The organism is Shewanella sp. Isolate13 (assembly GCF_022398325.1).
GTDB lineage: Bacteria > Pseudomonadota > Gammaproteobacteria > Enterobacterales > Shewanellaceae > Shewanella.
Map to the genome: position 1 here is coordinate 1 of NZ_JAKEVD010000024.1, position 57,671 is coordinate 57,671.

A 57,671-nucleotide genomic window follows, 5' to 3' on the forward strand; every position below is an offset into this window, starting at 1 on the left:
TTATTAATAAGTTATACTCAGAAAAATTATATTCATGATCCCAATTTATTAACTGACCTATTTTGAGAGTAAAAAGCGATGAATTTTCCCAAATAGAGCCAGCTTCCTCCGCAATTTCACGTTAGCAGATCCTATCGACTCAACAGGCTTTTCGATACTAGGTTTATTAGGTCTTCGAGTATGCAGTGTCCGGCTTTTTTGTGGACTCTTACGAGCCCAAAAGCGATTTAATCACAGCTATGTTACCGCTAGGCAAATATCCAGCCTTGTACTCAATGGTCTAATTACACAACAACGACTGACGGCCACCATGTTTCGCTACTGATATACCGCCATAAATAGGATAGGTTCAACTCTGTAGTTAACAGAGGAAGTAAGACTGAACAAGTCTGAAAGTTAGAATATTGATGCTAAAATTAGCAGATAAATTTGTAACTACTGTTTTGACCTTTTACTCTAAACCCGATGCGTATTAAGGTTAGCTTTTCGCTAATTAGCACTTTGGTTCCACGTGAAACCTTATCTAACCCAAGCGAAATACCTTCATTAAATCAAATGCATAGCCGACAACCATATGTAGGTTCAGATAAGTCAGAGCTAATTTATGCCTATTCGCTTCTAAAAAAGATAAGCGACTAATGGCATTTCAAGAGTGAATAGCACTAGCAACCGGAATCAACAATCTCAAATACTGGAGGTGTGGTAGGGCTAGTAGCCTGAGTGTATTTAAGGTAACAATTATCACCGCTATACTTTTTTGACTGCGTCATGAAGCGAATGAAATTATCACCGCCATCATTATGAAAATACCAATCACCCGGCTCGTCATCATTAAAAACCGAGTCTGTAAAAGTTGCCATTATCAGCATACTCCAGGCTTTCTTTGAGTCAGCGGCAGGGTAACCATAAGCCAAATGAATTTTTTGCCCATCAATAATAATGACATTTTCATCATCGGTTGCATCGTCTTTGTCCTGCGGTGGCTTATTCTGTAACCCTTGCAACACGGATTTAGGGTAAAGCACACTCATAGCACCATGCATCTCAGCCTGTAGGCCTTTCAAAGAAGAGATTCTGACATCAGACTGAAGTTCAATAAAACGAGGAGCAGCAATAACACTGAGTATCGCGAGAACAATAATGACCACAACTAATTCAATCAGTGTAAATCCATTTATTTTCATTAAATTCATCGTTTTATTGACCAATAAGAAACAGTATTATATTGAATTATCGAATAATTTAAAATGAATACAGTTCATATTTATCAGGTTAAATCCCCTCTAATGCTTAGCGAGATCCAGCCTTAGAAAGCGATGTAGCACAGAATAGATAGCTTGAAATGAGCGAGCAATATCAACCTCATCTAGACTCAGCAACTCAAGCGTAAACAAAGCCTGCCAACTCAGTGATGACTTTTACAAGCTGTATCACTTTCATTCCATTTCGATCACGGTAAAATCCGCGCCTTATTTGATTCCACACCTTTTAAATAGCTTATTTATGATGATCGATCTGGCCTTGTTACCACTTTATTTAACCACTGTCGTGGCCCTTCTACTGATCCCTGGACCAGACATGTTACTGATAGCCAGTTCAAGCTTAAGCTATGGCCGAAAAGTAGGTGTTTACGCCAGTTTTGGTAATGCGACGTCCGGACTTATCTTGACCCTGTTGGCAGCCATGGGCGTATCGGCAATTATCACCATGAACCCGATGGCATTAGAAGTATTACGCATTCTAGGCGGTGCCTACCTATTAAAGATGGGATGGGACTGTATTCGCAGCTCGGCAGCAGAAGCTCCTGAAATAGAACAGCAGAATAATCTAGCAAAGCTATTATATCGACGCGCGGTAGTCAGTAACTTACTAAACCCTAAAGCATTGATATTTTTCGTATTATTTTTACCCCAATTTGTATCGACTCAACTAACAGCCAGCTCTGGTGAGCAGATGTTAGCCCTCGGCTTATTACTTAACGTGATGGGATTAGCCTTTAACCTATTGTTAGTGGCTTTGGTCGGCACGGTAGGTAAGCCACTATTAAAAAATGAGAAATTCCGAACTTATCAAAATAAGTTTATGGGCGTAATCTTCTTTGTTTTAGCTATCTGGCTACTGGCTTCTCAGGTTCAAAATATCAGTTAAGGTCTTTTACAAAGGACAATAAAAAAGCGGGGATTATTCCCCGCTTTTTTTTAGCAAAATGGATTAACGATTACCATATTCAATAATCGTTTCACGATAGAGCTTTAACAGCGCTTCATCTCTCACCTTTACACCAACTCGCTGAGCAGTATTAGACGCCCAATCATCGTGCTGATGCCTACGACCGTCAAACTTTTGGATTGTCAGTCCTTCAGCAGGACCATCGGTAACGACACGAACAGGCCCTTCACGCAGGGTAAATAGAGTGGGATCAATAACGTAGGCTATCGCAGATGGATCATGGACATGACACCCCTCTAAGCCAACTTTTTCAGAGTAAAATTTAAGATAATAGCGACTAATATCCCAAATAAACTGCCCTACTTCACCGGCATCGTCTCTTAACTGATCGAGATAATCTTTACTGAAAAAACTCTCCTCAGTGACGTCTAGACCAATGATCACCACAGGCCAAGCTGCAGTGAATACTTTATCAGCAGCATGTGGATCGTCATGAATATTCGCCTCTGCATAAGGAGTAACATTACCACGGTGATTATTCTCACCGAAGGCCCCGCCCATGATCACGACCTCCTTAACTAAGCCTGCTATCTCAGGTGCAGCGTCTAACGCCAACGCTAAGTTAGTTAAAGGCCCGACGGCAACTAAGGTGATCTCACCTGGCTCGGCTTTAACCGAGTCGATAATATATTGATAAGCAGGACGAGGATCGGCTGTCACAGTTAGATCGGTAGGCGCATGAACATCACCAAATCCAGTTTCACCATGAACGACTACTGTAGGACCCACAGGATCACGCACAATAGGTCTGTCAGCGCCCTTAGCGATATCAGCACTAAATCCATACTTTTGTTTTAAAAACAGAGCATTATTAGTACCATTCTCGATAGTCGCATTACCATAAACTGTCGTAATACCTTTCAGTTCTATTGCTGGATGCCCTTCGGCAAACAGGATGGCCATAGCATCATCAATCCCCGGATCGGTATCGAGAATTATTTTATTTGTCATTTTATTCGGATCCTAATCATTACAATTTATCTAGTGTAGGTGGCCGTAAGATACCTTTATAAGCCATTGATTAACGTGATATAGATTTTAAGCTAAATAAACTATTTCAAACCTAATGCCTATTTCAGTGAAAAATTGGCCAATCTGTTGTTAATCTAGCTAGTAAGCTACATTAACAACAATCAAACTTCGCCCACTGCAGATCAACCTCACTGATAACACCATAGAAAATTAACGACAAAACAGACCGCGCTTAGAGATCATAATGACAATTTCACTTATGATGCATACAGGTTATTGGCTGTAATTAATACACGATATATAAGCTGTAGCAGTCACAGTCCCCCCCTCTGTTTGACACAAATTATTAGGATCGATCATGGCAAAAGTAGACATTTTAGTAGGTACCACACTAGGCAGTGCGGAGTATGTAGCGGATGAAATATCCGATCAGTTAGGTGATTTAGGTCATGAAACGATTGTGCATCTTGCTGCAAATTTAGACGAACTGAGTAAAGATTCTCTATGGTTAATTGTATCTTCGACCCATGGAGCTGGGGATCTTCCCGATAATATTGTGCCATTTTTCGATGAGATCCAAGCTAAAAAGCCCGATCTCAATGGCGTAAAATTCGCGTTGTGTGCCATTGGTGATTCAAGTTATGACACATTTTGTCAGGGCCCAGAAAAACTGGTTGATGAGCTTATTCAATGCGGTGCAAAAGTCTATGTGGATAAGATCCAGATCGATGTTCAATACGATCCAATTCCTGAAGAACCTGCATTAGCCTGGCTTTGCGGCTGGCAAGATCAACTTTAAGATCTAATCCCTCGCCTTTTTTACGATCATTCTTCCCAACAACTCACAGATTAGATCAAACTTATCCACATAATAGTTATTAATTTAATAAATATGTGGATAAGCTATTATTTTGATCTGATCAACACTTGCATTAATTCACATCGGATCTGCTCTATGATCCACCCTGTGGATAAGTAGCCGATCTATCCCCAAGCTTAATCCAGTTAGATCGCGATCAGATCACAAGATCGTTTTGCTGTTAACTATTGAATATAAAAGAGAATTAGAGTTATCCACCGAAAACAGCGATCTTAATAGTAAACATAATAAGAGATCTATATAAAGATCTTAAGATCTATTAAGGCGATCCCCTCTGATCAAAACAAGCTAAATAGATCGTTCACCTTAAGCAAAGCAAATGCTAAAATGCTCTGCTCAGAAACAATTTATCCTTTTACGAATCGAAGGCTGTCGAATGCAATTTCATGAACGGTTTGATGTAATCGTTGTTGGTGGTGGTCATGCAGGTACAGAAGCGGCGTTAGCTTCTGCCAGAATGGGCTCTAAAACACTTTTACTGACCCATAACATAGATACTTTAGGGCAAATGTCCTGTAATCCTGCTATCGGCGGCATAGGTAAAGGACACTTAGTCAAAGAAATTGATGCGCTAGGCGGAGCAATGGCTGTTGCTACCGACTTTGCCGGTATTCAATTTCGTACATTGAACTCAAGTAAAGGGCCTGCTGTTCGTGCAACTCGTGCACAAGCAGATAGAGCGCTTTATCGCCATAAGATCCAAGAGATCCTGCAACACCAAGTTAATTTACGTATTTTTCAACAAGCTGTTGATGATCTTGTCGTTGAAAACGACAGAGTTATCGGTGTTGTTACCCAGATGGGCTTAGCTTTTGAAGCACCAGCGGTTGTCTTAACCGCGGGTACATTCTTGGGTGGAAAAATCCATATTGGACTTGAAAACTATAGCGGTGGTCGAGCTGGTGATCCGCCTTCTATCGCTTTGGCCCATAGACTTAGAGAATTGCCTATTCGTGTTGGCCGCTTAAAAACTGGTACCCCACCACGAATCGATGCGAACACTATCGACTTTTCACAAATGACGGAGCAAAAAGGTGATGATCCATTGCCTGTTATGTCATTTATCGGTGATGTTAACGATCATCCTGAACAGATTTCTTGTCATATCACCCATACTAACGAGCGTACCCACGATATCATTCGTGGAGGATTGGACAGAAGTCCTATGTATTCAGGCATTATCGAGGGGATCGGCCCGCGTTACTGCCCTTCGATTGAAGACAAGATTAATCGCTTTGCCGATAAAACATCGCATCAGATCTTTATCGAGCCTGAAGGGTTAAATACCACTGAGATCTATCCAAATGGTATCTCAACGAGTTTACCGTTTGATGTGCAGTTGAACTTAGTCCGTTCGATCAAAGGCATGGAAAATGCTGAGATCATGCGTCCAGGTTACGCCATCGAATATGATTATTTCGATCCGCGCGATCTTAAAAACTCGCTCGAAACTAAGACGATTGGTGGTTTGTTCTTTGCTGGACAGATTAACGGTACAACAGGTTACGAAGAAGCTGGGGCACAAGGTCTGCTAGCGGGGATGAACGCGTCACTGCAAGTGCAGGGCAAAGAAGCTTGGTGTCCACGCCGAGATCAAGCCTATCTAGGTGTATTGGTTGACGATCTTTCTACCTTAGGCACCAAAGAACCATACCGTATGTTCACTAGCCGCGCTGAATACCGTTTGTTGCTACGTGAAGATAACGCCGATCTACGTTTAACCGAGAAAGGCCGTGAACTAGGCTTGGTTGATGATCATCGTTGGGCGCTGTTTAGCGAGAAGATGGAGTCGATCGAAACTGAACTACAGCGATTACGTGGTCAATGGATCCATCCAAATTCACCTCTGGTTGATGTGCTGAACCCACACTTGAACACACCGATCACTCGTGAAGCGACATTTGAAGATCTGCTACGTCGTCCTGAGATGGATTATCCAAAGTTGATGTCTATTGACGGTTTTGGACCAGGACTTGAAGATCAACGTGCAGCTGAGCAGGTTCAGATCCAAGTTAAGTATTCTGGTTATATTCAGCGTCAGCAGGGGGAAATCGATAAGGCCATTCGCCATGAAACAACCCTGTTACCACTTGAGCTTGATTATCAAGAAGTTCCAGGTTTATCTAACGAGGTTATTGCTAAGTTAAATGAGCATAAGCCAGAAACCATTGGCCAGGCTTCACGAATTTCAGGAATGACACCAGCGGCAATCTCTATTTTGTTGGTTCACCTTAAAAAACGTGGTTTATTGAGAAAGAGCGCTTAGTTCGCTCTAAACTCGGTAGTTTTACATGATAAAGGGAAGCTTTGAGGCTTCCTTTCATCTTTTCAGCGATTCATAATACTGATTGATATTTAATTCGCTCTATTTGAGGACACAAACTGTGTTATCTGCCCAATTAAATGATTATTTGGCCGAAGTTGGCCTGACTGCTACCGAGCAGCAAAAACAGCAGCTTGTAGACTTTGTTGGCATGCTCAATAAGTGGAACAAGGCATTTAACCTGACTTCTGTTCGCGATCCTGAGCAGATGTTGATTCGTCACATCATGGACAGCTTAGTGGTGTCGCCTCACCTAAAAGGCGATCGTTTTATTGATGTCGGCACTGGTCCTGGGTTACCAGGGATCCCACTAGCGATCTTAAATCCAGATAAAGAGTTCGTACTGCTCGATAGTTTAGGTAAGCGTATTCGTTTCCAAAAGCAGGTTCAGTTTGAATTAGGTATCAATAACATATCGTCAATTGAAAGCCGCGTTGAAGCATATCAGCCAGAAGAGCTATTCGATGGCGTGTTGAGTCGCGCATTTGCGTCGATTCAAGATATGCTGCATTGGTGCCAGCACTTACCTAAGCAAGATGGTTGTTTCTACGCGCTTAAGGGACAATTAAGCGAAGAAGAGATGTCACAGATGCCAGCTGGTTTTGTGGTGACCGATACTATCGAACTTAACGTGCCTAAACTCGACGAGCAGCGTCATCTGCTTAGAGTGATCAAGCAAGATTAATTATTTGGGCGCGTACCATTTTAGTGTGCTCGCCAGCTAATTTTATTTCGGCCGTGATAGATAAAGGCCTAATGAAGTGAGCTACAGCTTATAAAGCGTACTGAAAAGTTGCAATCTTTCAGCGCTTCAAGCAATTTGTTACTAATAACCATTAGATTTGCGCGCTAATTTCTTAAGCAAACGTCGCTTAGGGATATAATAAAAGTGACTTACAGGGTGATATTGTGGGTAAAGTGATTGCCGTGGCCAACCAGAAAGGTGGTGTCGGAAAAACAACAACTTGTGTGAATTTAGCAGCCTCTTTAGCGGCTACTAAACGTCGTGTTTTGTTGATCGATCTCGATCCACAGGGGAATGCGACCATGGGTAGCGGTATCGATAAGTATGAAGTCGAGAATACTGCCTATGAATTACTGGTTGAAGAGAAACCATTTGAAGAAGTTGTTTGCCGAGATACGAACGGTAAGTATGATCTCATTGCCGGCAATGGTGATGTGACTGCTGCCGAGATTAAACTCATGGAGTTTTTTGCTCGCGAAATCCGTTTGCGCAACGCCCTCGCCCCAATCAAAGATGATTACGACTTTATTTTCATCGACTGCCCACCTTCACTGAATATGCTAACGGTTAACGCTATGTCTGCTGCGGACTCTGTGCTGGTTCCTATGCAGTGTGAGTACTATGCATTGGAAGGGTTAACGGCATTGATGGATACCATTAGTAAGTTAGCGGCTATGGTTAACCCTGGTCTACATATCGAAGGGATCTTACGCACCATGTACGATCCACGTAATCGACTCTCAAATGATGTATCTGATCAGCTAAAACAGCACTTTGGTGATAAGGTTTACCGCACTGTGATCCCACGGAATGTTCGCTTAGCTGAAGCGCCAAGTTTTGGTGCACCCGCAATGTATTACGATAAATCAAGCGCAGGGGCTAAAGCCTATCTCGCATTGGCTGGTGAAATTATTCGCCGTGCAGAGCAACTAAGCCAGGCCGAGTTAGTTTAAGGATAAAAGATGACACTGAAAAAAAGAGGCTTAGGTAAGGGCCTAGATGCACTATTGAGTACCAGCCAAGCGGCTAGTCAGCGTATTGCACCTGCTGCAGAAGTTGAGCTAGAGATTAAAAACGATGATTTAGTCACGTTAGATATCGATAGGTTGCAACCTGGTAAGTATCAACCGCGTAAAGATATGGCGCCTGAAGCACTTGAGGAGCTTGCTGAGTCTATTCGTGCTCAAGGTATTATCCAGCCTATTGTTGTACGTAAAGTCTCTCCTGAAAATTACGAGATTATTGCGGGTGAACGTCGTTGGCGTGCATCGCAGTTAGCTGGTCTAGCTGCAATACCTTGTATCGTTAAGCAGGTTCCCGATGAAGCTGCAGTTGCTATCGCGTTAATCGAAAACATCCAACGCGAAGACCTTAATGCAATGGAAGAAGCGATTGCATTAAACCGTTTAATCGAAGAATTTGAGTTAACTCACCAGCAGATTGCCGACGCAGTAGGTAAATCCCGTGCAACGGTCTCAAATTTGCTACGCCTTAATGGATTAAATGAGCCGGTTAAGCGTATGCTTGAATATGGCGATATCGACATGGGCCATGGACGCGCATTGTTGGCGGTTAATGGTGATGAGCAAACTAATCTCGCTCGATTAGTTGTTGCTAAAGAATTAACAGTTCGTGAAACTGAACGATTGGTCAATAAAACCTTAAATCAAACTGAAATCGTCGAAAAGCCTGCTAAAGATCATGATGTAGTGCGTCTAGAGAGTGAATTAATTGAAAGGCTCGGTGCCAAGGTTACGTTAACCCATAACAAGAAGGGGAAAGGTAAATTGGTAATAAACTATCAAAATTTGGCTGAATTAGAGGGGATTATCAGCAAAATTCACTAAATTCTTAAAGTTAACACTATATTATGTAACTTTGTGACATTCGTTAATCTTACACTTTTAGACTTTTGGCGTAGATCACACTAAAAGTCCCCTTTTTATAGCTGTTAAACTTGCTTTGAAAGCCTGAAACGGTATACTTTCGCAAGCTTTTTGTACCTCGGGTTTATACGGATATTTGTAATCCTGTCATCGAAACAAGAAGTTATAATGCGGAGAAGGTAAATTGAGCAAGGTTTTAGCACGTCGTGGCCGGCGGTCAGCCTATAGATTAGTTTTACTGCAGGCGGCGGTTGCTGGATGTGTTTCCCTTTTCTTTTTCGCTATGTGGGGAGTTCAGCATGGTATATCTGCTTTGGCAGGTGGTGCTATCGCTGTATTCCCTAATTTTGTGTTCGCAACCCTAGCTTTCTCCCATTCGGGGGCGCAAGCATCAGGAAAGGTCGTAAGATCATTTTTCCTGGGGGAAGCGGTAAAGTTGCTGTTAACCATTGTACTATTTTCACTTGCATTTGGTTTGATGAAAGCGTCATTCATGCCGTTATTCATCTGTTACTTACTTGTGCTAGTTGTACCTTGGACAGTCCCTTTATACTTCAAACAAAATTAAGTGAGATTAATCATGGCGACAACTGGGGATGATACGTTAACTATAACGGCTTCCGACTATATCCAGCATCACCTGACTAATGCGAAAATGTGTTCCACGGATAGTGGGATTGCTTTTAACTATGCATGTCAAGATGCTGGATTTTGGACTTGGCACATTGACTCACTTTTGTTTTCAGTTGGTCTAGGGGTTCTATTTTTGTGGTTATTCTACAAAGTAGGACAAAAGGCAACAATTGGTGTTCCAGGCAAGCTTCAATGTTTCGTTGAAATGTGCGTGGAAGGTGTAGATAAAATCGTTAAAGACTCATTTCATGGGAAAAACGCGCTTATCGCACCATTAGGTCTAACTATTTTCGTCTGGGTTTTCCTGATGAACTTGATGGACTTGATCCCTGTTGACTTTGTACCTGAGGCCGCAAACAGATTATTAGGCGTACCTTACCTAAAGATTGTACCAACAACTGACTTGAACGTAACTTTAGGCTTAGCTTTAAGTGTGTTCGCGTTAATTGTTTTCTACAGTATCAAGGTTAAGGGTGTTGGTGGGTTCACTAAAGAACTGACTATGCAGCCTTTCAATCATTGGGCGCTGATTCCAATTAACTTTATTTTGGAAACAGTTACCTTGGTTGCGAAGCCGATTTCATTATCGCTTCGTCTGTTTGGTAACCTGTATGCAGGTGAGTTGATCTTTATTCTGATAGCACTGATGCCTTGGTGGGCTCAGTTTGCATTATCAGTGCCTTGGGCCATTTTCCATATTTTGGTTATTGTGCTGCAGGCGTTTATCTTCATGATGCTTACGATTGTATATCTAAGCATGGCTCATGAAGACCATTAATTTATTAAAAATTAGATACTTATCGGAGATAAAATGGAAACTGTAATTAGCTTTACAGCAATAGCTGTTGCAATTATGATCGGCTTAGCAGCGCTAGGTACTGGTATTGGCTTTGCTATTCTAGGTGGTAAATTCCTAGAAGCTTCTGCTCGTCAACCAGAACTTGCTCCTGCACTTCAAACTAAAATGTTCATCGTAGCTGGTCTACTTGATGCGATCTCAATGATTGCAGTTGGTGTTGCATTATTCTTCGTATTCGCTAACCCGTTCTTAGGTCAATTAGCAGGCTAATCGTCCCCCTTAGAAGGAGTTGTCGTTATGAGTATTAACGCTACCCTGCTAGGCCAAGCGATTTCTTTTCTTCTCTTTGTGTGGTTTTGCATGAAGTTTGTATGGCCGCCATTGATGAACGCTATCGAAGAACGCCAGAAGAAAATTGCTGATGGGCTAGCTGATGCAGGACGTGCTGCAAAAGATTTAGAGCTAGCTCAGGTGAAAGCCACAGAGCAGCTAAAAGACGCTAAAGCAACAGCAAACGAAATCATTGAGCAAGCTAATAAACGCAAAGCTCAAATCGTTGATGAAGCAAAAGTTGAAGCTGACACCGAGCGTGCGAAAATTATCGCTCAGGGACACGCTGAAATTGAAAACGAACGTAATCGCGTGAAAGAAGATCTACGTAAGCAAGTAGCTGCACTAGCTATTGCTGGCGCAGAGAAGATTCTTGAACGTTCGATTGATGAAGCCGCACACAGTGACATAGTTAATAAACTTGTTGCTGAACTTTAAATAAGGAGCTTGAGTTATGGCTGAAATAACCACCATCGCTCGTCCTTACGCAAAGGCAGCTTTTGACTTCGCTCTTGAACAGAAAGCAGTTGAGAGTTGGGCAGAAATGCTTAACTTTGCCGCATTAGTTAGTGAAAACGAAGCTATGCAGCCTCTACTGTCTGGCGCTATGGCCAGCAATAAGCTTGCTGAACTCTTTATTGGAGTTTGTGGTGAGCAAATCAACGAGCAAGCTCAGAACCTGTTAAAGGTAATGGCTGAAAACGGTCGTTTAGTTGCGCTACCTGCTGTTGCTCAACAATTTGTTGAGATGCAACGTGAGTACGCGAAAGAAGTTGAAGCGCAAATCGTTTCAGCTACTGAGCTAACCTCAGAGCAACTACAAGAGCTGAGCGCTTCTTTAGAGAAACGTCTAGCACGCAAAGTTAAGCTGAATTGCAGCATAGATACCAGCCTTATTGCTGGTGTAATTATCACGGCAGGAGACTTAGTCATTGATGGCTCGGTCCGCGGAAAAATTTCGCGTCTGTCTGATACGCTGCAGTCGTAATTGGGAGTTTGAGCATGCAACTGAATTCCACTGAAATCAGCGATCTGATTAAACAGCGGATCGAGCAGTTCGAAGTCGTTAGTGAAGCTCGCAACGAAGGTACTATCGTTGCAGTAAGTGACGGCATCATCCGCATCCACGGCCTAGCCGACGTGATGCAGGGTGAAATGATCGAGCTGCCTGGCAACCGTTTTGCAATCGCGTTGAACTTAGAACGTGATTCTGTCGGTGCCGTAGTAATGGGCCCTTATGCCAACTTGGCTGAAGGCGACAAAGTTAAAACAACAGGCCGTATTTTGGAAGTACCTGTTGGCCGCGGTCTACTAGGCCGTGTAGTCAACACGCTAGGTGAGCCAATTGACGGTAAAGGACCTATCGAAAGCGATGGTTTCTCTCCTGTTGAAGTAATTGCACCAGGTGTAATTGAGCGTAAGTCAGTTGATCAGCCAGTGCAAACTGGTTATAAAGCCGTTGACTCTATGATCCCAATCGGTCGTGGACAGCGTGAATTGATCATTGGTGACCGTCAGATCGGTAAAACCGCTCTAGCGATCGACGCGATTATCAACCAAAAAGATTCTGGCATTAAGTGTGTATACGTAGCTGTAGGCCAAAAGGCTTCTACAATCGCTAACGTGGTACGCAAGCTAGAAGAGCACGGCGCTTTGGCGAACACCATTGTTGTTGTTGCTACAGCTTCTGAAGCTGCTGCACTACAATACTTGGCTCCATACTCTGGTTGTACAATGGGTGAATACTTCCGTGACCGCGGTGAAGACTCACTAATCGTATATGATGATTTGTCTAAGCAAGCTGTTGCTTACCGTCAAATCTCATTGCTTCTTAAGCGTCCTCCAGGACGTGAAGCATACCCAGGTGATGTATTCTATCTTCACTCTCGTCTGTTGGAACGTGCTTCACGTGTTAACGCCGAGTATGTTGAGAAGTTCACTAAAGGTGAAGTTAAAGGCCAAACTGGTTCTTTGACTGCTCTACCAATTATTGAAACTCAAGCTGGTGACGTTTCTGCATTCGTACCGACTAACGTAATTTCGATTACCGATGGTCAGATCTTCCTTGAAACAGACCTATTTAACTCTGGCTTACGTCCAGCTGTTAACCCAGGTATCTCAGTTTCTCGTGTTGGTGGTGCGGCTCAGACTAAGATCATCAAGAAACTGTCTGGTGGTATTCGTACCGCACTAGCACAGTATCGAGAGCTTGCAGCGTTCTCACAGTTTGCATCTGACTTGGATGATGCAACTCGTGCTCAGCTTGAGCATGGTGAGCGTGTTACCGAACTAATGAAGCAAAAGCAATACGCTCCTATGAGTATCGCTGATCAGTCTGTGTCTATTTTCGCAGCTGAAAAAGGTTACTTGAAGAGTGTTGAGCTGAACAAAATCGGTGATTTCGAAGCGTCTCTGCTCTCTTTCATGAACAGTGAACATGCTGACCTAATGAAGACTATCAACGATACTGGCGATTATAACGCTGATATCGAAGGTGAGTTGAAGGCTAGCTTGGACAAGTTCGTAGAAACCCAAACCTGGTAAATTTTAGAGGTGCCTCTGGCGCCTCAGGTCCAGAATTGGAGAGTAAAGATGGCCAACGCTAAAGAGATTAAAACCAAGATCGCGAGTGTTCAAAACACTCAGAAGATCACGTCTGCAATGGAAATGGTTGCCGCGAGCAAAATGCGTAGAGCACAAGATCGCATGGCTTCTAGTCGTCCATATGCAGAAAATATGCGTAAGGTGATCGGTCACGTGGCGCAAGGTTCTCTCGAATATAAGCATCCATATTTGGAAGTGCGAGAAGCTAAGCGTGTTGGTTACATTGTTGTGTCAACCGACCGTGGTCTTTGTGGTGGTCTGAACGTCAACCTTTTCAAGAAGGTTGTCGCAGACGTGAAGAAGCAGCGTGAAGCTGGTGCAGAAGTTGAATTCTGTACAATTGGTGCACGTAGTGCGCAATTCTTCAATAGCTTTGGCGGACAGGTTTCTGCTTCTGCTTCAGGTTTAGGCGATGCTCCAAAGCTAGCCGACTTGATCGGAACAGTGCGTGTGATGCTAGAAGCATACAACGAAGGCAAGCTGGACCGTTTGTATGTAGTATTCAACAAGTTTGTGAATACTATGACTCAAACCCCAGTGATCGAGCAGCTGCTACCTTTGCCTAAGTCAGAAGAAGATGAGTTTACTCATCAATGGGATTACATCTACGAGCCAGATCCAAAGCTATTGTTAGATACTTTGTTGGTTCGTTTTGTTGAATCTCAGGTTTATCAAGGTGTTGTTGAAAACATTGCATCTGAGCAAGCGGCCCGAATGGTTGCTATGAAAGCTGCAACAGACAACGCTGGTGAACTTATCGGTGACTTGCAGTTGGTCTATAACAAAGCCCGTCAGGCTGCGATTACGCAAGAACTTTCGGAAATTGTTTCAGGTGCTGCCGCCGTTTAGGCTAGGTAACGAATACAAGTTTTAGAGGATTAATCATGAGCACAGGTACTGTTGTCCAAGTAATTGGCGCGGTTGTGGACGTAGAGTTTCCACATGATGCCGTACCTCAGGTATATGACGCTCTAGAGATCAAAAGTGAAGGCTTGGTGCTGGAAGTTCAGCAGCAACTTGGTGGTGGTGTAGTTCGTACCATCGCTATGGGTTCTTCAGACGGTCTGCGTCGTGGCCTAGAGGTTGTAAACTCTGGTTCACCAATTACTGTTCCGGTTGGGTCTGCGACCCTAGGCCGTATTATGAACGTATTGGGTGAGCCTGTTGATGAAGCGGGTCCTATCGGTGAAGAAGATCGCTATGTGATCCACCGTGAAGCTCCTTCATACGAAGATCAGTCAAACACCACTGAACTTTTAGAGACTGGTATCAAGGTTATCGACCTTGTATGTCCATTCGCTAAGGGTGGTAAAGTTGGTCTGTTTGGTGGTGCTGGTGTTGGTAAGACCGTTAACATGATGGAACTTATTAACAACATCGCTAAAGCACACTCTGGTTTATCAGTATTTGCCGGTGTAGGTGAGCGTACTCGTGAGGGTAACGACTTCTACTACGAGATGGAAGATTCTGGCGTTCTAGATAAAGTGGCCATGGTATATGGTCAGATGAACGAGCCTCCAGGAAACCGTCTACGTGTGGCACTGACTGGTCTAACTATGGCCGAGAAGTTCCGTGACGAAGGTAAAGACGTTCTTTTCTTCGTTGATAACATCTATCGTTACACCTTGGCGGGTACTGAAGTATCTGCACTGCTAGGCCGTATGCCATCAGCAGTAGGTTACCAGCCAACATTGGCTGAAGAGATGGGTGTACTTCAGGAGCGTATTACATCGACTAAGACAGGGTCTATTACCTCTGTTCAAGCCGTATACGTACCTGCGGATGACTTAACGGATCCATCACCAGCAACAACCTTCGCTCACTTAGATGCGACTGTTGTATTGTCTCGTAACATTGCTTCGCTAGGTATTTACCCAGCGGTTGACCCATTGGATTCGACTTCACGTCAGCTAGATCCACAAATTGTTGGTCAAGAGCATTATGATGTTGCTAGCGGTGTTCAAACCGTACTTCAGCGCTACAAAGAGCTGAAAGATATCATTGCGATCCTAGGTATGGATGAATTATCTGATGAAGATAAGACAACTGTATTCCGTGCTCGTAAGATTGAAAAATATCTTTCTCAGCCATTCTTCGTAGCAGAAGTATTCACCGGTTCTCCAGGTAAGTACGTTTCTCTTAAAGACACTATCCGTGGCTTCAAGGGCATTCTAGACGGTGAGTTCGATCACCTTCCAGAGCAAGCGTTCTACATGGTTGGTTCAATCGACGAAGCCGTTGAGAAAGCTAACAAAAAATAACTAAGTCTCTGACTTAGTTTAAGGAGAACGGATGGCAGCCATGACAGTACAACTTGATATGGTAAGTGCAGAGAGTCATATCTTTTCTGGTCGAGTAGCTCAGCTACAAGTAACCGGAACGGAAGGTGAGTTAGGTATTATGCCTGGCCATGCTGCTCTGCTAACAAGTATCAAACCTGGCATGGCGCGCATCGTCAAGCAAGATGGAAAAGAAGAAGTGTTTTACCTTTCAGGTGGTATCTTGGAAGTACAACCTTCTTCAATTTCAGTATTGGCTGACGTCGTTATGCGTGCCGATGAGATTGACGAGCAAGCCGCTGCTGAAGCTAAGCTCCGTGCAGAAACCGCTATGGCGGGTGCTGGCGCTGACTTCAACTATGCAGCTGCAGCGATTGAGTTAGCTCAAGCTATTGCTCAATTGCGCGTAGTCGAGACCATCAAGAAGAACATTGCCAGATAAGGTTATTGTTTGATGAAAAAAGCGCCCTAGGGCGCTTTTTTTGTATCTAAAAGAAGGTCCTAGGAAAAGCGAACAAAGGTTCTAGGTGCTAGGAAAAACAAAAACGAACGGCCTGCGACCTAGGGTACGTGATGGCGTCACTTACGGAACGCTACGCTAACGGAAAAGATGGTTCTAGGTTCTAGAGAAAGCAGGGGCGAACGCTTCGCTGACGGACAACGGAACGCTCGCAAGCTCACTCACGGAAAAGACGAAAAGATCAGAGCATATAAAAATCAAAATGAAAGCTAGGGGGGTTAGTTGATGCTAGAAGCTAGTATGCTTTTCCGTCTTAGTTCTAATTCGGCTTCATCCGTCTCTGCCCATTCCCATTTCGTCTTTGCTAATATCTAGATTTATCCTTGAACGTGATCTAAGTAAGCATCCTTATCTCATTTGAGTGCTACCCTCCGACATTCATTTATGCCAGAGACTTCCCTATGCAACACGTACTGATTATCGTCAATGATGCCCCTTATGGTTCTGAAAAGTTGTTCAATGCGCTTCGTTTAGCCATACAGCTCAATGAGCAAGACTATTCACCCGTTCGAGTGAGCCTATTCTTATTGTCTGATGCGGTGACTGCCGTTTTACCCAATCAAAAGCCTGCCGAAGGGTATAATATCCAGCAGATGCTAGAGATTGTTATGGCGCAAAAGACGCAAGTAAAGTTTTGTGGTTCCTGTATGCATGCTCGCGGCCTAACCGAGCTTGAAGTGATAGCTGGTTGTGAGATGGCGACCATGGATGATCTTGTGCAGTGGGTGCTGGTGGCGGATAAAACTATTACCTTCTAGTATTGCATCAGTTACAAGTCGAGTCGCTTTTGCTAGGTATATAGCTTAAAATCGGCACTCAAATATAGACCTCATTTTTAACTTTAGCTCAAATACTAGCTTAAGCATTAGCTCAAGGATATAAACCGATGGCACTGAATGTAGTGATTTTGGCCGCAGGCAAGGGAACCCGCATGCGCTCAGATCTTCCAAAAGTTCTTCACCCAATCGCTCATAAGAGCATGGTTCAGCATGTAATCGATACTGCACATCAAGTGGGTAGTGACGCTATCCAGCTAGTCTATGGTTATGGTGCCGATAAGTTACAAGCAAAACTGGGTGAACAGCAGCTAAATTGGGTGCTACAAGCTGAGCAATTAGGTACGGGGCACGCTGTTGCACAGGCAAACGATAATATTGCCGATGATGATACCGTGCTGATTCTTTATGGTGACGTGCCTTTAATTCAAGCATCAACACTTGAAGCATTACTTGCTGCTCGTGAAGAGAATGGCTTGGCTATCTTGACAGTTAACCTCGTTAACCCAACAGGTTATGGTCGCATCGTACGTGAGCAAGGTAAGGTCGTAGGTATTATTGAGCAAAAAGATGCCAATGCTGAGCAGCTTGCCATTAATGAGATTAACACTGGCATTATGGCGGCGCCGGGTAAGCAGTTGAAAGCTTGGCTTGGTCAGTTATCATCGGATAATGCTCAGGGCGAATACTACCTTACCGACATCGTGGCGATGGCGCATAACGATGGCGTGGCGATTACCACTGCACAGCCTGAATCGGCGATTGAAGTCGAAGGCGCAAACAACCGTGTACAGTTGGCACAACTTGAACGTGCTTACCAAGCACGTGCTGCAGAGAAACTCATGCTTGAAGGGGCAAACCTGCGCGATCCTGGCCGTATCGATATTCGCGGTGACGTTACCGTAGGTATGGATGTGATGATCGACGTGAACGTGGTTATCGAGGGCAGCGTGACTATCGGTAATAATGTAACCATTGGCGCTGGCGTAATTCTTATCGATTGTGAGATTGCCGATAACGCGGTAATTAAGCCATATTCGATCGTTGAGAGCGCTAAAGTTGGTGTCGATGCGAGTGCTGGTCCTTTTGCGCGTTTACGCCCAGGTGCAGAGCTTAAAGAAGATGCCCATATCGGTAACTTCGTTGAGATGAAGAAAGCAGTACTAGGTAAAGGCTCTAAGGCAGGACACTTAGCCTATATTGGCGATGCGACTATAGGTTGTGGTGTTAATATTGGTGCGGGTACCATTACCTGTAACTATGATGGTGCTAATAAGTTCCAGACAGTTATCGAAGACAACGTGTTTGTTGGTAGTGATACCCAGTTAGTGGCACCTGTGACTATAGGTAAAGGTGCTACTCTGGGAGCGGGTTCGACTATCACTAAAGATGTGGCGGCAGACGAGTTGGTCATTACCCGTGTTAAGCAGCGTCATTTGACTGGCTGGGCACGACCCGTTAAGCAGAAAAAATAAAGATTAATTATTACAAAAAAGCGGCTCTATAGTCGCTTTTTTTGCTTTTTATTTAACCATTTGTCTAGGTGTTTACTGCATTGGATTAAGGCTATAGGGTTGATACTTATTGATGCATTTGTGTGTGTTAGTGTTGCTCGGTACGAGTAATTTTGAAGTGCGTCACTAGCCACTGTAAAGAAGTGTAAAGAAACTTAAATAAAAATAGTTCTCATTTATATTGCGACTCAATTAATACATTCATGTGTCATTTTGAGGTTGGATATGTCTGTTGGGACGTCATTTAAGTTTTCTCGTTTAGGGCTGGCAATCGTTGCTGCACTGGCTTCATCATCAGCGCTGGCAGAGGATGCAAGTGTTGACTCTGCTATTGTGGCTGAGCCGAATATCGAGCGCATTAGCGTTACTGGTCGTAGCTTTAACGATTACAATGTTGGCTCATCTTCAGGCGCTATGCGCGGCGATATCGACATCCTAGACACACCTCAATCTGTCACTGTCATTCCTGATTTCGTTACCGATGAGCAGTTAGCTACTAACCTTTCAGAAGTGCTGGTTAATGACTCGAGCGTGACAGGTGGCTCTGAAAAGTGGAACCGCCAAGTATTCAACATACGTGGTTTTGAGCTCTCTTCAGGTTCAGGCTTCTTGATCAATGGTCAGCAACAGTGGTCTCACTACGTACAACCTATTGAAACACTACAGCAAGTTGAGGTGCTAAAGGGCCCATCTAGCATGCTTTATGGCCAGTCTGGTCCTGGCGGACTGATCAACATGGTGACTAAGAAGCCGACCTATGAAACCATGCTTGATATTGGCTTCGATACCGATGAGCACGGCTCGACACGTTTCCAACTCGATGCTGGCGGTAGCTTAAACGAAGCCGAAACTATTCGTTACCGTACAGTGTTAGTTAAGCAAGACACGACCTACTGGAGAGAGTACCAAGACGGCACTAATCAAGAGCGTGATCGTTGGTTAGGCTATTTAAACTTAGAGTTTGATATTACCGATGATCTAATGTTGTCGCTTAAGTATGACCACACTCAAGACAAGACGGGTATCGACCGCGGTGGTTGGCTAGACAGCAACGGCGAGTTAATTGGTGGCCGTGACATTATCTGGGATCAGCCATGGGCATTCACAGACAACACTATCTCTAACTTAGGTGCCGAACTTACTTATCACCTAACAGATGATTGGAAAGTGAAAGCTGGTTATAACGACCAGCAGTTTAACCGCCAACGTTTAGATTCTTCTCCATCATTGATTAGTGGCTCTGAAGATCCATTTACCGATGGCTACTATGTCAGCCCATTTGACCGTTATGATGATTGGCAACATAAGACAGGTTTTGTTGATTTTACTGGTAACTTCTACACAGGTGAGATAGAGCATCAACTGCTTATTGGCGCTAACATGCTGGACTACTACTATGGTCAGCTAAAAGAGTCGGGTGAGAAGAATCAAGTTGTGATGCCAGGCCAGCCTATGCCTAAGCCAGATCTAGATTACAACCGTGACCAAACTAAGTATGAGAGTGAATACAAGCATTATGGCTTCTATGTTCAAGACTTAGTGACGATTACCGATGAATGGCAAGTGCTTGCAGGCGTTCGTTATGACGAGCAGAAGAAAGACGGTGCGGGTAACAACAGCTACGCGATGTCGCCTAAGTTTGGCGTGATCTACTCACCTGCTGATAATGGTAGCATCTACGTAAACTACTCTAAGAGTTTCACTCCTCAAGGCATCGTAAACAATGTTGACGATGTTAACGATGGTAAAAACCTAGACCCAGAGTACGGCGAGCAGTATGAAATTGGTACCAAGTGGGAGCTGTTTGATGGCAGCCTGCTGTTAACCGGTGCGGTATTTGATATCACAGTATCAAATGTGACGGTAACTGAAGAGATCGAAGGTAGCAGCCAAACTATTACGACTCAATCTGGTGAGCAGCGCCATAAAGGTTTCGAGATGGGGGCACAGGGTCAGGTAAGCGATAGCTGGTTTATGACAGGCTCTATGATGTACCTAGATGCTGAGTATCTTCGTCCTGAAACAGATAGCCTAAACGGTAAGACACCAGTCGATGCGCCTGAGTGGTCGGCAAACGTTTGGACACGTTATGAGATGACCGATGACTTAGCGCTTAACTTTGGTGCCATCTATGTGGGTGAGCGTTTTGCTAATACCAGTAACACCATTAGCAAAGACGGCTATGTACGTTTCGATATGGGCGCCGCATATACTATGGATGTGATGGGGAGCGATGTCAGCGTGCGTGTAAACGTGAAGAATCTATTTGATAAAGATTACCTAGCCGGTGGCACCAACACTGACGTGACCGTTGGTGAAGGTCGTCACTTTAGCCTAGCATTGGAAGCTAAGTTCTAAAACTAAGCCGTAAATATAGGCTTCAAGTCTAGTTCGTATTAAAAGCCTCAACCTTAGGGTTGGGGCTTTTCTTTGCCTGAAATATCTCTCTTTAACGATTTTAAAGGTACAAAACTGGCAATTAAGTTTCGTTTCACTATAATGCTTCTTTCGAAACGAAACTTAATGAAAGGTTTTATGAATAAACGAAACACTCAACAGCGACGTCATAGCATTATTAGCCTGCTTAATCAGCAAGGTGAAGTGAGTGTTGAGGAGTTATCCTTACGTTTCGAAACCTCTGAAGTCACTATTCGTAAAGACTTAGCCACTTTAGAGAAAACGGGCCTATTGTTACGCCGATACGGTGGCGCCGTCGCCGTGCCTGATGAGGTGACTCAGCAGTTCTCCGCCAAGATAGCTCCCAACAAGTTATCTATCGCTAAGGCGGCCGCTGAACTGATTAAAGATCATAACCGCATCATTATCGATAGCGGCAGTACCACATCAGGTTTAATCGGCGAGCTCAACAATAAGCGTGGCTTATTAGTGATGACCAATTCACTTGCACTTGCCAATTCAATTCATGAGCTTGAAAACGAGCCGACCTTATTGATGACTGGCGGGACATGGGATCCGCACTCTGAGTCCTTTCAAGGTCAGATTGCCGAGCAGGTATTGCGTTCCTACAACTTCGATCAGTTGTTTATTGGTGCAGACGGTATCGATCTTGAGCGCGGCACCACAACCTTTAATGAGCTTACAGGCTTGAGTAAGGTGATGGCCGAGGTATCGCGAGAAGTGGTGGTGATGCTCGAATCAGAAAAGCTGGGTAGACGTATACCGAATCTAGAGCTGCCTTGGAGCAAGATCAGCGTATTGGTAACCGATGATAAGTTACCAAGAGACGCGCTAGAGACTATTTCTAACCATGGGGTGCGGGTCATTCTTGCACCTTATGCTGGGTAACTATTACAAGCAGGCTGCTTGTTTAAATTATCTCGTTTCAAATTTAAATTTTAACTTTCAGTTTAACTCTCATACAGAGAGGTTAGGTAACTAAATATGTGTGGAATCGTTGGCGCTGTAGCGCAAAGAGATGTGGCAGAAATTCTGGTTGAAGGCCTAAGACGCCTCGAATACCGTGGTTATGATTCTGCTGGTGTCGCGGTATTAAATAATGGTGAGTTAAATAGAACTCGTCGCGTGGGCAAGGTACAAGAATTATCTGCAGCATTAGAGGCTGCACCTCTTGCTGGTGGCACGGGCATCGCGCACACACGTTGGGCAACCCATGGTGAGCCGAGCGAGCGTAACGCCCACCCGCATCAGTCAAATGGCGATATCGCGGTTGTTCACAACGGTATTATTGAAAACCATAACAAGCTACGTGAGATGCTCAAAGGCTTAGGTTACGTGTTTGAGTCAGACACCGATACTGAGGTGATCTGCCACTTAGTACATCATGAGTTAAAGACTCACAAGACCCTACTTGCAGCAGTTCAAGCAACGGTAAAACAACTTGAAGGTGCCTATGGCACAGTGGTTATCGACCGTCGTGATAGCGAGCGCATGATCGTGGCTCGCTCCGGTAGCCCACTAGTTATCGGTTATGGTCTTGGCGAAAACTTTGTCGCTTCTGATCAGCTAGCACTACTACCTGTCACTCGCTCTTTTGCTTTCCTAGAAGAGGGTGATGTTGCCGAAGTGACTCGTCGGACCGTGAACATCTATGATGTTGACGGTAATGCAGTTGAGCGTGAGGTTAAAGAGTCGGAAGTCACTCATGACGCCGGTGATAAAGGTGAATACCGTCACTACATGCTAAAAGAGATCTACGAGCAACCAACGGCAATCGCCCGTACGCTTGAAGGTCGTATCGCTGCTGGCAAAGTATTAGATACTGCCTTTGGTGATAACGCTGCTGAATTCTTAAAAGATATTAAACACGTACAGATCATCGCCTGTGGTACCAGTTACCATGCGGGTATGGCTGCACGTTACTGGTTAGAAGATTGGGCTGGCGTATCTTGTAACGTCGAGATCGCGTCAGAGTTCCGTTACCGCAAGTCGCACCTGTTCCCTAACAGCTTGCTTGTGACCATTTCACAGTCTGGTGAAACTGCAGATACCTTAGCGGCAATGCGTTTAGCCAAAGAGATGGGTTATAAGGCAACATTGACTATCTGTAATGCTCCTGGCTCTTCATTAGTACGCGAATCAGATATGGCGTACATGATGAAAGCGGGCGCAGAGATTGGTGTTGCATCGACTAAAGCCTTTACCGTGCAGTTAGCGGGTCTGTTAATGCTGACCTCTGCTATTGGCCGTTACAACGGTATGTCTGATGAGATGCAAGCCGAGATCAGCCAAAGCCTGCTTTCAATGCCAGCTAAAGTAGAGCAAGCACTAGGTCTTGATGATGCGATTGCTGAGCTTGCCGAAGACTTCGCCGATAAGCACCATGCACTATTCTTAGGTCGCGGCGATCAATATCCAATCGCGATGGAAGGCGCCCTTAAGCTTAAAGAGATCTCGTATATTCACGCAGAAGCTTATGCATCTGGTGAACTTAAGCACGGCCCATTAGCGCTTATCGATGCTGATATGCCAGTTATCGTGGTTGCGCCAAACAATGAGTTGTTAGAGAAGCTAAAGTCTAACGTCGAAGAAGTGCGTGCTCGTGGCGGTCTGATGTATGTGTTTGCCGATAAGGATGCCGAGTTTGAGTCAGATGACACCATGAAGGTGATCCCGGTTCCTCATTGTGATGAGTTTATGGCACCGCTTATCTATACCATCCCACTACAACTGCTTTCTTATCATGTTGCCTTGATTAAGGGCACTGATGTGGATCAGCCACGTAACTTAGCGAAGTCAGTAACTGTTGAATAACTGAATAGCTTAGAATATAAGTTTTGTCGTAGTACAATAAAGTTTGATCAGATACAATAAAGTCTGTTCATATACAATAAAGATTGATCGTTTTCTTACCTCCTGCTAAGTTTAGCTTAGTAGGAGGTTTTTTATGTCTGATGCAAATAAGCCACTCAATAAGAAAGACCAAAAGCGCTTAGATGAAAAACGAGGTGAAGGGACTGGAAAGGATTACATTCCTTTCATTAGAGTCGGTGAGTTCAGTAGCTCAGGAGAAAGCGTTCGTGTTAAAAGTGCTACAGTGGGCCGAGTGCACCACTTTCACTCTGGAAATGAGCTTGCGGCATTTTTGTTGTTCGATTGGTATAAGGAGGTCATCGACATACGAGAACAGTTCCCTATCCCACTCATTGACTCTTTAATTATTTGTCGTCAATTAGGCATCCGTCACCCACAAGAAAAGGGTGAGCTTAAGATAGTGACAACGGACTTGCTTATTGATTTTGCAGATGGATCTCAGTTGGCTATCCCTGTAAAGCCAGCTTTGGAGCTTGATAAAAAAAGAATTAGAGAAAAGCTTCAAATTGAAAAAGCTTATTGGGAGGATGAAAAAGTAACTTGTCTTATTTTTACTGATCAAGAGGTTTCCAACGAACTCAAAATGAATTTGAAGTGGATAAGACCACTCATCGATATAGATATTAAAGCCGAATATCCATTTTCCAAACAAGATGTCATAGATCTAGCTGCGCGATTAGCTAGGCAACCCAAAGCATTCGTTGCTCGCCATTGCGCCAAATTGGATGATGAATATCAGTTAGATGAAGGTACCCATATCGGAGTTTTTCGCTACGGAATTGCCAATCAATATTTAAAAGCATCATTAGAAATCCCGTTTACTGATTGGAAATGCGAAGATATCGAGCTCTTAATGAACGATAGCTTAGAATTTGGGGTGGGTAATGCTTTTTAATCAAGTCTATCAATACACGAATTCAAGTGAACGAGTGCGCGTCGTTTACGAAGCTATTGAGTTTATTTGGTTGATCGATATAGATGATGGTGCTGCTTGGCCAGTATGTAAGACCACGTCAGAGTTGCAAGAGCTTATCGATAGCCAATCAATAAAGAGCATCAGCGAACCTTTTACTTTCTCTCATGTTGAAAGCGAAAGTGTGCAAGGTTTGAAGCGAGATGAGGCTTATTCTTTACTGAAAATATTATTGAAAGATCACTATGAACTACTCGATAAAGGGTCACGTAACCGACTTATTAGAAGCGCCGTCGAAGAGACAGGAAAGCCGCGAATTTACTTTATTCGTCAACTGCGTCGATATTGGCAACGTGGAATGACACCAAACTCATTGCTGCCGGATTATCATAAATCAGGCGGTAAAGGTAAACCTAGGCGAGATGTTGGCAACAAACTTGGACGAAAGCGAACTAGAGCTGAAGGTGTTGGGGCCATTATTACGGACGATGTTGCCGAAATTTTCAGCCTAGCGATAGACGGTTTTTTTCTCCCCAATGGTAAATTATCGCTCAAAGATGCAAAGGGTAAAGCTATTGGACTTTACAAATCTCGTTACCCTGATGCTGATAAAACATCTATTCCTACTCCACGTCAGTTCCGTTATTTCTATGAGTCGAACTATAGAAAGAATGATGTCGTAAGACGAAGAACACCATCTAAAATCTATGACAAAGACATTAGGCCATTAACGAGTACTTCAGCTTTTATGAATATTGGGCCCGGAGGCCGATATGAGATCGATGCAACGATAGCTGACCTTTATTTAGTATCTGAGAACGATCCCAATAAAATCATTGGTAGGCCAGTGGTATATATCGTCAAAGATGTGTTTAGTCGAATGGTTACGGGGCTTTATGTTGGCCTAGAAAATCCATCTTGGGTTGCGGCAATGATGGCAATGTCTAATGCCTTTCTTGATAAAACAGAATATTGCCGTAGCTATGGAATAGAAATTGATTCTAGTATGTGGCCTTCTGTTGGGATGCCAGCGTCGATCATGGCGGATAAAGGTGAGCTTTTACATAGGCAAGCAGATGTGTTGGTGAATGCTTTTAACATTCAACTGAGCAATTCACGTTCTTATCGAGGTGATGACAAAGGTGGTGTAGAACGGTATTTCAATACTCTTCAAACAACCTTCAAGCCTTATATCGGCGGTATTGTTGAGCCTGTCAATGGTAAGAAGCGATTGGGTCGTCGTTACGAATTAGATGCAGAGCTCACATTAAGTGCATTCACTGAAACAGTGATACATATAATTCTTCATTACAATACTCGGCATGTAGTTAAAGATTATGACTTTGCTGAAGATATGCCCGATGATTTACCTGCAGTACCCCTACAGTTATGGAATTGGGGAATAAAAAATCGTACTGGCAAGTTGCGTCCATGCTCCAAAGATATGGTTGAAGTTAACTTGTTACCAACTGAAAAAGCGACGGTTTCCGAGGTGGGGATTGGATTCAAAGGATTGAAGTACACTTGTCGTGAAGCTATCGCAGCTGGATGGTTTGATCGGTTTAAGCACGTAAGACCAGCAAAGGTAGATATTGCTTTTGATCCTCGGCGTACAGATGTGGTCTACCTTCGCCCAGATAATGACTATCAGTCTTATTGGGTATGTGAGCTATCAGACAGAAGTCGTCGCTTTAAAGGTATGAGCTTTGTTGAGGCCGCAGGCATATTCAAATCAGCCAAGATAGCGGAAGCTTCAGCTAAGCAAGAGATGGATTTTACAAAGCCGGATTTACAGATGAAAATTGAAAATTTGGCTGAGCAGGCTCGTAAAAGAAAAGCTAATGCCCCTAAGCTCAAAAATTCACAAAAGTTGGCCGGAATTAAGACTAATAGAGATAATGAGCGAGAGCTTGAGCGGGACCGTGTGACTACTAACTCTGAATATAATGTTGTACCCCCTAAAGCTGATGTAGTTGATATTAAAACAGGACGTGGCTCAGCAAGTATCGATTACCCATCCCTTGATGAGTTTTTGGGAGATGACGATGATTAATATTCATCAGGCTGAATATTCTGAGCCAGAGATAGTGGATTATCGAGGTCATCCACTGATTAATGCGCTGCCATTGATTAACTCTCCCCAAGCTACGGCGAAAGCTTTAAATCGTTACCCTAAAGTTCATTCAAGTGAGAAATCGTTGCCAGGGTATATCCGTCGACATGCCATGATGCGAATTTTAGATGAATTTCTTTATCCCACAAAAGCACATCTTCAATTAGAACAAATGATTTCGGGGATGATACGAAGAGGTTACCTCGGGCGGAATATAGCAACAGCGGATTATCAACGAAATTTGCAAGATGTTGATATTGTAGATTTCTCCGTTGTATCAAGAAACGCAGGTAGTGCCGCTCTAGCCAGCTCTGTGATAGGTTGTTCAGGCACTGGAAAAACAACAGCAATTGAAGCTATTTTAGATTCATATCAACATCAAGCGATATATCATCCCAAATATCAGCATATGCAACTTGTTTGGCTAAAGGTTGATTGTCCACATGATGGCTCAGCGAAAAGCTTATGCATACACTTTTTCCGAGCAGTTGATGATGTGATTGGCTCTGACTATGAAGAAAGGTATGTGAAGATTAAATCTTCCGCAGAATCAATGCTTGGTGATATTGCAAGAGTGTCAGCCCTTCATTCTATTGGGATCCTTGTGATAGATGAGATACAGCATCTACAGGCTGCACGTTCTGGAGGAGCGTCAAAACTATTGAATTTTTTTGTAACACTAACCAATGTGATCAAGGTTCCAGTATTATTTGTTGGTACACCAAACGCATTAGGCCTTTTTTCACCAACAATGCGCTCAGCACGTCGAGCTTCTCAGTTGGGTAGCCTAAATTGGAACAGATTTGAGCATTTATCAAATGATGGTGCGGAAAGTGAATGGGAGCTATTTTTACAGCGAATGTGGAAACTGCAGTGGTTTGAGAACCCAACGCCACTCACAGAACCTATGAAAGTATTGTTTTGGGAGCTAACTCAAGGCGTTGCTCATGTCGCTGTATCATTGTTTTATTTGTCTCAGACAAGAGCTGTTATGGCAAAGAGCGAAGTGCTTGATCAAAAGTTAGTGCTAGATGTATTCAACAAAGAATTATCCATAATTCATCCAATGATTAAAGCACTTCAAAGTGGTAGAAAAAAAGAAATACTTGATTACGCAGATCTAGACTTACCAACAGATATTATTCGTATCAAAGGTCTTGGGGGCGAAATATCGAAGGTAGAGGTCAGTAGTAATGATATTGCATCAGACAAACTTACTGAGCTAACAGAGTTGCTCATTAGAGTGGGTATTGGTGCAGATATTGCCCCCCTCACAGCAAAACAAGCTTTGGAAGAAAAACCTGAAGAAGATTTGTTTGGTTTAGTTGCCCATATAAAATCATTAAGCGAAATGCATCGTCAGCCTGCCAAGCCTGTAAGAAGTAAGGTAGAAAAGCTCAAACCTGTTTATGTTGAAAATGATCTAAGGTTACTGCGAACCGATACCCCTATGTCGACCTATAAAAATATGAAAAGGGCAGGCATGATATTGGATATTACGCCTTATCTTTAGTTGTCGTTTCACCAACTATACTCTCGTTAGTGAGTTTAGTTTTGGTGGTTGGTATGTTAACCCATTTCCCCATTGTCCAGCCGGATGAGTTACTCGGTTCACTGTTAACGCGCTTCATTAAGCAGCATGGACTAATCAATGACAAAGTTGCATTGGATATGTTATTCGGGAACAGAAAAGTGGTTCCCTCTGCTTTGCTTCAAGGCCATATCAAAGAGTTACTTGAGCATATAGGGCATATCTGGTTAGCTTCACCTGAACAAGTCATTAAAAGTCACACCTTACTACCGATCTTTAAGCCATTTATTCCTCGTCAACGCTATCAAGAGATCATGAACAACCTGATTGTTGGAACCACCAACTCAAGTTCATTGCGAACAGGAATGAATGCGGGGTTGCTTATGTGGCCCTCAACTTATCAGGTATGCCCTCTTTGTCTTAAAAAGCAGCGAGATACGTTAGGTTTTTATTATGCTCGTAGGCTTTTTCAATGTGCAGGAGTGGAAGCTTGTCCTAAACACCATTGCCTATTAGTTTCCACTCCAATTGCTATTCAATCAGAACATCGTCATCAATTTACAGGATTACCTTGGCAGTTAGACATTTCACTCATTGCTCAGATTGCAGAGCCTAAATTATGCCAATTAGCCTGTCTAATTGAGGATTTGTTCAATTACTCAAGTGATACCTTAAGTTATCTGCAGTGGTCTTGCTATTTCCGACATCTGGCATTGTCACAGCAGTTAATGAAGGGTAATCGAATAGATCATGAAAAAATCTCGAGTGCAGTGCGTGATTACTGGGGAGACCAATGGTTAACCAAGCAGGGATTAGAATTAAAAAAACAAAACAGCTGGTTGCTTGCTATGTTTCGTAAGCATCGGCGGTCATTTAGTTATTTGCAGTATTTTGTTGTCTGTTTAGCTCTCGATAAAAATAAGTCCACCTTAGACCGTTTTTTACATCAAGTTGCCAATACTCCAAATGCCACTGAGCCTGAACCTTCTCTGGTTATACCCGTAAAGCAGGCTGATATGACTAATTATCAAAACGAATGGCTTCAATTGATGAGGTCTAACCCAGACGCGTCATTGAAAATCCTGAGAAGCTATAGGGAGGGGGCACGTTTATATACTTGGCTGTACCGCCATTGTTTGGTATGGCTCGAAGGCAATAAGCCTGCCGCTGTAAAAAACTATGTGAACAACAGGGTTAATTGGCACCAAAGGGATCTTAGTTTTGTTAAGCAGTTGCTTAAACTTGAATGGAGCCTAATATGTCAACTAAAAGGGCCTAGACGTTCAAAAAACTGGTATTCCAAGCAAATCAACCAATTAAACCGAATGTTGAACAAGCTCAACCTGTTACCTCTATGTAGTTTGTTTTTTGATCGGTATAGCGAATCTGTCGAAGAGTACCAGACAAGGCGGTTAGCTTGTGTTATGGATCATCTACTTGATAAAAAAGACTATTTAAGGCCTGTCTGTGAAATTGAACGAGATGCTGGACTCAGTCGTCAACGTAGTCGCCAACCTGCACGGGAAATTCTCAGATTGGACATCCCAGCCTGGCAGAGAAGTTCGCTCGTTTCCTCAGAGTGCCCCGTTGATAGAAATCGGCAAAATCAGGAGTAAGCGCACGCTCAACAACAAAATCAAACCATTAATTGATATCAAATTTTCTGGGCATCCAAACATTTCTGTACCCGCCGAAGTCATATCTATGCTGGTGATGAATTCCCAATATGAGAATAAGAAGAGGATACCCGCTACAGACCGTACTATTTTGGAGGTGTATTGTGATGGTCCTTTAAGAAAAACAAACTCAGCACTTGGGCCAAACAATGTCATATTTATCGATGGCAATATAAGAGTTGTGATCCCTTGTTTAGAATTAGCAAGAACGTTGTTTTTGCATAATTTTCACTTAACACGAACGGCTTTAAGACCTAATGGTTTGAATGGCATGGCATTGAGCACTGAAAATGCTGAATTTAGTACTATTCGTTTTAACCGCATGTCTGATTACCCACTAACAAACCTGAACTCAAAAAGTGCCTGCAAACATCTTATTTGGTTGATGTTTGATAAAGCTGCCAGAAAGAGTTTTGACAGTATCTATGCTAGTTTACAAGCATCACAGGAGCCACTTTGGCGCTTTGATTTTGAACCGCCACCTCTAAATGGTTGGTACTTAAAATTGGCTGGCAATTATGATGAGCACGATAAAAGCTTATTTTATGTCATTGAAATAAAAGGGGTTTACCACCCAAAATTTGACTATCCTAAGATAGTTTATATATATCACCCAACCAAAAAAGAAGTTATACCTATAGAACCATCAAATGGTTTTCGCCCGGAAGTTCCTCCGTCAGATCCCGATCCACAATTGAATTTACAGGCAATCCTTGGTGGTCATCGAAAACGAGATGTGGTCAGCGAAGAAGGCTTTAGCTTTACCCTTGGCGATGAAATTTACTCAGAAGTTATGCCGGGTAAGGCTGAACAAAGGGTCACTCCGATAGTAGACAATGAACAAATCCCAACGCCCGAAGAGTCTGCCGTGGGCCATGGAGCGCAAGCGGGGAATGCACAAGAGCTTGATTGGGCTATCAACCGTAGTGATGCAAATGAACCTGAAATAGACCAAGAGCTAAAAATAGCCGCTTCAACCAGTCAATTTTTGCTGTTCGAGCAAGCAATAGAGTTACTAATGAAACTTCCAGATTATCAACATGTAGCTACTCATTGTATGGAACTTCCTAAGCCAACAAACTCATCAACTATGTATTTAAATAAGCACACTAGACAGCCAAGAACATTTCATTGTGCTCAATTCACCTTTAGGCTGATACCTTTGATGATTGTTGAAGTTGATTTATCAGATTACCCCAAAAAACGTCGACTAGGCTCGCGGCTGTTTGGTTTTACTGGTGATGCTGAGGCTGGGTTTATTGCTATTATGCAGGCGTGCTCTGATGCCGGTGTTCGTTGGAACCGTGTGGTGAACGATGAGCATACCTGTATTGCAAAGTTAATTAAGCACCCTGTGGAGAGCATTACCGTAGGTAAGAAAAAACAGTCCAAATCGCAGCAAGAATATTTAGTCACTTGGTTGAATAACATTGATAAGAGTATAAATTCAATCGACTTTAATGCGCTAAAGTAGTGGACAGCCAAATTTGCTCAAACAAACTCACCGAAAAACCCATACGATTTCAGGAGATGGAGCCTATGACACTCGAGAGTGCCATGCTGTTATCCGCCGTAAACGGGCTTTTAGTTTTATTCCCTTCGCGATGGGGTTGCCTACTGGGAACAAGGACATCCGCGAAATTTAGCAGTGAGTTTTCATTGTACTGGGAGAACTCTAATTATGCATGAGACTATTTTACGGGAGGGTTACTGTTCCACCTCTGAAGCCGTCATGCATCGGATAAAGCAGTTACTCGGCGACAGCTTGAGCATGATAAATTACAATGCTCAAGTAGGGAAGCTTATGCTATGATCAAAGCATTAAACAAACAGACTAGGTATGCCTGAAACACAGTTTTTTAGCTAATACTTTATCAATCGAGGAGACTTAACTCGATGATAAACTGGTTTGGGCGGCTAAGAATAGAGCTTAAACCTAAACTGACAGATACCTCTGAAAAATGGGTAACTGTCAGCTCAGGTTTGAGCTACTACAAGTAAAATATTGATTATCTAAACCGCCCACTTAATTACACAAATTCGTTCCAAAAATTATTCACACACCCCCCCAACTTGAACTGGCATCATTAACTCCATACCCCCCTCGAAAGAGCGATATACAAAAGAATGATAGAGCTCACCATTTATATCAAATTCAATGGCATAGTTTACACCATTTACAATTTGAGAGTACACAGAAGTTAATTTAGCACCAGATGTATCTATAGACATTGTACCAAGCGTAAAGTCTAAAACTTCGACCGCGACAGGAGTGATATCTTTCTTAGACCAGCCTCCTGCTATATCACTACTTTCGCAGACTAAACTTATTTTTTTTTCCATCGAGTTATCTACTTCATCTTTTAATACTGCTTCCTTTTGGGTGCCCGAAATATAGGCTTCTATACGACGATTAGCCTTATTTGCTTCAGCACTGCTACCTTCTATCAGTGGCTCTGTGATGCCATAACCCTTATAGCTTACGCGCTCTTGGCTAATGCCATATTGACTCACTATCAATTCAGCAACAGCGTTAGCACGATGCTCTGACAATTTCATGTTGTAATCCGGGTTACCCGTTTTTGAAGCATGACCACCGATAAACACCGTCGCTTGTGGGTGTTGCTTCAGATAATTGGCCAGTTTTTCAATTTGACCGTATGAGTCAGTGTGTACAATGGCTGAGTTGTTGGCAAAACGAATGTTGCCCAGTTTGTGCTTTTCAGTGACTTCACGATAAATCGTACAGCCATTCGCGCTTACCTTATGGGTACCTGGGGTATCTGCACATTGGTCTTTGTCGTCAGTCACACCGTCCATATCGGAATCTTTTAGTATGATAGCGACAGGGGCTACAGCAGCCGGTACAGTGTGACCAAAGCGGTAGCTAAGTTCTAGGCCCCAGTAATTGCTTTCCATTTCAAGAGTGTTCCACTTGTCTTCGTCGAGATTTTCATAGCGACGATACTTGGCTTGCAACTTGAGATTCTCAGTAAAGTTATAACCGATACCAGCACCAAAGTATGGCGCTACACCGCTATCACTGTAGTACTCACTTCCCCACTGTTTGTTGTTTGATAGCAGGTAGTTCATTGCCCCCCCTTCAAAAGACATACTCCAGCGGTTGGCGAATGGCCAGAAACCGACCAAGCCGAGTGTCATGCCGCGAGCACCAGCGTCGTTAAGTTTGTTGGCATAGTCGACCCATTCGGCACGCCCTAGATCGCGATAACCCAGTTCTACACCGAAGTAGTCGTTAAACAGATAACCACCAAATACATCCCAAGCATAAGGATCATCTCCGTAACACTCTTTCATGGTTTTCTGATCGCAGTTAGGTTCGTAGTTGTTTATACCTACTCCTCCACCGACGTACCAAGGGGTAAGTTCTTGTGCAGCATTAGCGGTAAATGGCAGCATTGATGTAAGCAGAATTGCTTTCAATTTATTGTTCATTATTTCCAATTCCTTCTGTCTAATAAAAAATTATCACTCGAAATATCGCAGCTTCATCACCATGAGCTAAGTGTGCTGCGGTTATATTTTTAATTAAAATCGATCGACTCCATGTATAAACTACTCCTTATTTAAATACCCAACTCAGTTATGCGAGGTGTTTGAAAGGTTTATTTCTAATACATCTTGCTCTTTATTTTTATCCAAAGGCACTTTAATTATATTAGCTGCATCGAAATCCAGTTTGTTCAAGTCAATCATTCGCATACGGCGATTGTTCTCAGTCCACCAATAGTAATGAAGATTATCTATATCTCCAATCACTGACCATTGCGTGTAGTCCATGTGAAAATTCTCTTTATCACCTTCTCTCGAAACTCCTTTCGGGATATCAAAGTTGTTCAAAACTCTAGAGGCTTCATTGATAGCTTCATCTGTGGTTTTTAAAGGTATAATACTCGACTTAAATGCTAAGGCTCGAATAAATCGGGATGGAGGAGTCGAATCGCCTGGGATCCCTTGCATACCGCTACCTTGACCAAATGGCTTTAGCATAATATTCCCCACTTTTATTTGCTCTGATTGAGCAAAAGGACTTAACTGAGAATAGTTGCGAATGTTAAGAAGATGCCAATCGTAAGAAGGGGCGTTAGTCATAACACCGACAGTATTATCGTAAATGTTTAGCTTTCCATTAGTATACTCAATTACAATTGAACTTCCTGACTTGTCTGTAACTACAAAGTGTAGGTCGGTAGGAGCACCAAATATTTTTTCCAACTCTACATTAGAAACAACACGAATTTTTTGAAGCGCGGCGGAGACTTCTTCAACTCGCTCAAAGTTTCCCAATATGTAACTTGAAAAATCAATGTTGTTGACAGAAACTGAACGATACTTGTCTTCTTGTTTCTGGTACTCGGCAAAATCAGGGAAATAGAGCGCACCTAAGGTCAGTCCTTTTTCATTCATACCATCAAGAACAAAAGGTTGATCAAGTGCATTGATAGCAACAAATCCATATTTATTTTTCCAACTCATTCCTTGTATTCCCTTGCCAAGGTCAGATGTATAATTTTGATTTCTAGGAACGACTAATAGGTTAGAGTGCAAATCAAATGCTCCCCACTCCAAGGTTCTTCCATAAACTGGCAAATTATCAACTGTTTTTAAGATAAAGCTCGTGCAAGCACTAGCGAAGGATGAAACGGAAAGCAATAAAACCAATACTAATACTTTGAAGAGTGTCATCTGGTTATCCACGGGTCTATTTATTGTACATCAAGGGTTTACGGTTTGCGCTTCGGTTTGTCAAGTTAAATTGTGTCGCGTTGTGATTGAGTGCGCATACCTGTTGCGAGTTCATAACTGTGCACGCCTTACTAGGACCTTATTGAACAACTAACTGCTTGAAATGGGGCTATATAGTTTTTATCGCATGTTTCCGTTTAATGGCTTCTTCTTTAAATTCTGGGGGTAAATCGGCTCTTTACAGGCAAAAAGCGGAGTGGTTAGTTCCGTAAGCTTAGCCTAATGACTTGAAGTTTCAACAAAAATTGGTTGAGGGTGCTGAAATTTTACCGTTTGAATCTCTTTGAATTGAAGTAAGTTGAGGGTGAGCAATGGCCGCGTTGCGGCAAGGGTTGCAGATATGCCGGCCCAGGCATCTTCGTCCATAGCTAAAACGACATAAGCAGTATGCTCTATGACATTAAAGTAAATAACCTTTTCTGCTGAGGGGTGGTGAGTGAAGGGGGTGACTGTGGCCGTTATCAATGTTTGGTATTTTTGTGCGCAAGGCACGGTAAGCTCCGATGAAATCATGTCAAATTCATCTAAAGATAAGTTTGTTCCCTCTTGCGCACTAAGAGCGGCTAGGTGTTTATACCGTTCGATATTCTTAGGCAGTTGAAGCGAAATGGTTGTGACTTCAGAGGGGGTATGGCTGCACCCTGAAAGAAACAACAGGTGCGACAATATGAATAACCATGAAGCACCTTTAACGGCAGTCTTATTGAGCCTGATACGCATGCGGCGTTCCTTTTGCTTTAACTAAATACTTGACAGAAGCGCGCAACAACCGAGCGTTTCTGTCACTACATAGATAACTCTGGCGCCACAACTAAATTGAATCATTTTTTAAGCGCTTTTTTATTTTTGAAGTTGTGCATTGAGAATCAGAGCTACCTACATAGTTAGCGTGTTGCGCTAATGGCTTCATCTCCACCTAAGCCATCTCGCTAAGACTCGATTGTTATAGGTGGAGAATTACGTCAATTTGTTAAAAACGTTGTTAACGTTGGTAGCGCCTTGAAATAACACCACCTAATCCTAATAGTATGACACCTAATCCACCTAACGCTGGCAACCAAGAAGCAGTTTTGGGCAGTATCGCTGATTGTGATGGCTGGGAGGGTGGTGTGACAGTTGTGACTTTATGAATTTCAAATCGGTCGCTAGGTATATAAAATTCTAATTTGTACCCTTTGGGCAAGGCGTCCCAGCCCACTTTGTTACCACCGGTATCTACTTTAGCATCGCGTTTTACTGCTATGGTTTGACGCTCTTTAGTACCATCTCGCTCAAATACTTCTAATTGCACTTTATGAGGCTCATGATAGCGAACAAACTCAGCATTTAATTTAACAAACTGCTGACCATCTTTCTCTAATACTGCTTGACAGGCATTTGCAATATTCGGGTACTTTGTGAGTATTGGTAAGCCCCTAATTTCTTAGACACTTAACTGTTTCTCAAAGTACTGCTTTTCGAACTGCACTGGAGACAGTCCATTATTACTACCATGACGACGCACAGGATTATAGAAATATTCGATATAGTTAAATATTTCTGAGCGAGCCTCATCTCTGTTTTTATAGATTTTTCTCTTAACTCTATCTTTCTTCAGCAATGAGAAAAAGCTTTCGGCGACAGCATTATCGTGACAGTTTCCTCGTCGACTCATACTGGCTTCTAAATTGTGCTCTTTTAAAAAGCTCCGCCAATCAGAACAGGTATATTGCACTCCTTGGTCGGAATGTATCAAAACCTTACCTTTCGGTGAACGTCGCCAAATGGCCATTAATAGCGCATCAATTACTAAGTCAGCTTTAGGTGTGTTTTTCATCGTCCAGCCCACGACCTGACGAGAGAAGAGGTCAATAACAACTGTTAAATATAGCCAGCCCTCATGAGTACGGATATAAGTAAAGTCGGTCACCCAAACCTTGTTGGGTTCTGCGACATCAAAGCCACGATTTAACGTATTTGGTGCAGTATGACTAACATTTCCACCACCAAAGCTTGGATTTCGCTTGTAGCCCCGTATAGCCTTTATCTTGGCTTCCTTCATTATCCGATAAACACGATTTTTCCCGACACTTTCACCATCGTCTTTCAAGTCTAAAGTCAGGTTTCGATAGCCGTAGACACAACCGCTCTCTAGCCAAAATTGCTTAATTTTGCCCAGAAGACGCGTATCTTCAATAGTTCGGTTACTGCTGGGCTGCTTTAGCCAAGCATAAAAACCACTACGATGAACATTAAGCACTCGGCACAGTACGGCTATGGGATATTGGTCGAGTCGAGACTTTATGAACGTGTACTTTTCTTTGACTCGCTTGCAAAGTACACGGCGGCCTCCTCTAGTATATTTCGCTCTTCCGTGACTCGCCTAAGCTCTGCTTTTAGTTTACGAATTTCGTCTTGCTGATTATCGATAGTGATGTGTTGCTTCTCTGGTTTATCGAACTTGTTAATCCAGTTATGCAAGCTTTTGGTTGTGATACCTAACCTTTCTGCCACATCACCGATTTTATAACCACGTTCAGTGACTTGTTTGACAGTTTCAATTTTAAACTCATCGGGATAACGTTTTCTGCGCATGTAACACCTCATATTTTTTGGTTCATTATAACTCTATGAAGTGTCTACTGTTCTAGGGGCTTACCACCGTGCAACTTTTGTTTTTGCGCCTCAACGGCTTGTTGGCGAAATAATCCAGACATACAACTTCAATATTCTCAAAAACATACCAAATTCTTTTGGTGATGAGTGACGACCAGCTACATGGTTTAAGTCTTAAGAAAATTATTGTAAATGTAGTGACGACTCAGCCTTACCTAATTTCTAATTTTGGGTCGAAGACTAGATGCCGAAGCTTTGGGCCAATAAAGGGTGTGATGATATTAACTTGTATGCAGTCGACATCTAGACTTCATTTTTTAATAATACCAATTGCGAGAACAGTTGTTTAATTATAATTGATTATTTTTTCCAATTGTTTTTAATGTGACACGGGTTAGCAGGGCTGTAATAACGTCCTTATTTGTTTCGTAATAATTATTGCTTGGCTGCTTTCCTGTTAATTATAGCAAAGCTGATTTTATACTTATTTATTATGATGTCACTTTCTGATGCTACACTTGTTAATTGTTGTGGCGTTTTTTGTGGTGTTTTGTTTTGTTTTTGTTATTTCTTTTGGCGGGTCGCCCGTTTTTGTGTTAAACCCTAACCCTACTCTGTCTGCCGCTTCAGTTATGTTTTTAAAACAATGGCTTGAGGCTGGTTTTCTATCATTTCGCGTAATCTTGTTTCACTGATGATAATAGTTTTCTCCCCCCACTGCTTATAAAGTAATCCTCTTTTGTTTTGTTTTATAGTGTTTAATCCTTTGTAATTATTAATAGTGTGGAGAGTTAAATAAAATAATCAAATACAAGAGGTGTTTTTTAATTGGTTTGTTAGCAAAGGGTGTGAAGGATATGTCATTAGTTAAAAGTGATGATGTGGTGATGTGCGATGCTTATCATTGCGTCAATTGTGCATTCAGCAAAAATAGAGCGCTTTTCAATAATAATATTGAGGTCAAATTCAATCTTCAAGAAAAACTAACTTATTCAGATACTGTCATGCTCTTTATTCCTGGGTTTGATAAAGGTAAGCGCTGCAGTATGCGGTTGGTGAAGTTGTTGTGTTTGCTCATTGAATACCAAAATCAAGTTTTATCCAAAATAGACTTAGAGAAGTTTGTCTGGGGGAGGGAGGGGGTCGGCGAAGGCAGTTTAACTGTGCTGGCTTGTCAATTAAGGCGTCTTTTAGTCGACACTGTTTATAGGGTGATTACCGTCAGAGGTGTTGGGTACATGCTTATAAATGAGGGGCTGGATAATGTGTAGATTTGATGACTGCAAACTATTTGCTGATGAAGGTGTGCATTCGTCTGGCATGGCGCTTTTGGGGCAGGATTTACTCAATGCAAGTGTCAGTTACAAACTTGAAGAGGTCTATGGTGATGAGGGGGTTATCGGGTATGAAGTGCTTATTGATAATGTCGGTGTTGCAGAGGGACGGGTGTTTAATGCGGGTTTGTTAATGGATAGGCTGTTTTATTTTATTGAGAATAACAAGAGAGTCTATCAATATGATTTTGAAGGTAAAAGCCTATTTGTAAACTTTGAAACCTATGAGTTTTGTGATTCTAAGTTGCTAAAAAAAATAGTTGAGTTTTCTCACATGCTTGAGCGTTGTGGCATGGAGTTGGTTTGTGAGATCACCGAAAGAAACATGTGCTCAACCTGTCAGACTTTTAAGGAAGGGTTGCGCTTTTTAAAAAAACACGCAGTCCATCTGTGCGCGGATGACTTCGATTGGCAGGGGGGGGATTACAGGGAAGGTGAGCTTACAGCGCTTTTTAGTTCAATAAAACTGCAGGTACCAAGTGTTAAAGGTGAGTATTTAGACTTCGCCTCAACTCGTGACTGGCATGAGTTGAGCAAAAGCTTTGAGTTTATCGTGTTTGAACGCATTGAAACAGTTGCGCAGTTGCTAGCTGTAAAGCTGCTTAATACCAAGCGAGCCTACTACCAAGGCTTTCTCTTGGAGTCCCGGAAAATCACTGTTCAAGCTTAAAACGGTTACTACATATGAATACAAACTTACTTATTAGCGCATTACTGTTGGGCTCTCTTACGTTGAGCTCCTTTAATGCTAATGCTCAAGAAGATGACTCGATCGAGTTCGGTCTCAAGATGGCTTACCAGCGTTATGCCAATCATATGCACTCGCCCGATACATTTGCTTATGGCTTCTTTGCTAACAAAACAATCGATAAGCGTTTTTCAATTGAAGCTGGGCTGCTTTCGTTAGGAGAGGGGGTTGAAGCAAATGGTAATCGTGGTGGTTTCTATCTTGCCGAATTCTCCGCGCTTTACGATGTCGTTGGTGAGGGAGGTTTGTTTTTAAAAGCGGGGATTGCCCCTTGGGCCGGTTATTTGACTACACCTAAAAAGCAAACGGATTACGATTACGGCTTTTCGCCAGTGTTAGGTGCTGGCTATCAATTCCCGCTTTTTGATGATTGGTCTGGTCGGCTTGAGTACCAGTTTATTTCAGAGTTGGGTAAAGATAATACCGGCACCGCAAACTCCCACCTGCTTAGTTTTTCGCTTGTTTGTTGTGGTGCGCCGAACCGTGACGATTATCGCGCAGCTAAATCCGTTCAGTATCCGGACCCGCAAGAGGTTGAGCGTGTAAGAGCATTTACCCAAGCTGGAGCTGTTACGGCGGTCAAGAATACCCGTGAGCCTGCGCTAGTGCTGCGCAGTGAACATGAGGTTTTCGGCTCATGGTATTTCAACACAAACTCCTCACAGTTGCGCCTTAGCTATCCAATGGCTGCAATCGACAGAGCGCGCGAGTTTATCGCTAAAGGGTGTGAGTTAAAGGCAACAACCATTAATGGTTACGCCGATGGCGTGGGTGGTGCCAAATACAATGTCTGGCTCGCTGAAAGGCGGGCGTTAAATGTACAGGATTATTTAACAAAAGCGTTAGGAGGCTCGCTTGGGCGCCTAAATGCTCTATCGTCTGGGTATGACAGGGCAGACGTCAATTTAGCGCCGATTGCAAACCTCTTCGAGCGACGCGTCGATTACGTTTTCACCTTTCAGTGTCAAAAACAGTTTAATTAGGGTGTGTAATTATGTTTATCAATCAAATCAATCGTTCATTTCATGCGTTAATTTCGCTTTTATTGGTCGCCGCTCTTGCTGGTTGTGGTGGCGGTGACCGTGACTTCCTTGAAGATGGTCCAGATGTCGATCCATCAGCCCCTGTTATCGCCTCAATGCAGTTAGTGATTGGTGGGCAAACGGATTCCATAACCCTCTCTCCAGGTCAAGAGACCTCTATTGCGGTGCGCGTGACGCATGAGGACGACTCCATTGTTTACTTGGATCCTTCTGATGTGACGTTTGAATATCAGCGCAATCAGTCCATGCTGACCAAAAGTAGCGCATTAGGTGATGCGTCTACAGAAGATGCGCCTTTTGTGATTGATGGCTTTATGCTCAAAGTGCCTTTTCAAATGGATGAGAATGTGGCAGTGGTGGCAATATATGGTGATGACCGTACTGAGCCTGTCATGGTAGAAGTACATGATAAGGTGATAGAACACTTACAATTAACGCCAGCTGAGCAGATGATGGTTAAGGGGGGGGAATCTCTCTACCGCCTTGATGCTTTCTATGTTGACGGTAGTACTGCTCGCCTTGCGAGCGATGTGTTAACAGGTGGATGGCTGATCAGTGATGCTGCTGTGGCTCAGGTTGATAATGATTATTTTGAGGCGCTAGGTGCGGGTCAGGCTGTCATCACGTATGAATTAAATGGCGTTCGTTCTAATGAGGCGATCGTGAAAGTCAGTGGTGAAATGGTTACCGCCATTGATATTACGCCAACTCAACTTGATGTTGCAAAGGGCGCAAAGGGGGAGATCCGTGCGATGGCCACGCTATCGGATGGCAGTAAGTTAGATATCACCTCTTCAGTGTCGTGGAGTGAGCACTCAGCAATCATTGTGGATAAACGTGGTTTAGTTATGGGGGTGGCTGAGCAAGCGAACATCCCGCTGACAGCTGCCTTTAGTGGGGTTCAATCACCGCCTGCGTTGGTGACGGTAAAAGGGGCTGATATCAGCGCCTTAGTATTATCACCTTCTAATGCAACGGTGACTTTATCAGAGCAAGGTCGCTCATTGTCGTTGGTGGCGCAGTACACCGATGGTACTGCCTTGCCATACACTGATGTGGTGGGTGTGGTGTATACGCTCGATAATGACATTGCGGATGTTGATGTAAATGGCGATGTTCACCCTAAATCAGAAGGCGTGGCAGTGGTGAGCGCGAAAGCGCAAGACCGTCATGGCAACTGGGTTGAGTCGAACTCGGTGGCGTTGTCGGTGACGGCATCGCCTTTGGTGGGGATCACGCTGCACGCTGATAGCTCATATGTTCCTCAAGGTGTTTTTACTACGCTTCGCGCCATGGGTGAGTACGTTGATGGGCGTGTGGAAGATATTTCCTCACAGGTGAATTGGCAAAGCAGCGCACCGAGCGTGCTAACTGTGGCGGATGGCATTGCTTACGGGACAAGTGTTGGCCAGGCTGATGTGACAGCTTATTTGGGGGGAGTGCTCAGTGATGGCGTGCATATGGCTGTGACGGACGCGAAGCTGACTGCGCTGTCTACGTATTTTACCTCACCAAAAGCAGACGCGGACGGTATGGTGATATTACCAGTCGGGCTGCGTGGTCAGGCTGAGGCGATGGCATCCTTCTCTGATGGTAGTGTACACGTGGTTACTGACCAAGTGACTTGGCATAGCGGTGACGATGCGATTGTCTCCGTTGATCCTCAAGGGCTATTTACTGGTCAAGCTAAAGGTGAAGCGAGCGGTTACGCAAGCTTTAGCGCGGGTGGTATCACTATCGATAGTGGTAAAGGAAGCATCAAAGTTACGGATGCGACACCGGTACGTCTAGATATCTTGCCAAGCCAAGTAAACCTTGTGAAAGGACTAAGCGCAAAGCTTCATGCGGTGGCGACCTATTCGGATGGGCATGTAGCCGATGCATCTTCGGCAGCGGGGTTGTCGTGGACAACGCAAGATAGTAGCATTGCTACACTCTCTAACCAGGGGGGGGCGATGCAAGTTCAAGGTGTTGGCGTTGGTAGCACTACCATCAAAGCGACATGGGCTGAGTTAGAAGCGCCAGCATTGGTTAAGGTTGAAGAGAAAACCTTAACGGGCATGACGCTTAATCCTATCACTCAGACGCTAGCTAAAGGCAGTAAAGCATCAATGCAGGTGTTGGGTTTTTACTCAGACAATAGCCAGCAAAACATCACTTCTAGCGTGAGTGATTATCGCTCAAGTGATAACCATATTGTGATTGTAGACACAAGTGGTGAAGTCAGCGCACTGGCGTCTGGTTCTGTCACGTTGAGCGCTTCGTACGGTGGTTTTGAGGCGACAGCACAGCTTGTGGTGCCTGAGGCGAAAGTGACTGCGCTTCGCATTGGTGGTGCCGCGTCTATCGTGGCTGGCACTACAGAGGCTCTCTCTGCTACGGCGATATTTGATGATGGTAGTGAGTTGGATGTTACCTCGGCGGCGTATTGGCAATCAAATGCAAGCGGTGTGATTGTGGATGCGGGCTCGGTATGGGCAAAAGATGGCTCAGATCCAAGCGTAGCGATTACGGCCACCTTTGGTGGGCAGCAAGCACAAAAGACGCTGAGCATTACCTCAGCGACACTATCCTCTCTTTCTCTGTCACCAAGCAGTGTGCACATTATCGAAGGTGCGACGCAAACCTATACTCTAGAGGCGACTTACTCAGATAACACTAAGGTCGATGTATCAACACAAACGACTTGGACATCCAGCAATAACATCATTGCAGGCTTTACGCCGAACACGGCGATATTGACGGCCAGCACGGCTGGAGAGGTCACTGTGACGGCGACATTTGGTGGCATGAGTGCGCAGTCTGTGGTTTACATTGCAGATAGGACTGAGGCGGTTGAGTCGCTTCGCGTGACACCTACAACAACAACCCTGCCCGAGGGTGGTACATCCGCCATCAGGGTTGAGGCAAATTACAGCACTGACCCAAGCGTGTTTGTGGATGTTACGGCGCAAACGGCGTGGCAGGTTGATACGGACTATGCTGTTATTGGTGAGGGGGTGGTTGTGGCTCGTAAGGCCCATAGCGCGCCAATCACAGCGACCGCCATTTATGGTGGTAAGCAAGCGCCCTTAATTGTCACTATTACTAATGCAATGGTTGAGCGTCTTCAGTTAACGTCTGTGAATCCAACTCTTGCCAAGGGCTACTCGACTTCGTTGGTGGCAAGCGCCTTCTTTAGTAACGGCCTAGTTACGCAACCTGCTGCGACGGACATTTCCTGGACGCTCGACAGTGGCGAGGGCGTCACAATCAGTAATGGTGTGGTTACGGCCACCGAAGCTGGCAAAACCGCCACTATTAAAGCGGTTTACCAAGGGCAAAGCGCGACAGCGGTCATCACGACAAGCAGCGCAACGCTGGATTCAGTGTTGCTAACCGACTTAAGCGACACTCCACTGCTGCATTCAATGCTGCTGGCGAAGGGCATGAGTGTTGATGCCAAACTGCTTGGTCAACTTTCCGATGGTACAAGCGTTAATCTCGAGCAAAGCAAGGTAACTTACACCATCACAGGCGATGCTGTGACGCAAAGTGGAGGCACGCTTAACGCAAACCAAGAAGGGGTGTCAGATATTAGAGCAAGTTACGTCGACAATGGTCAAACGCTCACCTCTCAAGTGGTGGTAATGGCAGTGAGCGGTGCAGAGGTGGCATCGATTACCGTCACGACTGGTGATGTTACCTTAGTTAAAGGTATGACGGACACTCCGCAAGCGCATGCAACCTTAACTGATGGCATTAGTGTCGACATTACCCCAAACGTAACGTGGACTGTAGCGGATGATTCTGTAGCGAAGTTTGCTTCTCACCATACTCTAGTGGGCCTTGCGGCCGGTAAAACCACTTATACGGCAAGATTTGGTAGCAAAACCGCCACTGCGAATGTGGTAGTGAACGATACCACGTTAACTCACTTGTCTGTGTCACCACAATTTACGACGGTGACCGCGGGTCAAGCGAAGGGTTTTGTCGCGACTGCGAACTTTAATAATGGTACATCGCAAGAACTTGACACGGAAGTGAGTTGGTCGGTCAGTAATAGCAATGCCACCATCGATAGCGATGGCAAATTGACGGCCGTCTCGGCGGGCAGCGTGGCCGTGATAGCCACGTTAAGTAGTGACCCAAGTCAGCAAGTCCAGGCAAATGTCACTATCGTTGAGCGCAGCGTTCAATCGGTGAATGTGACGCTCAGCAGTAGCAGTATTGCCGCTGGCCAGAGTACGAGTGCAACGGCGCGAGTGACTTACACGGATAGCACCAGTGAAGATGTTACCAGCCAAGTGGCATGGGTATCATCAGATCCAGGCGTAGCTCTGGTGACCAATGGCTACATTCGCGGTTTAAAATCTGGTAGCTCAGGCATTCAGGCCACCTTTAGAGGGGAAACCAGCACGGCGGAGACCTTAACGGTATCAAATGCAACCGTATCGTCAGTGCAGCTTACGCCAGCAAGTGTCACGCTAGCGAAAGGTTACAATGCGCCGCTGACGCTAATAGCGACGTACTCGGACAATAGCACTGCAGAGATTCCGGCGTCGAACGTAACTTGGTCTGTAGACAGTGGTGAAGGTGTGACGATAAGTGCTGGTGTGGTCACCGCCACGGAGGTGGGTAAGATCGCAATAATTAAAGCTGTTTACCAAGGCCAAAGCGCAACGGCAGCCATCACAACAAGCGGGGCGATCATCGATAGCATCGAGCTGCTCGATGTTGCAACGGACAAGCCTTTAGCATCGACCGTGTTGCCTGTTGGCGGCACTCACAACCTGAAGGTGGTCGCGAGCCTGTCAGACGGTTCAGTGCAACCCTTAACATCGGGTGTGGCGTATCAGACCTCTGACGATACTGTGGCGACCATTGCAAGTGATGGTGCCATCACGGCATTAAAAGAAGGTGTTGCTAATATCTCGGCCAGTTACGCATCAGACGGACAAACCTTCACCAGTAACGCCACCATCATCAATGTGACGGGCGCGAGCGTGAAGAGCATAGCGATTGTGCCAGACTTTAACCCTACAGGATATCGTATTGCAGGGCTTGAATACGGCGTGAGCGTTCAAGCGGTACTGATGGACAGTACCACCGTCAACATTACCTCTCTGGTCACTTGGCAATCAAGCGATGAAACCGTTGCTAGTGTAATTAACGCTCGCGGTATGTTTGAGGCGAAAAAAGGCGGTGAGAGCGACATTACAGCACATTACGCGGGCTTTAGTGACACTCTTAATGTGAAAGTGATTGACGCAAGACTAACTTCACTTGATGTGACGCCAACCATGCAATCGTTGAGTGTTGGCTCAACCCAGCAGTACCAAGCAATCGCGCACTACAGTAATGGCGCTGCGGTGAACGTGACTGACCAAGTGTCATGGAGTTCGGTGCCATCAAGCATGGCAACCATCGATGCAAGTACAGGTCTTGCTAGGGCGGTCTCAATAGGCTCAGTCTCGGTAACTGCAGCGAAAGGCGGTATCAGTACCTCGGTCCCTCTTACGGTGAACGATAAGCCTGTGCAGTCGATTCAAATCAGTGCAAACTCAACGTCTCTTCCAGAAGGTCAAGACGCATCGCTAACGGCTGTGGTGACCTACACCGATGGTTCGCAAGAGGTTAATCGTGCTCAAGATGTGCTTTGGGTCTCCAGTGAACCCCTTAATGGCGTAGTGAAAAACGGTCAGTTTTACGCATTAGCTAAAGGTGATACCGACCTGACTGCGACCTTTAGGGGGAAGACAAGTAATGTTCTTACTATGAATATTACCGATGCGACGTTATCAAGCCTGACGCTGACGCCTACCACATCCAGTGTGGCAGCGGGTCAAACGCAGCGCTACGCGCTGATGGGAACATACACGAACGGTCAACAGCATGACGTGACCAGTCTAGCGACGTGGGTTGTCACAGCCAAAGACGGCAGCGCGACCACGATTGCTAGCATGGCAACTAAAGGGGAAGTCAGCACCAATACTTCAGGTGAAGTATTGGTGACGGTAACCGTTGGTGCATTAAGTACCGATGCTGGGTTGACGATCACCAATAAGAGTGTAAAGCAAGTGGTGTTTAATCAAGGGCAAGATATTGTCCTAAAAAAAGGCGACACTGCTACCCCAGAGGTAACGGTGATTTACTCAGACGGCACCTCAAGCACGGCGGTTAGTACAGACCGCAACCTGACGTTCCGCGCAACCACCGCCATCCCGACAGTCGCGGAGTTTGATATGACAAACAAAGGTCAGATCAACACATTTAGCGAAGGTAAGGCGCAAGCGTGGGTGGTATACCAATCGGGTGCTGACGCCTTCATATCTGAGAAGGTGGATGTGGTCGTGACGGGTAAAGTGGTCAGAAGCATCGCCTTTACGCAAACGCCACCTGCCCTACCTAAAGGCACGCAAGGCAGCTTTGTGCTTGAGGCGACGTACTCCGATGGCACGACAGCAGAGGTGACCCACAACGCCATATGGGTCTCATCGGACACGGACAAGGTGACCGTTCTTAACGGCGAGGTTACAGCGAGTCGCACTAACACCGGTGACAGCACTATTACCGCGAACTATGAAGGCAAAACAGCTACGCACACCATGACAGTATCGGGTGCGACACTCACGCACGTTACGCTGGATGTGAATTCAATGCAGTTGCATCAGGGGTTAACGAAAGGCCTAACCTTAACGGCGTATTACACCGATGGCAGTACGCAAGAGCAAACTACGACCGCAAGTTGGTCATCGGCAGACAACACGCTTGCGAGCGTGTCTCAAGGCACAGTAACGGGTGTGGCACAAGGCAGCACGATCATCACGGCAACGCTTAACGGTGAAACGGTCAGTGCGGATGTGTTTGTGATTGAGCGTAGCGTAGACCGTATTGAAACTCAAATCGGTGCCATGGTTATCAATAAAGGCGCGAGTACGACCTTTGATGTCTATGCATACTATGAGGGTGATACCACTACAGCGGTTAATGTGACAAATCAGGCTGAGATAAGTGTTGATACAAACGTAGCCTATGTGACCAATGGTCAGATTTATGGCCATGCACAAGGTACAACCAATCTGAATGCGATCTTCAAAGGCAAGCAAGCCACTGAAGTAAAGGACTTTACCGTGGCCGATAAAGCGATATTAGGCTTGCAGCTAACCCCTGCAACGCAAACGTTGCCAAAAGGGGTAAGCGGCACTTATACGCTGACGGCGATTTACACTGACCACACTACCGAAGTGATTGATAACACAGGTGCTACTTGGTCGATTGTACCTGACGGTATCACTGGTATGGTACCAACATCAGTCACGGTTAACCAAGGCGAGGTCACGGCTAACGAGGACAGTGGCGTGGCAACAGTTAAGGTTGCTTACCAAGGTGTTGAGGCCACTGCACAAGTTACGACAACCAACGCAACGCTTGAAAGCATTGTGCTGATGGACGTATCAAAAGGCGCACCACTGAAACCGATGACGCTACATCATGGCCAAGCCCATTACCTTCTTGCTGTCAACGGTCTCTACTCGGATGGCAGCAGCGCTGCACTTACAACAGGCGTGACTTATAAACAAGATGGGGATGCTGTTGTTTTGGCGAATTTGGGCGGTCATGGTATGTATGTTAACGACCATCGCACCACCGACGCCTCATTGGTGTATGCAGAGTACACACCAGCAGGTGGCGAGACACTGGGTACAGCAAGGGTACCTGTTACGGTTACAGGCGCCCAAGCTGCATCGCTTAGCATCGTGCCGAGCTTTGATGCCAGCCAAGACTTAATGAAAGGTTTAAGTTATTCACTCAAAGCGATAGCAGCACTTGATGATGGGACGCAAGTGGATGTGACCTCGATTGTGAACTGGCAAAGCAGTAACAGCGCCATTGGCGAAATGTCGAATGTGACCAAAGGTCAGCTTAACACCAAGGCCGATGGTGGCATCACCATTACAGCAAGTTACGGCACCTACAACGATGCGATTGCGGTGACAGTGGCAGATGTGACACTGCAAAGTATCACTCTCACGCCAGCGAACCAGTCAATGGATGTGGGACAACATCAGCGTTATCATGCCTTGGGTCACTATGATAGCGGGGTAACATTGGACATCACTAACCAAGTGAGTTGGTCAAGTTCTGATAGCGCGGTTGCAACCATCAACAATCAAGGTGATGTGAATGCGGTTGCGCCAGGTGTCATCACTGTTCATGCCAGCAAAGATGGTATTGATGGTCAGACCAACCTAACCGTTAAGGTTGTTGGTGAGGTAACGTCGGTACACATTGAGTTGTCGCAAGCTCACTCGCTCGCTATAGGAGAAAGCGCACCGCTGAACGCCCTGATTTACTTTAAAGATGGCGCAAACAACGACTATGACGCCGCAAAGCGTGTCTACTGGAAGGTGGAAGATCCATCGATTGGTTACGTTATGGATGGTGTGTGGTACGCAAGAGCGGTTGGTAACACGGTAGTTACGGCAGCGTTTGGGGGGATTACATCAAACGAAGAGTCGGTGCATGTGAATACGGCAGCGGTGACATCTCTTGCTATGACGCCGTCATCCAAAGTGGATTTGGCGAAGGGGCGTACGTATCAGTTAGCGGTAGAGGCGACCTATACCAATGGTGGTACGGTCATACAAACGGATGCAGCAAATTGGTCAACGACGGACAATGCCGTGGTCAGTGTAAGTCAAGAGGGGTTGGTGACAGCAGTGGGTAATGGTACTGATAGCACGGTGACTATTACCGCGAGTTTTGGGGGTAAGACGGCTTCGGTAGAGGTTGAAGTGACCTCGGCAGTAACAGATAGCCTTGAACTCAATGGTAATGCTGCTATCACACTAAACCAAGGGGAATCGTTAGCGCTGCCTACTCTATGGCGTCACTCAGATAATAGCACCAAAGCAATTGACTTAACCGATACCAACTTTAGCTTTAAGAGTGATAATGATGCGATAGCCAGCTTTAACGCCATTAACAAGCTTAACGCAAACCGAGAGGGGGTAACTCAGGTATGGGTCGAGTACGCCGATGGAGCTGATACGGTTAAATCGGAGAAGGTTGCGGTATTAGTGCAAAGCAAAAAAGTGACAGGGCTTTCTTTCGCTCAAAGTCAGGTTAGCATCCCTAAAGGGGAGTCTGCGCAGTTTATACTCGAGGCGGCGTTTAGTGATGGTACTACGCTTGATGTAACAAGCTCTGCTGTGTGGGGGTCAAGTGACCTAGGCGTATTTGCGGTAAGTCGTGGCGTGGTTACGGCAAGTGATACCATTGACTTAACGGTTAAGAGTCAGGCGACATTAACAGCGACATACGCGGGCATACCGCAGACGTTTGTGGTGACGGTGACGGGGGCAACACTTGAACGCATTACGCTAAGTCCTACTTCAGTGAAGCTCAATCAAAACTTGACACAACAGTTGAGTATAAAGGGGTATTACAGTGATGGGGGCGAGTATGGTATTGCTGCGAGTAACTTTAACTGGACATCAAGTGCCGGCTCTCGTGTCGGTGTGGATACAAATGGTTTAGTGACCGCAAATGCAGAAGGAAATGCCACTATTACTGCAACGGCTAAAACTAACGCAAGTATCTCTGCCAATATCGATGTTTATGTGGTGGAGAAGGCGGTAAAGTCGCTTCGTGTTGAGCTAACTAAATCTACTTTCAAAGTGGGCGAGTCACAGGAAATTAAAGTCTGGGCTACCTATGAAGGGAGCACCGCTGAGGCCGATGTGACTAGTCAGACTATATTTGGTAGTGCAAGTGGTCACGTAGGTATTTTTGCTGGCTACATCACTGGACTGACTGAAGGCACGGATAAAATCACCGCTAGTTTTGGTGGGGTGGATAAAGAGCAAAATATTGAAGTAAGTGGAGTGGTTTATACAAGCTTGATATTAATCGCCGACTCAACAGCGATTGAAAAGGGGGGAACCACGAATTTGACGCTGCAAGCGGTGGGGGTTAATGGCCAGATATATGACTCATTAGACTTAACAAATGTTGACTGGACTATTGATGAGCCAACAGTTGTCTCAATAACCAATTTGACGCTTTCAGGTTTAACCCCTGGTGACGCAACGCTCTCAGCAAGGTATGAGGGGGTAGGCAGCAACCAAATTAACATAAACGTCAAAGAGGAAAGATTACAGCTGATGGCTTGGGTTGTTGGCGAACGCACCGTAAGTACAGGGGATACCATTTTGGCTGCGGGTGATACCGCTTACCTAAAGGTTACTTATGATGGAGTTGCTGTTGACATAAAGGATGTAGAACTTACTGCGTTAAGTGGTGGATCGTTAGCTTATTTTGACTACTTAACTGGGGAGTTCTTCTCGAAAGATAGCTCTCACTTTCCGGATTGCACACAAAATGGCCGTAGAGCGAGAGATTTAATGTGTATGGATGATATATTAGTTAGTTACAATGTGAAATACAAAGGGGAAGAAACGACGTTTACTGTGCCCTTTGTCGGTCTAGCTATCGATAAGATAAAGGTACACCAACTCTTCCCTGAGCCAGAAGAGGGGGCAACTGGTGTTGATTTAGTGAATACCACGCGAGCAGAGGTGCCTGTTGGTTCGGCACGCCAATTGTTTGCAACCATAACTTATAGTGATGGTACACAGGATGAGCATGTGACAAGCAACAGTCATGGGGGAGGCTTTCTTAAAGTGGTTGGCTATTCTGGTGACGAATGGGAGGTAGAGGTTTTAAACTACGGTGACAGTTATTATTACAAAGGGGTGGAGCACCTTAGTAAGTACCACTATAGTTTTGGGCAGTTTGCTAAAGAAGACAAAAATGGCTGGCTGATAGCAGGTGCTCGTTATAAGGATGGGGCGTTTCTCTCTGAAGCACCGGATATTGGTGATGAGTACGAGATAGGCGTTAGTTTTTCGGATCTTTATACCTTTGGCCTTAACCCGGTAGACACGCATGGTGTGCCGAATGCTGGCATACCTAATTATGCAGTAAAATCCCCCGATTTGATGGCACAAGGTTTGAACAAGAATCAAGATTTAACACAAGTAGATACAGAAACGATTACTATCAAGATTGTTGACCCTGATGAACATGTAAATTCGACTTGGGGGGTGTCTGTTCCTCAATCAATAGGCGACTTTGTTTTCCACCCGGCTATATCTGGTAAAGAGTACGAAAACGCAACGGGAGTGATTTATCCCTATATTGATAGCAAAAATAACATTAGAGCACCTTATATAGGTACATTGGGAGTTGCAGCAGATATTTGTCAACAGGTGTATCCAGAAACACATATAGGCTCACATTATGGGATTGCTGGGCCGGGACAGATAACAGATGCTTTAGAGTATATTAACGATAACTTTGGGGTATCGGGTGAAGAAAGTATGCAAGTTCATTTTGGATGGCGTGAAACTATAGATGATATCGTGTGGACGGACGGGATTAACACTTTAACAGGGAATGTTAATACTAGACTAGGCATATTTTCATCAACAGCTATTGGTTATAATTGGATTGATGCAACCAAAGTAGCTAATAGACTTGGGGTTCAGTGTGCAGGGTGTTTATCAGGAGAGGCTATCAGCACTAATCCTGAAGTACAGCTAAAAACTGTTCAGTCGTACCATATGCAATGTAAATAAGTGTTCTCGTGACAACAGATTTGCGTTAAGGCTCGAACGAAACTGGCATTAGTCAATTCGCACCCGTTGTGCCCAATCATTGGGCGCATCAGGTGCGGATGAACTAAGTCAACGCTTAATGTGCCTGATTCTGGCGTAGGGAGAACCGAGCTGAACTAATACTTTTGGACATCTCGTTAAGTGAGTAAATTAGCACAAAAGTGGGAGGGAGCTGAACTTAACCTTTATGAATAACAACTTTACAGCTGACGCTCTTGAGCTGAGAAAAAAACAAGCACCACATAGAGAAGCAGAATTGGCAGCGTAAGGGGCTAGGCTTAAACGTCAACTTGCCGAGCAAGCTGACTATATGGCCATCTTAAAAAAGGCGGCTGTAGATCCAACCTGTACTGGATAAGATCAATGCTAATTTTCCTCCATCAACTGCTCATAACATTCCAATACACTGCCGTAACTTAATAAAATCAGGTGTGTCGGAACCAAATAACCCAGCCACTCGTACTCGCTATTAACGTGCTTAACCCTTGGTTGTTCAGTTCCTCCTTTCGTAACTAAATTAGGCTCCAGCTGTGAAACAATCAGTGAGTTTAAAATGTCACCATATAAACGGAAATACGTGTACTGAGGAATGCGTTCTAATTTGAATAACTCTTCCACCCACATTTTAAGAAACGTGATAAACACATCTTTTCGTGTCGAATGGAATGCAGACAAAAAGACCACCTCATCATCATCGTTAAGGCCAAGAGAAGCCAGTGTGTTGACCTTTTCGTATTTCATATGATCAAAATAACCTCGAAGCCTATCAACACTCATTACATGAAACCCTAGCTGCCCATAAAAATGCCTATCATGCCGAACAAGCAACGTGTAGTTGAACGTGCTGTGATCTAAGACTTGCTGTGCATTCACATGGATATGCTGTGCCCTGTTTTCATAAATAGCGTCTTGCAACGTCAGTGCCGCCAGTGGTATTTTCTCAACACGCTCATATAGCAGTGCGCTACCATCCGTGTTGTCATAACAATAGTCAAAGCCGAATCGGCGTACATTCCATCGTCTTTTAATAGTCGCATCCAAAAACTTCAAGCTGCGCTTACAATGCTGGCACAGCTCAATGAGCGCATCACGACAATCCAGTATCAATAACGCCTTTGCTTGCTTTTTGATGTTTGGTGTGACTTTACCACTTTCCCAGCGATGGTAAGCAATAGTAGTGACAGCAGCAAAATCGATATCTGCGTTCAAGCGCTCAACCATTTTCTGTTGTGTGAGGCCGTTCTTTATTCGATAGTTCTTTAAAATCTCGCCAAATTCCATTTTCAAAAATCCTGTATGCTAATTACCTAGCCAATGCCTCTGCTTTTGGGTTCGTTAATAATTTATGTTTAGCTGCTTATTTTGATACACCTTCTATTCTCCTCCACTGTAAATAAAAGATGTCTAATGATTTTGAGGAGAGAGTAATCACCAGTTTCGACCCTAAGGCAAGAGTTAGTCAAGGTTTGTAATTCATATAAGTGCTCAAAATCATCGACATCTACAGCATCTTCAATGTTGGTCGGGTGGTCTTATCAGTCTAGAAACCTTTGCTCTGTGAAATGGTGTTGTTTAAAACGAGAGGTAAAGGGCGAAAGGTCAACGTAGTACGACAACCGACTGCCACATAACGCTCAATGGACTTATGAATTGACGGCAAAAGAGCCTTATGAGTTGGTGAGCAATCTAACAATGGAAGCGATGCCGCCCAAGAAGGTGGAAAATCTTTACCAAAAGCGAATGCAGATTGAAGAGACTTTTAGGGACTTAAAATGTCTGGCTTACGGATTTGGTTTACGCCATAGCCGAACATGTGATGCGGCAAGAATGGATATCCTGCCGATAGTCTTGCTGGTGCAATTGGTATTTTGGTGGGTTGGATATTTGGTGGAGTACAGCAATTGCAACAACACTTCCAGACTAATACGGTGAAGAAACGTAATGTACTATCGATAGTACGAATGGGAAAAGAGCTGATGCGACGGCGAGACAGATCCCCAATGTCAGTCGATGACCTACTCAATGCAGTCAGGTAGCTGGCAGAGTTATCACTTATTCACGGCTGCTGGGGATATAAATTATGAGGGGATCCTAAATGATTGTATTTACTTAGTCGTGTGTCTAGAAGTAGTGGGATGGGTTAAAATATTAATATTTTCAATAAGTTAAATTGTTAAGTCCTCGCCAGAAACATCTCCGTCACATTTTAATTAACAATAACCCTTATTAATATGTAATAAGGTGTCTCGTAGCTTATATTCAAATTTGTAACCTTAAAAATCAAAGAAAGAATGTTATCAGCTACATCATTAAAACTATGAAACAAAGCTCTATTTTCAAAATTGATCTGAATATTGGCTTTCGTAAGCCCTTAGTTCTGCTAGCCATTAGCTCAATTGTACTTTCAACACTGTCTCATGCTGGGCATTTACCACGTTTAAAAGGCAAAACGATGGGCAATACCTACCGTGTTATCTGGGTAGGTGATCACAAAGACGTAGAGCATATGATTGATATTCGTAATCAAGTTGAAGAACACCTCACCGAGGTTAACAAGTCAATGTCGACCTGGGATAGACATTCAGAGCTAAGCCTAATTAATCATTCTACTCAAACCAATAATATCAAGCTTTCGCCAGTACTAACCAAAGTCGTGACTGAAGCTATACGCCTTGGTGAATTAACTAAGGGCACATTAGACGTCACCGTCGACCCACTTGTTCAACTTTGGGGATTCGGCGCAAACTCACAAGCGCCTACGAAGCCGAGCATGGATGAGATAAAACAAGCCATGACTAAGGTTGGTATCGGCAAAATCACCATCAATGGCCATCAACTAACACGTGAGCATAATGAGGTTCGCATTAATTTATCAGCCATAGCTAAGGGGTATGCGGTCGATGCCATCGCCGAGGTGCTAAAGAAAAACGATATCAACAACTTTCTGATTGATATTGGTGGCGAAGTAAAAGTGAGTGGCACCAAAAGGAACCAACCTTGGGTTGTGGGCATTGAAAAGCCAGCAGCTGATGCAGCAAGCCCTATGGTGGCTTTAGAGTTAACCGATAAAGCGATAGCGACATCTGGAGATTATCGCAATTACTTTAAACAAGACGGTCAACACATCTCTCACATCATAGACCCCAAAACCGGCCAACCTACACCGCATCAGGTGGTGTCTACCACAGTTATTCATGATTCATGTATGACTGCGGACGGGTTAGCCACCGCTTTGATGATTATGCCGATCAAGGATTCGTTAGCATTAGCAGAAAGGATGACGCTGCCGGTGATGATTATTGAAAACCACTCGAACGAGCTGGTTATTCATGAATCATCAGCCTTTAAGCAGTACCGGCCTTAACTAGTAAGAACCAGAAATTGGGTGAATAAAAACTAATTGCATAGCAAATATGCTAACAAAGGAAATATGATGAAAAAAACGTTTAAACTAAGCCTTGTATGCGCTTCTATTTTCGCATTAACCGCATGTGGTAGTGATGATACCGATACAACGCACCTAGAAGAACAAATTCAAACACTTGAAGCTCAAAATGACAAGCTAACTAAAGAAAAAGCTAGCGTGCAATCAGAGTCAGATCAATATCGCAATCAAGCAGCTGAACTAACGGCAACGAACAACCAACTACAAGAAAAAGCAGTTGGTTATATCAGCAACTTCCAGGAGCAATGTGCTGAAGTTGGCATTACCTTTGACTATGAAAATCCAAATCCGGAAAACCCATATATCAACAATGGTAAAACGCCAGAGCTACTAATGGCGCGCTCATATTCAATCGTCAACTCAATGCCAAACCAGCCTAATAATCATGAAGGCCGTGACAATAGTACATGTACTAACTGCCACTCTGAGCAAGTACCTGACAAGCATTTCGGCGAAAACTGCACCAGTTGTCACAATTTTGCCGAACCAGAGCCAACTGACCCTGTAACCCCAACGGAACCTGGTGCACCAGGCAACCCAACTCACCCTGCCGATGGTAATTGGGACGGTTTAACAGGTGCATCAGCCCCTTCAACCTTCTATTACAATACTGATGGTGCATCATTTGTGAACGCGGAGTACCTTAACACGCGCCTTGGTAAGCAAAACACCTTCTATGAGTGGAAAGAATCAAGCGATGGTACAAGCGATGTCAAGTCAGCATGCGGTCTTGCAAATCGCGAGCACATCACCACTATGTTCCCTAACGATGGAAAACCATATGAGCTAGCTGAGTACAAGAACTTTAAAGGTGCAGCAACCTTCATTACCCAACGTAAAGAAAATGGTGAATCAATTGCAAGTGCAGCAACATTCGGCCCAGGTATGCATAAAGGTGAAGATGGCGAGTTCTATGTGACCATGCTTATTGGTAAGAATAACACCTGTAAAAATCTAGTTAATAACAGCAAAGGCGAAATCCACTACTACGAGTTCGATACACGCTCGAATGTGAAGCTCGGTTCACCAGAATTAGGAGCTCGTAACGCTGGTGCGCGTATTCAAGTTTCAACTGACTACGCACAGTCTCAACTAAATAGCTTTGACTGGTCCACCCCTGTTTATGGTGCAAATGGTGAAGCATTTGACCCTACAGCAGTTGATTGGAACACTGTTGGTGCATGTTCACTAACACTCAAAGTCGAAGTTATTTATCCTTTAGGTTAAGTTTCTCTAGCCTACCTCATTAGAGACATTTGTTGACATTTTCCCCCACTTGAGTCGTGGGGGATTCCCATTACTAGGGCGCACGCTAAATTGCTTTAGGCCGAAGGTTTTATTTTAATGTATAGTATCGATGTTATACATCGGTGCACTGCACTCAATATGGTATTAAGAGAAGTGGGCTGGCATATTGCCATGTTGTTTATGGAGGAGCTCTACTGAACGAGGTCCACTCCACCTTGGACTGGCCTCTGAACCCTAGGGATTTTACAGTCTCATTTTGAGATTGCTTCAAATACCTCTGGACTCACTCTTCCTAGGTGCGTATGACGGCGATGGCGATTATAAAACAATTCAATGTAATCGAAGGCATTGCTACGCGCCAGTTCACGAGTTTTATAGATCCGCTTTTAAACTCTTTCTTTAAGCAGCTAAAAAGTGATTAGGCCACGGCGTTATTCCAGCTGTCACTACGACGACTCATGCATGCCGCTGACAAAACTTTTGCCAGTCACCACTGGCTTACTGTGAGCCTTGGTCTGAGTGTATTAATATATTTTCAGTTGGTCTGCGACGCCATATGGCCATCAATAATGCATCCAGCACGATCTACTTGGCAAGTGTTGGTTTCATCGACCAGCCAATTACTTTTCGAGAATATCACCGCCAAATAAAGTCAACCTTGGCAGGCCTGATGTGAGTAAGCACAAATAGTTGTTCTACATACTCATTGATAATGATCAAACTTTATTGTTGTTTATTTGTTATTGTTTGGGTGGCTTTCCTTTTAAAAGATCAAAGTTTATTGTTTTTTGCTTAAAAAATATCCTTTTTAAA

General features: G+C 44.2%; 38 protein-coding genes and 4 pseudogenes. 33 read left to right on the forward strand and 9 right to left on the reverse strand.

The features are described from left to right. Positions 1-662: 662 nt before the first annotated feature. A complete protein-coding gene (locus L1D44_RS14910) occupies positions 663-1,184 on the reverse strand; it encodes a prepilin-type N-terminal cleavage/methylation domain-containing protein (RefSeq protein ID WP_239891858.1) in 522 nt (173 codons plus the stop codon). A 319-nt stretch (positions 1,185-1,503) separates the two neighbouring features. Between L1D44_RS14910 and L1D44_RS14915 the strand changes: the two genes are divergently transcribed. Further along, complete coding sequence (locus L1D44_RS14915; protein ID WP_239891861.1) at positions 1,504-2,148, forward strand: LysE family translocator; 645 nt, start codon at positions 1,504-1,506, stop codon at positions 2,146-2,148. A 63-nt stretch (positions 2,149-2,211) separates the two neighbouring features. On the opposite strand, the gene L1D44_RS14920 is transcribed toward L1D44_RS14915, so the two are convergent. Further along, entirely contained in the window at positions 2,212-3,180 is a 969-nt protein-coding gene (locus L1D44_RS14920) for a nucleoside hydrolase (RefSeq protein ID WP_239891863.1), read from the reverse strand. A gap of 379 nt (positions 3,181-3,559) precedes the next feature. Here L1D44_RS14920 and mioC point away from each other — a divergent pair, with 379 nt between their 5' ends. From mioC to L1D44_RS15045, 25 genes and pseudogenes are all read left to right on the forward strand, one after another. After that, positions 3,560-4,000, forward strand: coding sequence for an FMN-binding protein MioC (mioC, locus tag L1D44_RS14925; RefSeq protein ID WP_239891865.1), 441 nt, complete (start codon positions 3,560-3,562; stop codon positions 3,998-4,000). 457 nt (positions 4,001-4,457) lie between these two features. After that, a complete protein-coding gene (gene mnmG / locus L1D44_RS14930; protein ID WP_239891867.1) occupies positions 4,458-6,347 on the forward strand; it encodes a tRNA uridine-5-carboxymethylaminomethyl(34) synthesis enzyme MnmG in 1,890 nt (629 codons plus the stop codon). Positions 6,348-6,465: 118 nt separating this feature from the next. Then, positions 6,466-7,089: a 16S rRNA (guanine(527)-N(7))-methyltransferase RsmG gene (gene rsmG, locus L1D44_RS14935; RefSeq protein WP_239891869.1), complete on the forward strand. Its 624-nt coding sequence runs from the start codon at positions 6,466-6,468 to the stop codon at positions 7,087-7,089. Between the two features lie 224 nt (positions 7,090-7,313). Next, positions 7,314-8,102: a ParA family protein gene (locus L1D44_RS14940; RefSeq protein ID WP_220768885.1), complete on the forward strand. Its 789-nt coding sequence runs from the start codon at positions 7,314-7,316 to the stop codon at positions 8,100-8,102. A gap of 9 nt (positions 8,103-8,111) precedes the next feature. Continuing rightward, positions 8,112-8,996, forward strand: a complete 885-nt coding sequence (locus L1D44_RS14945; protein ID WP_239891871.1) for a ParB/RepB/Spo0J family partition protein — start codon at positions 8,112-8,114, stop codon at positions 8,994-8,996. Positions 8,997-9,219: 223 nt separating this feature from the next. After that, on the forward strand, positions 9,220-9,603 hold the full coding sequence (locus L1D44_RS14950; protein ID WP_220768887.1) for an ATP synthase subunit I: 384 nt from the start codon (positions 9,220-9,222) through the stop codon (positions 9,601-9,603). A gap of 12 nt (positions 9,604-9,615) precedes the next feature. Further along, a complete protein-coding gene (gene atpB, locus L1D44_RS14955) occupies positions 9,616-10,446 on the forward strand; it encodes a F0F1 ATP synthase subunit A (protein WP_239891873.1) in 831 nt (276 codons plus the stop codon). A gap of 33 nt (positions 10,447-10,479) precedes the next feature. Continuing rightward, a complete protein-coding gene (gene atpE, locus L1D44_RS14960) occupies positions 10,480-10,737 on the forward strand; it encodes a F0F1 ATP synthase subunit C (RefSeq protein ID WP_012157432.1) in 258 nt (85 codons plus the stop codon). Between the two features lie 27 nt (positions 10,738-10,764). Then, on the forward strand, positions 10,765-11,235 hold the full coding sequence (gene atpF / locus L1D44_RS14965; protein ID WP_012279342.1) for a F0F1 ATP synthase subunit B: 471 nt from the start codon (positions 10,765-10,767) through the stop codon (positions 11,233-11,235). Positions 11,236-11,251: 16 nt separating this feature from the next. Further along, positions 11,252-11,785 (forward strand): F0F1 ATP synthase subunit delta, encoded by a 534-nt coding sequence (gene atpH / locus L1D44_RS14970; protein WP_239891874.1) that lies wholly within the window; start codon positions 11,252-11,254, stop codon positions 11,783-11,785. A 14-nt stretch (positions 11,786-11,799) separates the two neighbouring features. Then, positions 11,800-13,341 (forward strand): F0F1 ATP synthase subunit alpha, encoded by a 1,542-nt coding sequence (atpA, locus tag L1D44_RS14975; protein WP_202723648.1) that lies wholly within the window; start codon positions 11,800-11,802, stop codon positions 13,339-13,341. 48 nt (positions 13,342-13,389) lie between these two features. Beyond that, positions 13,390-14,250: a F0F1 ATP synthase subunit gamma gene (gene atpG / locus L1D44_RS14980; RefSeq protein ID WP_220768891.1), complete on the forward strand. Its 861-nt coding sequence runs from the start codon at positions 13,390-13,392 to the stop codon at positions 14,248-14,250. A gap of 35 nt (positions 14,251-14,285) precedes the next feature. Beyond that, a complete protein-coding gene (atpD, locus tag L1D44_RS14985) occupies positions 14,286-15,662 on the forward strand; it encodes a F0F1 ATP synthase subunit beta (protein WP_239891877.1) in 1,377 nt (458 codons plus the stop codon). Positions 15,663-15,693: 31 nt separating this feature from the next. Next, complete coding sequence (locus tag L1D44_RS14990; protein WP_239891879.1) at positions 15,694-16,122, forward strand: F0F1 ATP synthase subunit epsilon; 429 nt, start codon at positions 15,694-15,696, stop codon at positions 16,120-16,122. 479 nt (positions 16,123-16,601) lie between these two features. Further along, positions 16,602-16,958: a DsrE family protein gene (locus L1D44_RS14995; RefSeq protein ID WP_239891881.1), complete on the forward strand. Its 357-nt coding sequence runs from the start codon at positions 16,602-16,604 to the stop codon at positions 16,956-16,958. Positions 16,959-17,086: 128 nt separating this feature from the next. After that, the gene (glmU, locus tag L1D44_RS15000) at positions 17,087-18,451 is read left to right on the forward strand and encodes a bifunctional UDP-N-acetylglucosamine diphosphorylase/glucosamine-1-phosphate N-acetyltransferase GlmU (RefSeq protein WP_239891883.1); all 1,365 of its coding nucleotides are present in this window, start codon (positions 17,087-17,089) and stop codon (positions 18,449-18,451) included. 264 nt (positions 18,452-18,715) lie between these two features. Further along, complete coding sequence (locus L1D44_RS15005) at positions 18,716-20,848, forward strand: TonB-dependent receptor (protein WP_239891884.1); 2,133 nt, start codon at positions 18,716-18,718, stop codon at positions 20,846-20,848. A gap of 177 nt (positions 20,849-21,025) precedes the next feature. Then, complete coding sequence (locus L1D44_RS15010) at positions 21,026-21,796, forward strand: DeoR family transcriptional regulator (protein WP_239891885.1); 771 nt, start codon at positions 21,026-21,028, stop codon at positions 21,794-21,796. A gap of 96 nt (positions 21,797-21,892) precedes the next feature. Then, on the forward strand, positions 21,893-23,722 hold the full coding sequence (gene glmS, locus L1D44_RS15015; RefSeq protein WP_239891886.1) for a glutamine--fructose-6-phosphate transaminase (isomerizing): 1,830 nt from the start codon (positions 21,893-21,895) through the stop codon (positions 23,720-23,722). A gap of 133 nt (positions 23,723-23,855) precedes the next feature. Further along, positions 23,856-24,677 carry a TnsA endonuclease N-terminal domain-containing protein gene (locus L1D44_RS15020; RefSeq protein ID WP_239891887.1) on the forward strand — a complete coding sequence of 274 codons (822 nt, stop codon included), beginning with the start codon at positions 23,856-23,858 and terminating at the stop codon, positions 24,675-24,677. Continuing rightward, positions 24,667-26,748: a Mu transposase C-terminal domain-containing protein gene (locus L1D44_RS15025; RefSeq protein ID WP_239891888.1), complete on the forward strand. Its 2,082-nt coding sequence runs from the start codon at positions 24,667-24,669 to the stop codon at positions 26,746-26,748. Before L1D44_RS15020 ends, L1D44_RS15025 begins: the two co-directional genes overlap by 11 nt. After that, complete coding sequence (locus tag L1D44_RS15030; protein ID WP_239891889.1) at positions 26,741-28,321, forward strand: ATP-binding protein; 1,581 nt, start codon at positions 26,741-26,743, stop codon at positions 28,319-28,321. The genes L1D44_RS15025 and L1D44_RS15030 overlap by 8 nt, the downstream gene beginning before the upstream one ends. Positions 28,322-28,374: 53 nt before the next feature. After that, positions 28,375-29,955 (forward strand): TnsD family Tn7-like transposition protein, encoded by a 1,581-nt coding sequence (locus tag L1D44_RS15035; RefSeq protein ID WP_239891890.1) that lies wholly within the window; start codon positions 28,375-28,377, stop codon positions 29,953-29,955. Beyond that, entirely contained in the window at positions 29,927-31,489 is a 1,563-nt protein-coding gene (locus L1D44_RS15040) for a hypothetical protein (protein WP_239891891.1), read from the forward strand. Before L1D44_RS15035 ends, L1D44_RS15040 begins: the two co-directional genes overlap by 29 nt. A gap of 7 nt (positions 31,490-31,496) precedes the next feature. Then, positions 31,497-31,828, forward strand: a pseudogene (locus tag L1D44_RS15045) (transposase); the annotation flags it as partial. Positions 31,829-32,376: 548 nt separating this feature from the next. On the opposite strand, the pseudogene L1D44_RS15050 reads toward L1D44_RS15045, so the two are convergent. From L1D44_RS15050 to L1D44_RS15070, 5 genes and pseudogenes are all read right to left on the reverse strand, one after another. Beyond that, a pseudogene (locus L1D44_RS15050) lies at positions 32,377-33,471 on the reverse strand (OmpA family protein); the annotation flags it as partial. A gap of 144 nt (positions 33,472-33,615) precedes the next feature. After that, positions 33,616-34,722 carry a choloylglycine hydrolase family protein gene (locus tag L1D44_RS15055; protein ID WP_239891892.1) on the reverse strand — a complete coding sequence of 369 codons (1,107 nt, stop codon included), beginning with the start codon at positions 34,720-34,722 and terminating at the stop codon, positions 33,616-33,618. Between the two features lie 279 nt (positions 34,723-35,001). Next, positions 35,002-35,502: a hypothetical protein gene (locus tag L1D44_RS15060; RefSeq protein WP_239891894.1), complete on the reverse strand. Its 501-nt coding sequence runs from the start codon at positions 35,500-35,502 to the stop codon at positions 35,002-35,004. Between the two features lie 262 nt (positions 35,503-35,764). After that, a complete protein-coding gene (locus L1D44_RS15065) occupies positions 35,765-36,073 on the reverse strand; it encodes an LPXTG cell wall anchor domain-containing protein (protein ID WP_239891896.1) in 309 nt (102 codons plus the stop codon). Positions 36,074-36,205: 132 nt separating this feature from the next. Next, positions 36,206-37,356 (reverse strand): IS3 family transposase gene (locus L1D44_RS15070; RefSeq protein ID WP_239891898.1). Its coding sequence is split into 2 segments (ribosomal slippage): positions 36,206-37,116 and positions 37,116-37,356, totalling 1,152 coding nucleotides; the frame shifts between segments, so codons are not numbered across the junction. 878 nt (positions 37,357-38,234) lie between these two features. On the opposite strand from L1D44_RS15070, the gene L1D44_RS15075 reads away from it, so the two are divergent. The 4 genes from L1D44_RS15075 to L1D44_RS15090 are packed head-to-tail and all read left to right on the forward strand — an operon-like array spanning position 38,235 to position 52,126. Continuing rightward, a complete protein-coding gene (locus L1D44_RS15075) occupies positions 38,235-38,648 on the forward strand; it encodes a winged helix-turn-helix domain-containing protein (RefSeq protein ID WP_239891900.1) in 414 nt (137 codons plus the stop codon). Beyond that, the gene (locus L1D44_RS15080; RefSeq protein WP_239891902.1) at positions 38,641-39,381 is read left to right on the forward strand and encodes a hypothetical protein; all 741 of its coding nucleotides are present in this window, start codon (positions 38,641-38,643) and stop codon (positions 39,379-39,381) included. Before L1D44_RS15075 ends, L1D44_RS15080 begins: the two co-directional genes overlap by 8 nt. 14 nt (positions 39,382-39,395) lie before the next feature. Beyond that, the gene (locus L1D44_RS15085; RefSeq protein WP_239891904.1) at positions 39,396-40,442 is read left to right on the forward strand and encodes an OmpA family protein; all 1,047 of its coding nucleotides are present in this window, start codon (positions 39,396-39,398) and stop codon (positions 40,440-40,442) included. 11 nt (positions 40,443-40,453) lie between these two features. After that, the gene (locus tag L1D44_RS15090) at positions 40,454-52,126 is read left to right on the forward strand and encodes an Ig-like domain-containing protein (RefSeq protein WP_239891906.1); all 11,673 of its coding nucleotides are present in this window, start codon (positions 40,454-40,456) and stop codon (positions 52,124-52,126) included. A gap of 405 nt (positions 52,127-52,531) precedes the next feature. On the opposite strand, the gene L1D44_RS15095 is transcribed toward L1D44_RS15090, so the two are convergent. Beyond that, positions 52,532-53,446 carry a helix-turn-helix transcriptional regulator gene (locus L1D44_RS15095; RefSeq protein ID WP_239891908.1) on the reverse strand — a complete coding sequence of 305 codons (915 nt, stop codon included), beginning with the start codon at positions 53,444-53,446 and terminating at the stop codon, positions 52,532-52,534. A 236-nt stretch (positions 53,447-53,682) separates the two neighbouring features. Here L1D44_RS15095 and L1D44_RS15100 point away from each other — a divergent pair. The 3 genes and pseudogenes from L1D44_RS15100 to L1D44_RS15110 all read left to right on the forward strand — a co-directional run. Next, positions 53,683-54,201 (forward strand): annotated as a pseudogene (locus L1D44_RS15100) (transposase); the annotation flags it as partial. Positions 54,202-54,617: 416 nt separating this feature from the next. Continuing rightward, on the forward strand, positions 54,618-55,529 hold the full coding sequence (locus L1D44_RS15105) for an FAD:protein FMN transferase (RefSeq protein ID WP_239891910.1): 912 nt from the start codon (positions 54,618-54,620) through the stop codon (positions 55,527-55,529). Between the two features lie 66 nt (positions 55,530-55,595). Beyond that, positions 55,596-56,837 (forward strand): cell division protein ZapB, encoded by a 1,242-nt coding sequence (locus L1D44_RS15110; protein ID WP_239891912.1) that lies wholly within the window; start codon positions 55,596-55,598, stop codon positions 56,835-56,837. Between the two features lie 272 nt (positions 56,838-57,109). On the opposite strand, the pseudogene L1D44_RS15115 reads toward L1D44_RS15110, so the two are convergent. Next, positions 57,110-57,494 (reverse strand): annotated as a pseudogene (locus L1D44_RS15115) (DDE-type integrase/transposase/recombinase); the annotation flags it as partial. Between the last annotated feature and the right edge of the window lie 177 nt (positions 57,495-57,671).

Excerpts from the sequence above, each read along its gene's own strand:
- L1D44_RS14910 (WP_239891858.1), bottom strand. The coding sequence starts at position 1,184 with ATGAAAATAAATGGATTTACACTGATTGAATTAGTTGTGGTCATTATT.
- L1D44_RS14915 (WP_239891861.1), top strand. The coding sequence starts at position 1,504 with ATGATGATCGATCTGGCCTTGTTACCACTTTATTTAACCACTGTCGTG.
- L1D44_RS14920 (WP_239891863.1), bottom strand. The coding sequence starts at position 3,180 with ATGACAAATAAAATAATTCTCGATACCGATCCGGGGATTGATGATGCT.
- mioC (WP_239891865.1), top strand. The coding sequence starts at position 3,560 with ATGGCAAAAGTAGACATTTTAGTAGGTACCACACTAGGCAGTGCGGAG.
- mnmG (WP_239891867.1), top strand. The coding sequence starts at position 4,458 with ATGCAATTTCATGAACGGTTTGATGTAATCGTTGTTGGTGGTGGTCAT.
- L1D44_RS14945 (WP_239891871.1), top strand. The coding sequence starts at position 8,112 with ATGACACTGAAAAAAAGAGGCTTAGGTAAGGGCCTAGATGCACTATTG.
- atpB (WP_239891873.1), top strand. The coding sequence starts at position 9,616 with ATGGCGACAACTGGGGATGATACGTTAACTATAACGGCTTCCGACTAT.
- atpE (WP_012157432.1), top strand. The coding sequence starts at position 10,480 with ATGGAAACTGTAATTAGCTTTACAGCAATAGCTGTTGCAATTATGATC.
- atpF (WP_012279342.1), top strand. The coding sequence starts at position 10,765 with ATGAGTATTAACGCTACCCTGCTAGGCCAAGCGATTTCTTTTCTTCTC.
- atpH (WP_239891874.1), top strand. The coding sequence starts at position 11,252 with ATGGCTGAAATAACCACCATCGCTCGTCCTTACGCAAAGGCAGCTTTT.
- atpA (WP_202723648.1), top strand. The coding sequence starts at position 11,800 with ATGCAACTGAATTCCACTGAAATCAGCGATCTGATTAAACAGCGGATC.
- atpG (WP_220768891.1), top strand. The coding sequence starts at position 13,390 with ATGGCCAACGCTAAAGAGATTAAAACCAAGATCGCGAGTGTTCAAAAC.
- atpD (WP_239891877.1), top strand. The coding sequence starts at position 14,286 with ATGAGCACAGGTACTGTTGTCCAAGTAATTGGCGCGGTTGTGGACGTA.
- L1D44_RS14990 (WP_239891879.1), top strand. The coding sequence starts at position 15,694 with ATGGCAGCCATGACAGTACAACTTGATATGGTAAGTGCAGAGAGTCAT.
- L1D44_RS14995 (WP_239891881.1), top strand. The coding sequence starts at position 16,602 with ATGCAACACGTACTGATTATCGTCAATGATGCCCCTTATGGTTCTGAA.
- glmU (WP_239891883.1), top strand. The coding sequence starts at position 17,087 with ATGGCACTGAATGTAGTGATTTTGGCCGCAGGCAAGGGAACCCGCATG.
- L1D44_RS15005 (WP_239891884.1), top strand. The coding sequence starts at position 18,716 with ATGTCTGTTGGGACGTCATTTAAGTTTTCTCGTTTAGGGCTGGCAATC.
- L1D44_RS15010 (WP_239891885.1), top strand. The coding sequence starts at position 21,026 with ATGAATAAACGAAACACTCAACAGCGACGTCATAGCATTATTAGCCTG.
- glmS (WP_239891886.1), top strand. The coding sequence starts at position 21,893 with ATGTGTGGAATCGTTGGCGCTGTAGCGCAAAGAGATGTGGCAGAAATT.
- L1D44_RS15020 (WP_239891887.1), top strand. The coding sequence starts at position 23,856 with ATGTCTGATGCAAATAAGCCACTCAATAAGAAAGACCAAAAGCGCTTA.
- L1D44_RS15025 (WP_239891888.1), top strand. The coding sequence starts at position 24,667 with ATGCTTTTTAATCAAGTCTATCAATACACGAATTCAAGTGAACGAGTG.
- L1D44_RS15030 (WP_239891889.1), top strand. The coding sequence starts at position 26,741 with ATGATTAATATTCATCAGGCTGAATATTCTGAGCCAGAGATAGTGGAT.
- L1D44_RS15035 (WP_239891890.1), top strand. The coding sequence starts at position 28,375 with ATGTTAACCCATTTCCCCATTGTCCAGCCGGATGAGTTACTCGGTTCA.
- L1D44_RS15055 (WP_239891892.1), bottom strand. The coding sequence starts at position 34,722 with ATGACACTCTTCAAAGTATTAGTATTGGTTTTATTGCTTTCCGTTTCA.
- L1D44_RS15060 (WP_239891894.1), bottom strand. The coding sequence starts at position 35,502 with ATGCGTATCAGGCTCAATAAGACTGCCGTTAAAGGTGCTTCATGGTTA.
- L1D44_RS15075 (WP_239891900.1), top strand. The coding sequence starts at position 38,235 with ATGTCATTAGTTAAAAGTGATGATGTGGTGATGTGCGATGCTTATCAT.
- L1D44_RS15080 (WP_239891902.1), top strand. The coding sequence starts at position 38,641 with ATGTGTAGATTTGATGACTGCAAACTATTTGCTGATGAAGGTGTGCAT.
- L1D44_RS15085 (WP_239891904.1), top strand. The coding sequence starts at position 39,396 with ATGAATACAAACTTACTTATTAGCGCATTACTGTTGGGCTCTCTTACG.
- L1D44_RS15090 (WP_239891906.1), top strand. The coding sequence starts at position 40,454 with ATGTTTATCAATCAAATCAATCGTTCATTTCATGCGTTAATTTCGCTT.
- L1D44_RS15095 (WP_239891908.1), bottom strand. The coding sequence starts at position 53,446 with ATGGAATTTGGCGAGATTTTAAAGAACTATCGAATAAAGAACGGCCTC.
- L1D44_RS15105 (WP_239891910.1), top strand. The coding sequence starts at position 54,618 with ATGGGCAATACCTACCGTGTTATCTGGGTAGGTGATCACAAAGACGTA.
- L1D44_RS15110 (WP_239891912.1), top strand. The coding sequence starts at position 55,596 with ATGATGAAAAAAACGTTTAAACTAAGCCTTGTATGCGCTTCTATTTTC.